Annotated in this window: 47 protein-coding genes, 4 tRNA genes and 4 pseudogenes (2 of these 55 cut by a window edge); 42 read left to right on the plus strand and 13 right to left on the minus strand. The window is 35.4% G+C overall.

Features of this window, described 5'->3' with window-relative positions:
* From thrS to V4P54_RS02130, 3 genes are all read right to left on the minus strand, one after another.
* Positions 1–1,349, minus strand: the 5' portion of a protein-coding gene (gene thrS / locus V4P54_RS02120) for a threonine--tRNA ligase (RefSeq protein ID WP_455477500.1). The gene continues 628 nt to the left of window position 1, outside the view; the window shows 1,349 of its 1,977 coding nt (coding positions 1–1,349); the start codon lies at positions 1,347–1,349; the stop codon falls past the left edge of the window.
* A gap of 120 nt (positions 1,350–1,469) precedes the next feature.
* Positions 1,470–1,823 (minus strand): membrane protein insertion efficiency factor YidD, encoded by a 354-nt coding sequence (gene yidD / locus V4P54_RS02125; RefSeq protein ID WP_455477501.1) that lies wholly within the window; start codon positions 1,821–1,823, stop codon positions 1,470–1,472.
* Entirely contained in the window at positions 1,824–2,252 is a 429-nt protein-coding gene (locus V4P54_RS02130) for an iron-sulfur cluster assembly scaffold protein (protein ID WP_455477502.1), read from the minus strand.
* Positions 2,253–2,377: 125 nt separating this feature from the next.
* Between V4P54_RS02130 and folE the strand changes: the two genes are divergently transcribed.
* The 6 genes from folE (at position 2,378) to V4P54_RS02160 (ending at position 5,712) form a co-directional block, all read left to right on the plus strand.
* Positions 2,378–2,995 carry a GTP cyclohydrolase I FolE gene (gene folE / locus V4P54_RS02135; RefSeq protein WP_455477503.1) on the plus strand — a complete coding sequence of 206 codons (618 nt, stop codon included), beginning with the start codon at positions 2,378–2,380 and terminating at the stop codon, positions 2,993–2,995.
* Between the two features lie 137 nt (positions 2,996–3,132).
* Positions 3,133–3,217: transfer RNA gene (locus V4P54_RS02140), tRNA-Leu, on the plus strand.
* On the plus strand, positions 3,188–3,388 hold the full coding sequence (locus V4P54_RS02145; RefSeq protein ID WP_455477504.1) for a hypothetical protein: 201 nt from the start codon (positions 3,188–3,190) through the stop codon (positions 3,386–3,388). The genes V4P54_RS02140 and V4P54_RS02145 overlap by 30 nt, the downstream gene beginning before the upstream one ends.
* 43 nt (positions 3,389–3,431) lie before the next feature.
* On the plus strand, positions 3,432–4,616 hold the full coding sequence (locus tag V4P54_RS02150; protein ID WP_455477505.1) for an alpha/beta hydrolase: 1,185 nt from the start codon (positions 3,432–3,434) through the stop codon (positions 4,614–4,616).
* A 126-nt stretch (positions 4,617–4,742) separates the two neighbouring features.
* Complete coding sequence (locus V4P54_RS02155) at positions 4,743–5,234, plus strand: hypothetical protein (RefSeq protein ID WP_455477506.1); 492 nt, start codon at positions 4,743–4,745, stop codon at positions 5,232–5,234.
* A gap of 112 nt (positions 5,235–5,346) precedes the next feature.
* Positions 5,347–5,712, plus strand: a complete 366-nt coding sequence (locus V4P54_RS02160; RefSeq protein ID WP_455477507.1) for a response regulator — start codon at positions 5,347–5,349, stop codon at positions 5,710–5,712.
* 135 nt (positions 5,713–5,847) lie between these two features.
* Here V4P54_RS02160 and rpsI read toward each other — a convergent pair whose 3' ends face one another.
* Together rpsI and rplM are read right to left on the minus strand one after the other, a co-directional pair.
* Positions 5,848–6,333 carry a 30S ribosomal protein S9 gene (gene rpsI / locus V4P54_RS02165; RefSeq protein ID WP_455477508.1) on the minus strand — a complete coding sequence of 162 codons (486 nt, stop codon included), beginning with the start codon at positions 6,331–6,333 and terminating at the stop codon, positions 5,848–5,850.
* Positions 6,334–6,335: 2 nt separating this feature from the next.
* Positions 6,336–6,800, minus strand: a complete 465-nt coding sequence (rplM, locus tag V4P54_RS02170) for a 50S ribosomal protein L13 (RefSeq protein ID WP_455477509.1) — start codon at positions 6,798–6,800, stop codon at positions 6,336–6,338.
* A gap of 276 nt (positions 6,801–7,076) precedes the next feature.
* Between rplM and recJ the strand changes: the two genes are divergently transcribed.
* A complete protein-coding gene (gene recJ, locus V4P54_RS02175) occupies positions 7,077–8,861 on the plus strand; it encodes a single-stranded-DNA-specific exonuclease RecJ (protein ID WP_455477662.1) in 1,785 nt (594 codons plus the stop codon).
* 17 nt (positions 8,862–8,878) lie between these two features.
* On the opposite strand, the gene parE is transcribed toward recJ, so the two are convergent.
* From parE to V4P54_RS02195, 4 genes and pseudogenes are all read right to left on the minus strand, one after another.
* Positions 8,879–10,927 (minus strand): DNA topoisomerase IV subunit B, encoded by a 2,049-nt coding sequence (gene parE / locus V4P54_RS02180; protein ID WP_455477510.1) that lies wholly within the window; start codon positions 10,925–10,927, stop codon positions 8,879–8,881.
* Positions 10,928–11,011: 84 nt separating this feature from the next.
* Positions 11,012–11,749, minus strand: coding sequence for a lipoyl(octanoyl) transferase LipB (gene lipB / locus V4P54_RS02185; RefSeq protein WP_455477511.1), 738 nt, complete (start codon positions 11,747–11,749; stop codon positions 11,012–11,014).
* A 124-nt stretch (positions 11,750–11,873) separates the two neighbouring features.
* Positions 11,874–12,438, minus strand: a pseudogene (locus V4P54_RS02190) (LemA family protein).
* Between the two features lie 732 nt (positions 12,439–13,170).
* On the minus strand, positions 13,171–13,770 hold the full coding sequence (locus tag V4P54_RS02195) for a nitroreductase family protein (protein WP_455477512.1): 600 nt from the start codon (positions 13,768–13,770) through the stop codon (positions 13,171–13,173).
* A gap of 1,431 nt (positions 13,771–15,201) precedes the next feature.
* Here V4P54_RS02195 and V4P54_RS02200 point away from each other — a divergent pair.
* From V4P54_RS02200 to V4P54_RS02240, 9 genes and pseudogenes are all read left to right on the plus strand, one after another.
* Positions 15,202–16,395, plus strand: a complete 1,194-nt coding sequence (locus V4P54_RS02200) for a multidrug effflux MFS transporter (protein WP_455477513.1) — start codon at positions 15,202–15,204, stop codon at positions 16,393–16,395.
* 14 nt (positions 16,396–16,409) lie between these two features.
* Positions 16,410–16,688 carry a hypothetical protein gene (locus V4P54_RS02205; RefSeq protein ID WP_455477514.1) on the plus strand — a complete coding sequence of 93 codons (279 nt, stop codon included), beginning with the start codon at positions 16,410–16,412 and terminating at the stop codon, positions 16,686–16,688.
* A gap of 178 nt (positions 16,689–16,866) precedes the next feature.
* On the plus strand, positions 16,867–17,373 hold the full coding sequence (locus tag V4P54_RS02210; protein WP_455477515.1) for a hypothetical protein: 507 nt from the start codon (positions 16,867–16,869) through the stop codon (positions 17,371–17,373).
* Between the two features lie 478 nt (positions 17,374–17,851).
* A complete protein-coding gene (locus V4P54_RS02215; RefSeq protein WP_455477516.1) occupies positions 17,852–18,091 on the plus strand; it encodes a hypothetical protein in 240 nt (79 codons plus the stop codon).
* Positions 18,088–20,261: pseudogene (locus tag V4P54_RS02220) on the plus strand (isocitrate/isopropylmalate family dehydrogenase). The gene V4P54_RS02215 and the pseudogene V4P54_RS02220 overlap by 4 nt, the downstream one beginning before the upstream one ends.
* The gene (locus V4P54_RS02225) at positions 20,258–20,395 is read left to right on the plus strand and encodes a hypothetical protein (protein WP_455477517.1); all 138 of its coding nucleotides are present in this window, start codon (positions 20,258–20,260) and stop codon (positions 20,393–20,395) included. Before V4P54_RS02220 ends, V4P54_RS02225 begins: the two are co-directional and overlap by 4 nt.
* A gap of 266 nt (positions 20,396–20,661) precedes the next feature.
* On the plus strand, positions 20,662–20,931 hold the full coding sequence (locus tag V4P54_RS02230; RefSeq protein ID WP_455477518.1) for a hypothetical protein: 270 nt from the start codon (positions 20,662–20,664) through the stop codon (positions 20,929–20,931).
* Positions 20,932–21,084: 153 nt separating this feature from the next.
* Positions 21,085–21,760 (plus strand): annotated as a pseudogene (locus tag V4P54_RS02235) (DNA adenine methylase).
* Positions 21,761–21,857: 97 nt separating this feature from the next.
* Positions 21,858–22,346 (plus strand): annotated as a pseudogene (locus tag V4P54_RS02240) (DUF721 domain-containing protein); the annotation flags it as partial.
* Between the two features lie 155 nt (positions 22,347–22,501).
* On the opposite strand, the gene V4P54_RS02245 reads toward V4P54_RS02240, so the two are convergent.
* Both V4P54_RS02245 and V4P54_RS02250 read right to left on the minus strand, forming a co-directional pair.
* Positions 22,502–22,591, minus strand: a tRNA-Ser gene (locus V4P54_RS02245).
* 152 nt (positions 22,592–22,743) lie between these two features.
* A tRNA-Val gene (locus V4P54_RS02250) sits at positions 22,744–22,819 on the minus strand.
* Positions 22,820–23,045: 226 nt separating this feature from the next.
* On the opposite strand from V4P54_RS02250, the gene V4P54_RS02255 reads away from it, so the two are divergent.
* The 23 genes from V4P54_RS02255 to V4P54_RS02365 all read left to right on the plus strand — a co-directional run bounded on the left by V4P54_RS02255 (position 23,046) and on the right by V4P54_RS02365 (position 49,035).
* A tRNA-Asp gene (locus V4P54_RS02255) sits at positions 23,046–23,122 on the plus strand.
* Positions 23,123–23,385: 263 nt separating this feature from the next.
* Entirely contained in the window at positions 23,386–23,751 is a 366-nt protein-coding gene (locus tag V4P54_RS02260; RefSeq protein WP_455477519.1) for an NADH-quinone oxidoreductase subunit A, read from the plus strand.
* On the plus strand, positions 23,742–24,323 hold the full coding sequence (locus tag V4P54_RS02265; protein WP_455477520.1) for a NuoB/complex I 20 kDa subunit family protein: 582 nt from the start codon (positions 23,742–23,744) through the stop codon (positions 24,321–24,323). Before V4P54_RS02260 ends, V4P54_RS02265 begins: the two co-directional genes overlap by 10 nt.
* A 12-nt stretch (positions 24,324–24,335) precedes the next feature.
* Positions 24,336–24,944, plus strand: a complete 609-nt coding sequence (locus tag V4P54_RS02270) for an NADH-quinone oxidoreductase subunit C (protein ID WP_455477521.1) — start codon at positions 24,336–24,338, stop codon at positions 24,942–24,944.
* Positions 24,945–25,042: 98 nt separating this feature from the next.
* Positions 25,043–26,233, plus strand: a complete 1,191-nt coding sequence (locus V4P54_RS02275; protein ID WP_455477522.1) for an NADH-quinone oxidoreductase subunit D — start codon at positions 25,043–25,045, stop codon at positions 26,231–26,233.
* On the plus strand, positions 26,233–26,892 hold the full coding sequence (gene nuoE, locus V4P54_RS02280; RefSeq protein WP_455477523.1) for an NADH-quinone oxidoreductase subunit NuoE: 660 nt from the start codon (positions 26,233–26,235) through the stop codon (positions 26,890–26,892). The genes V4P54_RS02275 and nuoE overlap by 1 nt, the downstream gene beginning before the upstream one ends.
* Positions 26,893–27,042: 150 nt before the next feature.
* The gene (nuoF, locus tag V4P54_RS02285) at positions 27,043–28,350 is read left to right on the plus strand and encodes an NADH-quinone oxidoreductase subunit NuoF (protein WP_455477524.1); all 1,308 of its coding nucleotides are present in this window, start codon (positions 27,043–27,045) and stop codon (positions 28,348–28,350) included.
* A gap of 60 nt (positions 28,351–28,410) precedes the next feature.
* The gene (gene nuoG, locus V4P54_RS02290; RefSeq protein WP_455477663.1) at positions 28,411–30,483 is read left to right on the plus strand and encodes an NADH-quinone oxidoreductase subunit NuoG; all 2,073 of its coding nucleotides are present in this window, start codon (positions 28,411–28,413) and stop codon (positions 30,481–30,483) included.
* A 16-nt stretch (positions 30,484–30,499) separates the two neighbouring features.
* Positions 30,500–31,546, plus strand: coding sequence for an NADH-quinone oxidoreductase subunit NuoH (gene nuoH / locus V4P54_RS02295; RefSeq protein WP_455477525.1), 1,047 nt, complete (start codon positions 30,500–30,502; stop codon positions 31,544–31,546).
* A 15-nt stretch (positions 31,547–31,561) separates the two neighbouring features.
* Positions 31,562–32,053, plus strand: coding sequence for an NADH-quinone oxidoreductase subunit NuoI (nuoI, locus tag V4P54_RS02300; protein ID WP_455477526.1), 492 nt, complete (start codon positions 31,562–31,564; stop codon positions 32,051–32,053).
* Between the two features lie 72 nt (positions 32,054–32,125).
* Positions 32,126–32,746: an NADH-quinone oxidoreductase subunit J gene (locus V4P54_RS02305; protein ID WP_455477527.1), complete on the plus strand. Its 621-nt coding sequence runs from the start codon at positions 32,126–32,128 to the stop codon at positions 32,744–32,746.
* A 12-nt stretch (positions 32,747–32,758) separates the two neighbouring features.
* Positions 32,759–33,067, plus strand: a complete 309-nt coding sequence (gene nuoK, locus V4P54_RS02310) for an NADH-quinone oxidoreductase subunit NuoK (protein ID WP_455477528.1) — start codon at positions 32,759–32,761, stop codon at positions 33,065–33,067.
* A 6-nt stretch (positions 33,068–33,073) separates the two neighbouring features.
* Positions 33,074–35,038, plus strand: coding sequence for an NADH-quinone oxidoreductase subunit L (gene nuoL, locus V4P54_RS02315; RefSeq protein ID WP_455477664.1), 1,965 nt, complete (start codon positions 33,074–33,076; stop codon positions 35,036–35,038).
* On the plus strand, positions 35,038–36,507 hold the full coding sequence (locus V4P54_RS02320) for an NADH-quinone oxidoreductase subunit M (protein WP_455477529.1): 1,470 nt from the start codon (positions 35,038–35,040) through the stop codon (positions 36,505–36,507). Before nuoL ends, V4P54_RS02320 begins: the two co-directional genes overlap by 1 nt.
* A 17-nt stretch (positions 36,508–36,524) precedes the next feature.
* The gene (gene nuoN, locus V4P54_RS02325; protein WP_455477530.1) at positions 36,525–37,979 is read left to right on the plus strand and encodes an NADH-quinone oxidoreductase subunit NuoN; all 1,455 of its coding nucleotides are present in this window, start codon (positions 36,525–36,527) and stop codon (positions 37,977–37,979) included.
* The gene (locus tag V4P54_RS02330) at positions 37,979–38,767 is read left to right on the plus strand and encodes a biotin--[acetyl-CoA-carboxylase] ligase (protein WP_455477531.1); all 789 of its coding nucleotides are present in this window, start codon (positions 37,979–37,981) and stop codon (positions 38,765–38,767) included. Before nuoN ends, V4P54_RS02330 begins: the two co-directional genes overlap by 1 nt.
* A gap of 72 nt (positions 38,768–38,839) precedes the next feature.
* A complete protein-coding gene (locus V4P54_RS02335; RefSeq protein ID WP_455477532.1) occupies positions 38,840–40,516 on the plus strand; it encodes a ribonuclease J in 1,677 nt (558 codons plus the stop codon).
* A 223-nt stretch (positions 40,517–40,739) separates the two neighbouring features.
* Positions 40,740–42,065, plus strand: coding sequence for a proline--tRNA ligase (gene proS / locus V4P54_RS02340; RefSeq protein ID WP_455477533.1), 1,326 nt, complete (start codon positions 40,740–40,742; stop codon positions 42,063–42,065).
* Positions 42,066–42,076: 11 nt separating this feature from the next.
* The gene (locus V4P54_RS02345; RefSeq protein ID WP_455477534.1) at positions 42,077–43,345 is read left to right on the plus strand and encodes a lipoprotein-releasing ABC transporter permease subunit; all 1,269 of its coding nucleotides are present in this window, start codon (positions 42,077–42,079) and stop codon (positions 43,343–43,345) included.
* The gene (locus tag V4P54_RS02350) at positions 43,345–44,025 is read left to right on the plus strand and encodes an ABC transporter ATP-binding protein (RefSeq protein WP_455477535.1); all 681 of its coding nucleotides are present in this window, start codon (positions 43,345–43,347) and stop codon (positions 44,023–44,025) included. Before V4P54_RS02345 ends, V4P54_RS02350 begins: the two co-directional genes overlap by 1 nt.
* Positions 44,026–44,101: 76 nt before the next feature.
* The gene (locus V4P54_RS02355; RefSeq protein WP_455477536.1) at positions 44,102–44,392 is read left to right on the plus strand and encodes an FAD assembly factor SdhE; all 291 of its coding nucleotides are present in this window, start codon (positions 44,102–44,104) and stop codon (positions 44,390–44,392) included.
* Between the two features lie 5 nt (positions 44,393–44,397).
* The gene (mfd, locus tag V4P54_RS02360) at positions 44,398–47,898 is read left to right on the plus strand and encodes a transcription-repair coupling factor (RefSeq protein ID WP_455477537.1); all 3,501 of its coding nucleotides are present in this window, start codon (positions 44,398–44,400) and stop codon (positions 47,896–47,898) included.
* Between the two features lie 525 nt (positions 47,899–48,423).
* Positions 48,424–49,035: an invasion associated locus B family protein gene (locus V4P54_RS02365; protein ID WP_455477665.1), complete on the plus strand. Its 612-nt coding sequence runs from the start codon at positions 48,424–48,426 to the stop codon at positions 49,033–49,035.
* Positions 49,036–49,128: 93 nt separating this feature from the next.
* Here the strand turns inward: V4P54_RS02365 and V4P54_RS02370 are convergent, their stop codons facing one another.
* A complete protein-coding gene (locus V4P54_RS02370) occupies positions 49,129–51,726 on the minus strand; it encodes an Rne/Rng family ribonuclease (RefSeq protein WP_455477538.1) in 2,598 nt (865 codons plus the stop codon).
* Between the two features lie 681 nt (positions 51,727–52,407).
* On the opposite strand from V4P54_RS02370, the gene V4P54_RS02375 reads away from it, so the two are divergent.
* The 3 genes from V4P54_RS02375 (at position 52,408) to prfB (ending at position 57,418) form a co-directional block, all read left to right on the plus strand.
* Positions 52,408–53,583 (plus strand): N-acetylmuramoyl-L-alanine amidase family protein, encoded by a 1,176-nt coding sequence (locus V4P54_RS02375; RefSeq protein WP_455477539.1) that lies wholly within the window; start codon positions 52,408–52,410, stop codon positions 53,581–53,583.
* 142 nt (positions 53,584–53,725) lie between these two features.
* Positions 53,726–56,191, plus strand: coding sequence for a penicillin-binding protein 1A (locus tag V4P54_RS02380; RefSeq protein ID WP_455477666.1), 2,466 nt, complete (start codon positions 53,726–53,728; stop codon positions 56,189–56,191).
* A 98-nt stretch (positions 56,192–56,289) separates the two neighbouring features.
* Positions 56,290–57,418, plus strand: a protein-coding gene (gene prfB / locus V4P54_RS02385; RefSeq protein WP_455477540.1) for a peptide chain release factor 2 whose coding sequence is annotated in 2 segments (ribosomal slippage) — positions 56,290–56,358 and positions 56,360–57,418 — 1,128 coding nt in all. Because the reading frame shifts where the segments join, the coding sequence is not laid out codon by codon here.
* A gap of 117 nt (positions 57,419–57,535) precedes the next feature.
* On the opposite strand, the gene V4P54_RS02390 is transcribed toward prfB, so the two are convergent.
* Positions 57,536–57,671 carry the final stretch of a peroxiredoxin gene (locus V4P54_RS02390; RefSeq protein WP_455477667.1) on the minus strand. 344 nt of this gene lie beyond the right edge of the window, so 136 of the gene's 480 nt are visible here — the last part of the coding sequence; its start codon lies off the right edge, out of view; its stop codon occupies positions 57,536–57,538.

A 57,671-nucleotide genomic window follows, 5' to 3' on the forward strand; every position in this document is an offset into this window, starting at 1 on the left:
ATGATATTTTCAACGTGATCCCATAATGCATCTGAACCAACACGTTTTTCTGGTCGTGTTGAGAGTTTTAGACTGATTTCTTTAAAACCAAAATCAGCATAAGTTGATAAAATGAGATCATTAATGCTAAGGCATTCATCGGCTAATTGTTCATCAGTACAAAAAATATGTGCGTCATCTTGTGTAAAACTGCGAACGCGCATCAGTCCATGTAAAGAACCTGATGGTTCATAACGATGAACAAGACCAAATTCAGCGAGTCTTATAGGCAAATCACGGTAAGACTTTAAGCCGTGTTTAAAAATCTGTACATGACCTGGACAATTCATTGGCTTAAGAGCATAAATACATTCATCATCCCAATTGTCAGTTGCAGGAATTGTTTTGAACATATTTTCTTTATACCATCCCCAATGCCCAGATGTTTCCCAAAGCGATTTATCGAGGACTTGTGGCGCATTGACTTCAGCATATTGGTGATCATCAAGGCGCCGGCGCATGTAGCTAATCAAATTCTGGAACATTTTCCAGCCCTTTGAGTGCCAAAAAATCATTCCTGGACTTTCTTCTTGAAAATGGAATAGGTCCATCTCACGACCTAAACGTCGATGATCGCGCTTTTCAGCTTCTTTTAGCATATGCAGATAAGATTTTAAATCATTTTCATTTGCAAATGCCGTACCGTAAATTCTCGTTAACATGGGTTTATTAGCGTCGCCACGCCAATATGCCCCTGCAACTTTCATTAATTTAAATGCATTTCCAATTTGTCCGGTAGACTGCATATGTGGACCACGGCAAAGATCAAACCAGTCTCCTTGATAATAAACCTTCACATTTTGATCATCTGAGATGGAGTCAATAAGCTCAACTTTATAAGGCTCTCTATTTTCAGAAAAAATCTTTTTAGCTTTTTCACGAGACCAAATTTCTTTTCTAAAAGGTTTATTGCGTTGAATAATCTCATGCATTTTTTTTTCAATGATAGTAAGATCATTTAATGTAAAAGGTTGTTTACATGCAAAATCATAATAAAAACCATTTTCGATAACTGGGCCGATTGTAATTTGCGTTTCAGGAAAAAGCTCTTTCACAGCTTCAGCTAAAACATGCGCACAATCATGACGTATCAATTTAAGGGCACGTGGGTCATCGCGGGTAATGATTTCAATTTGACCAGATTTTTCCAGTGGGTCTAAAAGATCCCGAGTAACGTCATTAAAATTATAGGCTACTGCTTTTTTTGCAAGCGATTTAGAAATAGACTCTGCCAATTCTAGACCAGTTATTTTGGCAGGGTAATTACGTTGTGAACCATCTGGAAACGAAAGAGAAATAGAAAAAGACACAGAAAACTCCTTTAATCCAATTCCGCTAACGATTGCGGATGGCTCCATGAAATTGAAGCGATAATCAGTTAAGAACAACTGAGATAATTTTCTATCAATAGACATAAAAAAAGAAAAGAGCTATTTGTTGTGTTTCGCAGAAATTTTCCAGTAGCGCCAAGGTTTATAAAAACAGTAAAAATCTTCAAGAGAGGTTGGAACTGGATCGAAGCCACTAGTTCCAAATGGGCCACAACGTATGATACGAAAGAACCCCATCCAAGCGCCAGCCCACAATCCATGGCGTGCGATTGCTTCATAAGCATACTCTGAACAAGTTGGTGCATGGCGACATTGATTTCCTATCAAATTGGAAAGTGTTATTTGATAGAAACGTATCAATAAAAGACCAAGCAACCTTCCAGGTGTTTTTTGCCAAATACCCGTGTAATTTCGTGTATATCTTTTTTTTTGTTTAGAGTGTAATTTAGGCATTTATTTTTCTTCAATTTGTTTAATACAATCCATAACGGCATCAAAAATGAGCATTGTTGATGTGTGGCGAATCTTATGTTTTTTAATTGGCTGCAAGCAAGCAAATGCCTCAAAAGGAAAAGAGGGGGGAGGGCCATTTTCTGTTAGCATACGATAAATAATTTCATGTAATCCTTTAATACTTTGTGTTGTTTTACCTATGATATGGCACGCCAGAAGCGAAGCTGAAGCTTGTCCTAGTACACATGCGCGCACTTCATGAGCAAAATCTGTAACAACACAATTTTCTATTTTCAAATCTACAGTAATCGTTGATCCACAAAGACGTGCGTATTTTTTTGATGTTGCATCTGGATTGTCAAGGCGACCAATTCTACTTATACGCGCAGCATATTTAAGTATTTTATCGTTATAGACACTATCAAGCATGAGGCATTTCCTGAAATTGTGAGATCCGTGATCATTTAAGCTTTTAATTCAATTATAGAGAGATTATACAAAATAAGATGGATATGTAGCAAATGCTTTATACGTAGTAGATTTGGAGTTTTTTAATGTGTGATACTGCTAAAGGAGTTACTTTAGAGCCATTTTCGACTGAAGAGAAACGTCCTAGTTTTGAGGAAGTGAAATCGGCGGTTCGTGCGTTGCTATTATGGATAGGAGAAGATCCAAATCGAGAAGGTCTCTTAGATACTCCGGAACGTGTAGTTAAAGCATATCAAGAGCTTTTTACTGGTTATAATCAATCAGTTGAAGATATTTTGGAAACGGTTTTTGAAGAAGTTTCAGGATATAATGAATCAGTGATAGTGAAGGATATCCCGTTTTATTCACATTGTGAACATCATATGATTCCAATTGTTGGTAAGGTTCATATTGCTTATATTCCTGAAACAAAGATTATTGGTCTTTCAAAAATTGCACGTATCGTGGATGTTTTTTCCCGTCGTTTGCAAACGCAAGAAGCTATGACAGCTCAAATAGCTGATGCCCTAAATATAAATCTAAAACCTCGCGGTGTTGCAGTATTGATTGAGGCAGAGCACATGTGTATGGTCATGCGAGGAATAAAAAAGCAAGGAACTGCAACAATTACGACAAATTTTCATGGTTATTACAAGCTAGATCAAGTTGCTCAGGCTAACTTCATGACGATGGTTTGCCGATAAATGGTAAGGTTTGTGCTTGGACAACTTGCATAAAGCTTTAATAAGTTTGAAAATAATTCACTAGAAAGTAAAAATGAGCTTGTGCCTTACCGTGTGATTTGTTAAAGCCAAAACCATTACGTTTTGCTTCGCTATGTGCGGTCGTGGCGGAAGTGGTAGACGCGCAGCGTTGAGGTCGCTGTGGGGTAGCCCGTGGAAGTTCGAGTCTTCTCGACCGCACCATTTGCATCCTTCATAATTTTTGGGTGGGGTGCTGATCAAGAAGAAATTATGTGTGCATTGTATGATGGTGTGCAACGTGCATGGTGGCGGGATCTTTCTTCTCATAATAGTTTGTTAGTGCGTTTCTGTAAAGTGTTTAGATCCTTAGAAATTTTGCCTTTGTGCTTATAAATTTGGAAGCCAACTGTATTTTCATGAAATTAGGTATTTTACTATGAGAAGTACGATCTTTTTAAGATATTTTATGCTCTTTGTTTGCATTTTTTTATTAACTGCATGCAGCAAATCACGTGCTGTGCTGTGGCATGGAATTCACGCAACGCCATCTATGATTGCAGTGCAAAGAGAAGTTGAAGGAACACCGATTCCTCCAAAAGCTATCGTCCCAGTTTATGTAGCAACAAGTCGTATGATGCAAAATAATTATTCTCAGCCTTATGGGGCAGAGCGATCAAATAAGGTAAATTATAATCGTGTCGATATAGGAATCCCACAAAACCATGTGAATGGTTGTATTGAAACAAATGCGTATAAACCAAATTACGAAAAGCATTTTGCAGCGGTAGCACTGAGAAAATATGATAGCAAGGAAGAGTTTAAGCAAAAATTAAATGCTGCTTTAGCGGAAAAGAAGAACGGAAGGAAAGAAATTTTTCTTTTTATACATGGTTATAATAACAATTTTGCAGATGGTGTATTTCGTGCAGCTCAATTCACCCATGATTACTCCCTGAATGTTGTTACTGTGCACTATTCGTGGCCTTCTGCTGGATCAGTACCGCTTTATATTTATGATCGTGATAGTGCTAATTTTGCACGCGATGGGCTTATAGAACTTTTAACAGTTATTAGTGAAACTGATGCTGATCAAATTTCAGTTATTGCCCATTCTATGGGCAACTTTGTAATAATGGAAGCATTTAGGACTTTAGCATTACAAGGCAAATATAGGCCAATTCTTCGGATTACAAGTTTTTTAATGGCAGCACCGGACATCGATCTTGATGTATTTGAGCGTCAACTTAATGATATTAAACAATTACCTCGTCCCACAGCTATTTTAGTATCGCGTGCAGATAAAGCTCTTGCTGTTTCTGGGCGCCTTACAGGGGGACATCCTCGTGTGGGAGATGGTTCAGACATAAAAATACTGCGTAAAAATGGAATAGCTGTTCTTGACTTTTCTCATGTTGACGGTGGAGCACATAGCGTGTTCGCATCTTCACCAACATTGATGGCTCTCTCTCGGGAAGGATCTTTGGCTTCAACTATTATGGAAGGAACAGAATTATCACCTAGTCAGGCAATTCTTGCTGATAGCAGTAGTGTATTAGAAAAAACAACACGACTTATTCTTTATGCACCAGTACATCTTTTATCTCCATTATCTTGGCGTTAAATATGAAAAAAGGCCGTTTGCTAAACAAAAAATGACATTTTTTAGCATTTTCTTTAGAATAGTCTTATAACATTAGGGCGAATAGTGGGATGAATGTAAAAAAAACAACCATTAGGTAAGTTTGCAATGGTTACAAAAAAGCGTTATGACCACACAACTGCGTTAATAGATTGTTTATCTTATTCTGCGGTTAAACTGCTAGATATTCATGATATTCTTTCTAGGGCAAAAAAAGACAATGTTGGTGAAAAAGAGGACTTGCTGCACCAAATTGACTCTATAAAAAAACATTTGTACGAAATAAGTCATGCACTTATTTTAGAGTATCGTAAACGTCAAGAAGATGAGCGCTTTTTAAAGCAAATTTTGGCTTCTATTTCAGATCATCTTTTTTCTCTTAATAATGGTTTTAAAGAAACAAGTCGCTTATTTTTTCAAGAAATCAGAGTTATTCAATCTCAAATGCAGTGTTTTTATGAAAACAACGAGAAGCAATGTTTATTGAGTGATCAAGAGTTTTCTTATTCTTCAAAAATTAATGAAACTATTGAGTGGTTACAAAAAGCTCGAGAAAGGCTTATTGTTGAAAGTCCACATCTCTTTGAAAAAGAGTGGTAAAATCGGAAACAAAAGACCTTTAAATTTGGAAGGTCTGCATTTTATTCTGATTAAGAGATAATGTACTTAAATTTATACATGTTTCTTATTTAAGAATAATGGAGTCAAATTAATGTCAAAAAAAGTCATGATCGTAGAAGATAATGAGCTTAACATGAAGTTGTTTCGTGATCTTATAAAAGTGAGTGGTTATGAAACTATAGAAACACGAAACGGTTTGATTGCACTGGATTTGGCTCGTTCATCAATGCCTTCACTTATTCTTATGGATATCCAATTGCCTGAAGTATCTGGAATAGATGTTATTAAAAAGTTAAAAAATGATGAAGAATTAAAATCTATTCCTATAGTTGCTGTTACAGCTTTTGCAATGAAGGGTGATGAAGAACGAATTCGCGCAAGTGGGTGTGAAGAATATATGTCGAAGCCCATTTCTGTCCCTCATTTTATCACAACAGTGAAGCGTTTTTTGGACTAATTTTGTAAAAAATTTTTACAAAATAACAATAAGAAATATAGAAAAAACGATTTTTGTGAAACAACTAAAGATGTACACGCAAAAAATAAAAGCTCTGCTTTTAACAGAGCTTTATACATTTGTATGAAAATAAAATTAACGTTTTGAGAATTGAAAAGAACGACGTGCTTTTGCTTTACCATATTTTTTGCGTTCAACGACACGACTATCACGCGTTAGAAAGCCACCTTTTTTTAAAATTGTGCGAAGCGCAGGCTCATAATGAGTTAAAGCCTTTGAAATTCCATGTCGTACTGCACCAGCCTGCCCAGAAAGACCACCTCCTGCAACTGTTGCAACAATATCAAACTGAGTATCTCTGTTAGTTGCAACAATCGGTTGACGAAGAATCATTCTAAGAACAGGACGGGCAAAATACTTATCAAATTCTTTATCATTGACAGTAATTTTTCCAGAGCCTGGCTTAATCCATACCCGTGCAACAGCATCTTTACGTTTTCCTGTTGCATAGGCACGTCCTTGTGAATCAAGTTTTTGCATCCGAACAGAAGCAACACTTTCATCAGATTTTATAATATTTGACATTGTAGCAAGCTCAGAAAGAGAATTAATTTCAGCCATAATCAAGCAATCCTTCTATTTTTTCTGTTGAGAGCACCAACGTCAAGAGCTTCTGGTTGCTGCGCTGAATGTGGATGTTGGTTACCAGCATAGACACGCAGATTCTTTAATTGCTGTCGTCCAAGTGGTCCGCGAGGAATCATACGTTCCACAGCTTTTTCTACGATACGCTCAGGGAAACGACCTTCAAGGATCTGACGAGCCGTACGTTCTTTGATTCCGCCAATATAGCCAGTGTGCCAATAATATTTTTTATCTGTGCACTTCTTTCCAGTGAGAGCTATTTTATCCGCATTGATCACAATGACATTATCACCATCATCAACGTGTGGGGTAAACGTAGCTTTATGTTTACCCCGTAAGCGATTAGCAACAAATGCAGCGAGACGACCCAAAACAAGATTCTCTGCATCAATAACAACCCATTTTTTCACCACTTCTGTTGGCTTTTGTGAAAAAGTTGCCATAATATTACCCTTTGTTAAAATCATTTAAATAAGATGATCTACGTTATTTGAAAAACGCCATCACAGCGGAATACCCGACGCTTACTACACTCTCTGATATAGTGTCTTTTAATGATCGTCAAGAGAAATAAAAAACTTATAAAACAGTATATTATAATAAAGGTATTATAATACCTTATTTATTTTAAAGATTTATTCATACTCTGAACCATAATTGATGTCTCATCTTCAATGCTTGATTGTATTTTATTTATTTACATTGTAAAATAAATAATGATGCAGCAATTCCGCTATTTTCTTAATGTTAAATCTTCTGCTTGTGGTTATGCTTGGCTAGATGCTCTTGGTATTCAAGGAATAAGCAATGCTTGTGCGATTTCTCAAAAATTTGGTTTACCCGATCAATTAGCTCGTGTTCTTTCAGCAAGAGATGTTGATGAATCAGACGCTATTGCTTTTATTAACCCAACTTTACAGACTTTAATGCCTGATCCAAAAAGCTTTGTTGATATGCAATGTGCAGCAGAACGAATAGTTAAAGCCATTATGAATCAAGAAAATATTGCTGTTTTTGGCGATTATGACGTTGATGGTGCTTGTTCATCAGCACTCATAGTACGGTTTTTTCGTTATTTTGGCATGAATGTAAAAATTTATATTCCTGATCGCATTGTCGAAGGATATGGTCCAAATGAACAAGCAATGAGAACGTTGGTACAGGGTGGTGCTAACCTAGTTATTACTGTTGATTGTGGTGCGAACAGTCCTGACGCAATTAAGGCTGCAAGGCTTGCAGGTGCTGATGTTGTGATTTTAGACCATCATCAGATGACAGAAGTTCATCAAGAAGCTGTTGCTCTTGTCAATCCAAATCGTCCTGATGATTTTTCTGGGCAGGGACATTTATGTGCTTCCGGTGTTGTATTTGTTGCGTTAGCGTGGGTTAATCACCTGTTGCGTAAAAGAAATTACAAAGGGAAGATTCCTGATCTTTTAAGTATGCTTGATCTTGTTGCATTGGCAACTTTATGTGATTTGGTTCCATTAAAAGGCGTTAATCGTGCTTTTGTATCTAAGGGGATTCAAGTTGCTCGCTCTATGTATAATCCTGGTATGGCAGCTTTAATAAAGGTTTCACGCATAAGTGAGCCGCTTAATAGTTTTCATTTGGGATTTTTGTTAGGACCTAGAATTAATGCCGGAGGACGTATCGGAGATCAGACTTTAGGAGCACATTTACTCAGTTGTGATGACAATGATGAGGCTGGTAGAATAGCAGAGAAGTTGAACCAGCTTAATGGAGAGCGACAAGAAATTGAGGGATTTCAATTAACCCAAGCAGAATCCTATATTGATTCTCTTTACAAAGATACAGAAATACCATCATCGCTTGTTGTTGCGCATCAAGAATGGCATCCAGGAATTGTTGGCCTTCTTGCATCACGCTTAAAAGAGCGCTTTTTCTGTCCTGTTTTTACAATTGCTTTAAAACCTGATGGTAGTGGTATAGGATCGGGGCGTTCAATTAGTGGAATTGATTTAGGATCTATTGTTCATGAAGCAGTTGCATTGAATTTGCTAGAAAAAGGCGGAGGACATAGCATGGCAGCTGGAATCACGATCCAATCAACAAAAGTTGAAATTTTTCGAGAATGGCTAGAAAAAAAAGTTTCTTTAACTGTTTCACAGCTGCGAATTGAGAGATCTCTCAGCATAGATGGTTGTCTTTCTGCTTCTGGAGCTAATAAAGATCTTTTTGATATGATTGAAAAAGCAGGTCCATTTGGTTCAGGGAATGCAGCACCTGTTTTTGTTTTTCCTTCTCATCGATTAGCTAATTTATGTGAAGTAGGGAAGGGGCATCTACGTTTTGTTATTTCTAATTTTGAAGGTAAAAAATTACAAGGAATAGCTTTTCGTTCAGTTGGGACACCGCTTGGTTATTTCCTTTCTGAAAATATAGGACAAATGATCCACTTTGCTGGTCATCTCAGTTTAAATTATTGGAATGGCACAATTAATCCACAGCTACGGGTTATAGACGCAGCGACAGTAGTTTGAAAATATATTTTCAAAAATTAGATGTCTAGATTGGAAGCGAAAGTGGAATTTTCTTGTATGAACCGAAATCGTGCTTCTGGCTTGGTTCCCATTAGATTTTCTACCGTATTTTTAGTTTCTTGTATTTGAGATTCATCAATAGAAATGCGTAAAAGAGTTCGTTTTTGGGGATGCATAGTTGTTTCTTTCAGTTGTTCAGCGCGCATTTCACCAAGGCCTTTGAAACGCCCAATTTCAATTTTACTTTTTCCAGTGAATTCATTTTTTAGTAATTCATCTTTATGAGCATCATCGCGCGCATAGGCAACTTTTCCTCCTTGTGATATTCTGTAAAGAGGAGGCACAGCAAGATATAAATGTCCTTGATGGATAAGATCAGGCATCTCTTGAAAGAAAAAGGTAATTAAGAGTGAAGCGATATGGGCACCATCGACATCTGCGTCTGTCATAATGATAATACGTTCGTATCTGAGATCTTCTTTACGATATTTGGAACGTGTTCCACAACCGAGTGCAAGTACGATGTCGCTGATTGTTTGGCTGGAACTCATTTTTTCACGAGCGGCACTGGCTACATTTAAAATTTTTCCACGAAGAGGCAAAATTGCTTGGTTTGCTCTATTGCGCGCTTGTTTAGCAGAACCACCAGCTGAATCTCCTTCTACAATGAACAATTCTGCGCCTGTTGCAGAATTTTGACTGCAATCTGCTAATTTTCCAGGTAGACGTAATTTACGCACAGCGGTTTTGCGATTTATTTCTCTATCTTGTCGTCTCTTAACTCGTTCTTCAGCTCGCTCAACAACCCAATCAAGAAGTTTTGTTGCTTCATGTGGAGAATTTACCAGCCAATGATCAAAAGGATCACGTATCGCATTTTCAACAATACGTTGAGCTTCGATTGTCGCTAATCGATCTTTTGTTTGCCCAACAAATTCAGGTTCTCTAATGAAAATCGAAAGAACAGCAACCGTTGAAATCATAATATCATCAGACGTAATGATGGCAGCGCGCTTATTTCCTATCAATTCAGCATAGGATTTTAATCCGCGTAAAAGAGCCTGTCGAAGTCCTATTTCATGTGTTCCACCTTCTCCAGTGGGAATAGTGTTACAGTAAGAATGTACGCAAGAATCACCACCATGCCAAGCTATGGCCCATTCAACTGAACCATGGCCATTTTGTTGTTTTGTTTTTCCAGAAAAAATTTCTGACGTTACTCTATACTCATTTTTCAGCGATGCTAATAGATAATCTTTAAGCCCATTTGGGAAGTGAAAAATAGCTTTTTCTGGAATATTTTTTTTGCTTTCGAGTATAACTGTATCGCAGCTCCAACGAATTTTTACTCCACCAAAAAGATAAGCTTTTGAACACGCCATATTATAAATTTTTTCTGGATCAAAAGCAGCTTTTTCTCCAAAAATTTTACTATCAGGATGAAAACAGACTCGTGTCCCACGACGATTATAAACGTCTCCAAGATTTTCTAATCCAGATTGAGGAACACCACGCGAAAAACGCTGTCGATACAGTTTGCGTTCTCGTGCTACTTCAACTTCCATGTAGTCAGAAAGAGCATTTACAACAGAAATTCCAACTCCATGCAATCCACCAGCAGTTTGATAAGCTTTTCCATCAAATTTTCCACCTGAATGAAGCTGTGTCATAATTACTTCAAGAGTAGATTTATCAGGCATTTGTGGATGATTTTCAACAGGAATACCACGTCCATTATCTGTGACTGTTAAATAACCATTTTTATCTAACGATACATCGATTAAATCTGCATGACCTGCAACAGCCTCATCCATTGCATTATCAAGAATCTCAGCAAATAAATGGTGGAGAGCTTTGGTATCCGTGCCTCCTATATACATTCCAGGGCGCAACCGAACGGGTTCTAGTCCTTCAAGAACACGAATAGAAAAAGCATTATAGCTATCTTTTTGTGTATTTTCATTAGAAATTATCGTCTTTGGTAAAATTGAATCTTTTAATTTTTTTTCTACCCGAGACTGAGTATTATTCAAAATACTAAAAAGATCTTTTTTATCATTGCTCATAGTGCCTAACTATTTACCTAATTTAGAATAAATTTTCACGTTAAAAAACTTTATGCTTATTTTTTATTTTAAAAATTAATGAACTTATGGGGCATCAATTGTTTGTCCAAAAATTTTCTCAAATTCCTGTCTTAGAACAATATCAATATCATGCATCGTTGCGATAGTGCCTAAATTAAAAAGACTGGTTATACCGTAATTCGTTATTCCGCAAGGAACAATTCCTGAGTAGTGTTCTAAATTAGGATCAACATTAATAGAAATTCCATGAAAGCTGACCCATTTACGTACACGAATGCCAATAGCTGCAATTTTATCTTCATGAGGAAGAGTATTTTGCGTTGATGGATAATCGCGTCGTTTAATCCAAACACCGACTCTATCTTCACGACGCTCACCTTTGATATTAAATTTTGCAAGTGTTCGTATTATCCATTCTTCCAGAGCACCAATAAAGGCACGGATATCTTGTTTCCTACGCTTAAGATCTAGCATAATGTAGGCGACACGCTGTCCAGGTCCATGATATGTAAATTCTCCACCACGACTAGCTTCATAAACAGGAAACAAATTAGGTTCCAAAAGATCTTTTTTGTTTGCACTTGTGCCGGCTGTGTAAAGGGGAGGATGTTCAAGAAGCCAAATTTGTTCATGTGCAGTTTTTGCTAAAATATTTTCTACACGCTCTTGCATACAACGTAAAGCCTCAAGATATTCAACCAAGCTGTCACTTATTTTCCACTCAACAGGCAAATTGTCGCAAATTGTTTTGAAATTATGCGATAGATAACCACGATCAATATGTTTTAATTCAGTTGTCATAGACGGTGTTTAAGTATTTTGTTATTAATATGTTCATCCACATTCTAACTAAAAAAACAATTGCAAAGCAAGACATGAAACTATTTACTGAAATCAAGTAATTAAGCAACAAACAAATTTTACCTTAATAAAATTTACTGTGTTTCAAAACATTAGAATCAATCGTAAAAATTTGTATGGGTTTGGCATCATAAAACCATGATTTTGCCTAAATCATTGTTGGTATTGTTTTTAGTGCAGTATTAGTGCAGTATTATGTATATGCACTGCTCCTATATAGTCACGTCGAACAACAGAAATACTGTTTTCAGTTCCCTCTAATTGTGATTGAAGAGAGAGAAAATTTTGATTTGCTTTTAGGTTAGGATTATTTTCGACAATAGCCATAAGACACGAGAGTGTGCTCAATAAATTTGCTTAATTACTTAATTATTGAGATATTGCTGCATTATTTATTGGTTACTCAACATATCAATATTAACATTTACTTGTGTACCTTTTGCATGCGCTTTAATTACAGCAGTAAAAACAGTTTATTAGTGAGATGCATAGGATTTTACAGATTCTACCAAATTAAAAATAAGGTCTGCACAGCACTGATATTGATTTAGAACCTCACTCCATGTTGCGTGTGCTTTTTTTCATTCGTTAGTATTGCATTAAATTCACAAACCGATTATTGATGGCATCAAGGATGCTAAGAAAATAGTTAAAAATTATTTTAGTATTCTTATTGTAGAAAAAGTAGGCACAATTAAGACAGTTAATACCTTTGAAATACGGATATCTCCAAAGTTATTCTATCCCACTATATAGGATATCCTTTTTATCTAAAAAGCATCTTAAATTTTGTTAGAATCCATTTATGAAGTAATCCATGTCTAGATGGATTTAGTATGTATAGTAACCTTATTATTTGATAAGTGCTAATTTTGATCGATGTTAATTATGAAGACATTACTATAAATCTAAGATTACATTTATGTAGAACTGGTGCTCTTTTTATTACGACAGTATGTTTGTCCGAAAGTGTATTAGTGTAGTGCTGGGCAAGGTTTTAATTCTTCTCTACGCTGTAATTGAAGATATTATGAATTAGACGTAATTCCGTATACAATATCACCGTAAATAATTTCTTTGTTCCGTTTTTTTAATAGTTTTTTAGCAAATTTATAAAGATTGTCTAAAAAATATTGATTCGTTCTCAGTGAGATTTTGTTTAAGTATACTTATCACTCTTCGCTAGATATAATCTAAAGAAATTTTCGAAGTCTTATCAAGGTGATTTGTATACGGAAACGATGTTTTTGGGGGTTGATAATTTGTAGAGACACGGTCTACAGTCGCCAGTAGCAAGAATCTTATCGATTGCTAAGAACGGGTGATATTTTTTGTGAGTTAATCAAGTTTTGTTTAAAAAATTATCCAAATACCTTAAAGCGCACATTATCATCTATAAAGGTTTTTTCAGGGAAAGGCTGTTCATTAGAGCCGAACGGCATTTGTGCACGTAGTTTCCAGTTGGCAGGGATACTCCATGCACTAGCAACATCAGCATCAATCAGTGGGTTATAATGCTGTAGATTGGCACCAATATCAATATTAGCTAATGCTGTCCAAACTGCAAATTGTGCCATGCCACTTGATTGTTCTGACCAAATGGGAAAATTTTCTGCATAGAGAGCAAACTGATCTTGCAGCTTTTTAATCACATCTTGATCTTCGTAAAACAAGATCGTACCAGCACCAGCAGCAAATCTGTTGATCTTGGTTTCACTTTGTGAAAAAGACTCAATTGGAACAATCTTGCGCAAGGCATTTTTGGTCATATTCCAGAGTTTATCGCTTTCTTCTCCAAATAAAATTACAACACGAGAGCTTTGAGAATTAAAGGATGATGGTGTGTAGCGAATAGCTTCTTTGATCAAAAACTCGATTTCAGATTTATTGATTGATAATTTTTTTCCTAAAATGTATTGTGTGCGGCGTTTTTTAATGTTTTCGATCAGTATATTGCTCATATTTTTTGTCTCCACCATGTAATTTTACAAGATAGGTATATGGCAAGAAGTAAATATTTTCATAAAAAAGTATGTTTAAGTTTAAAATATACACTAATAAATTTTTTATTTCATTGTGAAGAGTTTTAAATTGTAAGTGCAACTAATTTTTCCAGCGTTATTGGAAATAAAAAATGCAGCAAAAATCCATTAAGGAAGCCTTGTTTACACAAGTTTTCTTTAATTGTACAAAATCACGAAATGCTAGAATACGGAAGGTAAAACAAAGGCGATAGTTATTATGATTATAACTATCTTTGATGTAATGTATATAGCATCTAGTATTTCTATACTAAACATTTTTTTCTTTTTATATATTTTTTCATTTATTTTTTCTCTATTATTAAAAGGATTTTATTGTGCGGTGTAACGCATAATTGCCTAATTTAGATTTAGAAATAAAAAAAATGCAATATTGGAATTTTTTGTTGATATTATTTGAATTTAAAAATTCATAGCAGATGAAGTGCTTTTGATAATTTTGTTTGCGTATAATAACTTTTCTAAAATTCAGTATTGTAAACCTCAATGTTTGTAGTTTGACGGTATGTTTTTCATTAAGTGAGAAGAAGTAAAACGTGTGATCCAGTTTATTTTTTAAGAACGGGATGCAAAAAACCATTCTTTTACCACTTTTGTTAGTAAACCATATCAGCGAATCATGGTTAATTTAATATGCAAAATGCAGGAGTCGATTTTGATCATCCGAGATTGACGCTTAAAGATAAGCTTGCGTGCTGTTGTCTTTACCACATAAAACGTAAAAGCACTAAATTCATTGCACCGTATCTGAACAAGTAGCCGGAAATTTATCTGTATCATCTCCATTTAGCAATATAGATAAACATTGCCGTGATGCTCATTTTAGTGCTTTGTTTAATTTAGAACATAATATGCACACATTGGCCAGTATCCAGTATTATGGTATTTTTTGTATTGATTTATATCATACCATTTCAAATGATTAATATAACATTATAACTACGATAGGTATTTGTATAAACAATGTTATTTTGTTTAGCATGCTTTTTGCATGATAAACACTGAAATGGCTGTTTGAATATTGGCAATTCGAATACTTCTTACTATGATTTTACCTTAGATAAGTTTAGTTATCTAGGGCAGCTTTTTCATATTTGTTTTGTATATCGAAGTATTTAATATTTTTGTTAAATTAAAATATCAAATTTTTAAATATATACTTAAATAGTTTTGGTAATTTTAAAGATTAATACAATTTTTTAAGAAACAGTTTATATTTTAATAACATGATGATTTAAGGTAATTTATTGTTATATATATTTTGTATACAAATATAAAATATAATTGTAATTATATTTTAAAATAATGAATTATATAATTTTATATGATATATTTAAGTGTGTATTTTCTATGTATTATAAACCTACATTATTATTTATTGTACTTATCGTCTGTTTATCAGTAGGAGGTTTGATTTCCACTGATATCTTCTTGCCAGCACTTGGAGATATGCGCCAATACTACCAAGTAACTGAATCTCAAATTCAAAATGCAGTGGCAATTTTTTTACTCGCATTAGCTGTTGGACAACTTATTTATGGACCACTCAGTGATAATTTTGGACGTAAAAAAACACTTCTGTTTGGTTTATTTTTATGGCTATTTAGCACATTGGGTATAATTTACACAATCAATATTCAAGCCTTTTTAGTACTACGCTTTTTACAAGGTCTTGGAGCTTGCTCAGGTATTGTTTTAAGTCGTGCCATTATTAACGACTTGATGGATAAAGCCGCAGCAGGAAAACTTTATTTAGTTATTTTTCCTTTTGTCGGAACATCACCAGCACTTGCACCATTAATTGGGGGATTCTTATTACAAATTTTTAATTGGCAAGCAATTTTTATCTTTCTAAGCTTCTTTATAGTTTTGTCCATTTTTCTTTGTTATTTTGTATTAGAAGAGACTCTTTCTCATACAAAACGTCAATCTTTTACTCCTATAGGAATTATTCAAAACAGTTTAGAAGTTCTTAAAAATAAGCAGTTTATCTTTTATGCACTGATACCATGTTTTGCATATGCCTCCTATTTTGCTTATATCGTAGAATCGCCTTTTTTTCTCACAGCTTTGGGTCTATCAACTGTATATATTGGTTATAGCTACATTGGTATTTCTTTAACCTATGTTTTAGGTAATTTGATAGCGCGAAGATTTTTGAAGAGAGAGCCTATGGAATGTGTTATCCGACGTGGATATATTGTTTTTGTCATAGGGGGAATATTATTTGCTCTACAAATGTATATAAGTCCATGGCCACTTGTAACGAGTTTAATAGCCATTTCTATTCTTACTTTCGGCAATGGTTTTTTGTTGCCATTAGGAACAGCATTGGCTATTTCATCACATCCACAAGCTACTGGAGCAGCGTCTGGAATTATGGGAACTTTGCAATTAGGGAGCGCTGCATTTAGTGCAGCGGTTATCGGAAAAATATCTGAACATAATCCTTTGGGTGTTGCTATTTTATTAGCTATGTTCTGTATATTAGGTTTTATAATTTATATTAGGAAAGCAAATTATTTTATGATTTTAAAAAACTAAGCTAAACAACTGAATTGGGGGAGATATGTTACGCTTATGTCACTTTGTGTGATGGTAACTATAAGAATCAAATTTCTTTTTCACTAGACTATATCATTGAGATCGTTGAGCATGTTGAAAATTTGAGAGCAGCTCGGGTTGAATATATTGAGATTGGTTGTCAAAAAGGCTCGTTTAAACCTATGGATAATATAGATCAAACAGGTTTGTGTTTTGATGATTATACTCAGTTATTACGCAATGCTGTTCATGACGCTAAGCTTGTTGTTATTGTGCGCATCCGCATAATATAAATCAATCAGATATTCGTAAGCTAAAAGCTTGTGGAATTACACTTTTACGATTATGTTTAAACAAAAATGACATTAATTTTACATTTGAATTGTGCCGCTATGCTAGTTTTTTTTAGGGTTGTCCGTTAGTATAAATATCACAAGAATAAGCCAAGTAGATGTAGATTATTCACATAGTATGGCAATAGAGGCAGTTAATTGTGGAGCTAATATTTTTTATTTGGCTGATTCTAATGGAAGTCTTTTACCTGATACTATAAGGAAATTAGTACAAAAAATAAAAAGTATTACGCCTTTAGAGGTTGGTTTTCATGTACACGATGATTTAGGTATGGCTATGGCAAATAGCATAGCGGCTGTAGAAGCAGGCGCAAATTTTATCGATAGTTCATTAATGGGAATGGGAAAAGGTACAGGAAATCTTACTTTAGAGTTATGGTTAGCACTTTTAAATTTTCATAAAAAGAAAACGCATTATGATATAGGTAAAGTTTTGCAACAGGCAGAAAATCTGAAAAGTCACTCCTTTTTTTCACCTATATATCGCAGTTTTGTTAATTTTCTTTTAGCTTTAAATAATTTAAGCGTTGAATATCAAGCTTTGCTAGAGACTAAAACATCTTTAGGTATAGGAGAAAGGCTGGCTACTATCAGGACTGTAAAACAAACGACTCATGGAATTTAAACGATATGAATTTACATACTGTTATTCTTGCACCCGTAATGACAATATGGGATAAAGGAGTTTTTTTGTTATCCGCTTAAAAATTTGTTTTAAAAAAAGGCTTCCGGGTTACTCTATTAGACACATTATCTCTTTTTTTGGATGCTTTTCTGCATCAGAAGTCATCCCTTTAATTACAAAAAAACTCAAAAGCCACTTTCAGGAATCTTTGTTGCTTGTAGGATTTGTTATGGCTGGGACATTAGAACAAATGTTAGTAGCGCAACTTTCTAATGTACAAGCTACGCTTGCTATAAGTGCGCTAGGTTATCCGGATTTCTTTTACAACAACGGTTTGGACATCTTCTTGCTTTATTGAAAAATGGTGATTTATCAAGAGCTTTAGAAGTATTAGATATTTTTGTGCAACCTGTTGGAGTAATTAAAAAAGAATTTTACTGGAAATTCTTGATGACCAAAAAACATAGCGATTGAACGTATGCAAAGAGGCTTTAAATTATTTTTAGATATGGATGTGAGAAACGAGATTGTTAAATATGATGGAAAATTTTTAGCTTTAGTAGGCGAAAAATCGCAACTCGCAACTATAGACAATAAAACTCAAAGCCATCGCATAAACCATGAATACAAAATTATTTCTAATGCTGGTATGTGCCCATTGAATGATAATTTTTTTGTGATTTATGAAATTGTTAATGAATGGATTAATAGATTATGAAAAAGAAAATTCTTGTATTACCTGGTGATGGGGTAGGTTCTTAGGTTTGTGATGCTGCATTAATGATCTTAGAGCAATTACAGTTACCTATCGAACTAGTTTATGGAGATATTGGTTGGGAATGTTGGAAACAGGAAGGAGATCCCGTTCCTCAAGCAACTTGGAAAAAGATCGCTGAAAGTGACGCTGTTTTGCTTGGAGCTGTTACCAGTAAAGGGAAAGAAGCAGCTTTAAAAGAGCTTGCACCGCATTTAAAAGCACAAAAGTTTTCTTATGTTTCTCATGTTATTCAGCTTCGCCAAAAATTAGATTTATTTGCAAATGTACGACCTGTAAAATATATCATCGGTTCAAGAAAGCCATTTAATTTTTGTGTTATTAGAGAAAATACGGAAGGTTTATACACAGGATTAGATTTTCGTGGTGTATCTCCTGAAGTAGAGGTATGGTTAAAACATCATAATTTAGAAAAATATGGTTATGATGAGGCGGTATGGACGGTTCGTTTACAGACGCGTTTTGGTTTAGAACGGTTATTTGAATATTCTTTTTCTTATGCACGAAAACATAATTTAAAGCGGGTTACTTTTGCAGATAAGTCAAATGTTATGCGAGAAAGTAGTCAATTTGCTCAAGAAATTTTTGAACGTGTAGCGCAAAATTATCCAGAAATTGAAGCGGATATTCATAATGTTGATGCGGTTGCTTTATGGATTGTAACCAAGCCAGAATATTTTGGTGTGATTGTTGCTGAAAATATGTTTTGTGATATTCTCTCTGATTTTGCTGCCGGTGTAATGGGCGGATTAGGACTTGCACCCATTGTAAATGTAGGAAATCAGATTGCTTATTTTGAACCTGTGCATGGAAGTGCACCGCGCATTGCTGGACAGAATAAAGCAAATCCTTCTGCTATGCTTTATACTACTGCTTTACTTTTAGATCATTTAGGTTTTAAGGATGCGGCACAACAATTGTCTCATAGTGTTGATCAAGTTATTCGTGCGAGGAAAACTGTTACCTATGATTTAGGAGGTCTAGCCTCTACACATCAAATGGCACAAGCCGTTCTCAATTTTCTTGTGAATCCTGTCACTGTTTGTCGTGCCGCGATAATTACTGTTGGTGATGAACTCCTTTCCGGTCAATATTTGAATACGAATTTGCAAGATTTGATTCAAAGCTTAGAAAAGAGAAATATCCAAGTAACACGTCATTTTGTTTTTGCTGATCAATTACAGTAAATTAATGAAACAATAATTTCTTGTCTTGGGCAAGAAGATCTTATTATTATAAGTGGAGGATTAGGACCGACATCTGACGATAAAATACACGATGCTATCTCCAAAGCCATGCAAAAGAATTTAGTTCATAACGAAGCCGTTTAGCAAACGATAAAAAACCAACTATAACAATTATTTATACTACAAGATAATAGTAATAAACGTCAAGCTTTATTTCCTGAAACAGCAAAAGTTCTTGATAATGCTATAGGTACGGCTCCAGGTTTTTATCTCTCTTATAGTGAGAGTTCCATTGTTGCTTTGCCTGGTCCTCCTACGCAAGCTCTTTCACTTTTAGAAATTTATTTAGAACATAGTGGGAAGAAATATTGTTCTGTATTTCGCGCCCAATATGCATGGACGTTGATTGGAATTGATGAAAGCAAAATTGCGCATTGGGTTGATTGTCATCTCGAAAATGAACCATTTGAACGGCATTTTTTATGGAGAATCCCTTATGTTCTTGTACAGCTCGTTGGTCAGTCATCGACACCTTTAGCGCAGCATATAATTGAACAATTTGAAACTCAATTTGATCAATATTTGGTTGGTAAAGGGGTTACTACAGCTCGTGAACAATTAGCAATGTATGCAGGCGTTCATTGGTTTACAAATGATCCACTACTTTTAAAATATTTTTCAACTAATAGAAAAAAATACAAAAAATCTTTTACAGCTTGCGGTCGAAATTGATTTATCTCCTTCTTTGGAAACATTAAAAAAAAAGGAGAATATTGGACATGCTACTATGACTATACGCATGAAAGATTATGGTGATGATCATATTGTCTTTCCTTATACGAGGCCACTTTTAGATATAATTTGACAAGAATATGCAGCTTGGTTGATATCTAAAAAGATATTTGCAAATGGAGAAAAGCAAATGATATTTGGTGAAAGTATAGAGACATTTAAAAGGCGATTGCTAGCATTAGATACAGCAGCCATTTTTGATGCTCTAGATAGTTTATATTTGCAAGTAGCTTTATCTAATATTAAACCACAAATAATATCGGAATAGTTTGATCTGTATTTACGGTACAATATGAGAATTTTATTCTAGAAAATCAAACATTTTTGAATGCTGGTAATTATATCGGTGATGTGCCTTCAGGATTTGTCGCAGTGATTGATAATAATGGCAGAAAAGATTGTATCAGTTGAGAAAACACCTTGCCTCAGAAGGCCATACAGCAAAAAATTGTAGGAATTGTTATTCATGGTTCTGCATGAGATATTGCTGAAATTAGGACTCTGAATTATCCTCTTTTTACAACAAATATTTATATGGTTTTTGGTAAAAACCATGTGCGCATAGAAGTTGTGCAAGTGCCTTTAATGATTGAGGGAATAAAAATTATTCCTGGAGATTGGGTTTTTGCTGATGATAACGGTGTATTAATTCTTTTTAGCGCAAAGTTATCTGAAATTATTCAGCTTACTGAAAATGTTGATAAAACAGAAGCACGTATTTTAGCTGCACTAAAGGATGGAGAACGGCTTGAAAATATTCGAATTCAAGAAGGTTGTGCAGTTCTCTGGAAAGAAAAATTATGAGTGAGTGTTTTACATAGTTTTGGCGTAAGCGATTAAAATTTATAGATATTCATTATCATGCACGTCCAGATTTATTTGATAGAACATATTCTGCTTCTTATCACTCAAAGCAATGAGAAGGCGACTATTATGGATGAAAGAAGTTAAGAAAGTATGGACACAATTTATTCTGAAACATTAAAATCTGTTGCTTCTGTCACACCAGCAGCTGCTTATATTGGTGACAAAAGAAGGTTAGCCAAAACCCTTAATCATTGAAAAGATTCCGCCCTTTATAGATTTGTTAAAGTTCTGGATTAGCAGCCGTGAGGAGTTTCAACGTTTCTCACGATAAAAGCCAAAAGGATTTAACCGATTTGGAACATGCTGTTCGGTTTTTATATTTACAACGGTTGAGTTTTAGCGGCAAGGTGGTCAAGCGCACGTTTTGCGTTGAAACGAGCCGTGGTGCACGATTTAATCCTTTTAAAGTCGAAGCGTTATTAGAGCTTATTTACTGCCGCTTGGTAGGGGGTGCGATTGAAAATACAGATTGGTCAGACTTTATGCTGTGCTATGATAAATCAAATGTTTTGTTTTACCTTGATCCGCTTTATTGGGGTGTTGAGGATTACTATGGAAAGGATTTGTTTAAGCAGGAAGATTATAAGGCGATGTCCACGATTTTTGCGCAATTAAAAGGCAAGTTTCTGCTTTCTTTAAATGACGCGCCAGAGATTTGAAAAACCTTTAGCTAATTCCATATAAAAGAGGTCACCACATTTTATTACGTGTTGCAGTTCAAATAATGCTATTGCCAAAACTGATCATCACAAATTGTGATTTTTAACAGAAAAAAAGACTCTTTGATGGGTTTTGAAAGGTCTTTGAAAAAAATCAATTAGTATAAAGTTGAAAGAAAAGCATTAATCGAGAAAATAGTAGAAATGGCACAACACTTTCAAAAGCATCATTTTCATTCTCTTTTTGAAATTGCATCTAAAATGCTTGATCCAGTTTTATGTAAGCGCACAGGGATCAATGTAGCTCTGGAGCATTGGTTACAGATTGTGGGATCCGATATTGGTGAGCACACAATGCCATTAAAAATTATTTAGAAGCATCGAGTTGATGTTGGTGATCCTTTTCAACCAGCAACACTTGTTGTGGCTTGTGAAGGATTTACTGCATTGAAATTACTTCATGAAAAAGATGAATTTCTTCATAAGATTAATGGCTTTTTTGGATGCATAGCTATCGATTGTATAAAAATAGAACAAAGACCTATATCTTTTCCTGATTATTTACCAACAACCCCAGTGCCAACTGAAGAGGATAAACAATGTGTAAAAAAGATTCTTGAGGGGATTACAAATAGAAAACTGTACCAATCATTTTATGAATTTGGTTGTGCTATTTTTGCAGAAAAAAATAATACCGAAATATCAACCTGCTTAAAGCAACAACTTCAAGATGACGAGATGACAAGTTACATCTGTAAAAAATGAATTGGTGCAAAACGATGTGGCAAGCTACAACCTAAAAAAAAATATATATTGAATCAATAAATTATATGAATATAAAAATTTAGTGGCGGAGGGGGTGGGATTCGAACCCACGGTACAGTCTCCTGAACGCCGGTTTTCAAGACCGGTGCCTTAAACCGCTCGGCCACCCCTCCAAAATTAAATATATTCTTCTACAACGTTTCTGTAAAAGATCAATTATTTGAACAGTACCTATCGTATCACTCTAATAACACCATTTATACCACACTAGACCACATGTCCACCCAAACCAAGCGAAGTTAACAGACTAACATGAAAAAATAAATGGTGGGCGATGAGAGACTCGAACTCCCGACATCCTCGGTGTAAACGAGGCGCTCTACCAGCTGAGCTAATCGCCCGACATAAAATGCACGTTTGAACGCGCCATGTTTAGAAAATTTTTTTTTTTTACGCAAGAAGAAAGATATCCTTTATCGATATTTTTAATAATAAAGTTTATTTTTTGTTGTTTATTTTGATTTTTTTTATAAAAATGCATAAGTTTGCTTGACAGAAATGAATGAACCTCTTACACGACCGCTTATGCTAATTGCGAATTGGTTCGGATTAGGTCGAGAGAGATGCGCGGGTGTAGCTCAGTTGGTTAGAGTGCTGGCCTGTCACGCCGGAGGTCGCGGGTTCGAGCCCCGTCACTCGCGCCATTTTGATTTTTTTCCTAATGTGATGTATGGTTATGATGTTAGCTTTTTTAGGTTAAATTTCCTGTTTTCATATGATTTCTATGAATGGGGGCTTGCGTCTTTTTTTTCTCTGCTGTACCTATCCAATAAAAATACCACATGGCATGCCCTTTAAGCTGTACAGGTGAAATTTAAGAAGAAGCTATCCTATATTTGTTTATTAAGTCTGGACAATATTGGGTGGTTGGGTTAATTCAAACACCATATTGAAGCGGAAGAGGATCATGACTCATTTGTTAAGCTCTTATTTGCCGATATTAATTTTTATGATTATTTCAGCTGTTATTGCTGGAGTTTTATTGATTGTGCCTTACGTTGTAGCTTATCGTTCTCCCGATCCTGAAAAATTATCAGCCTATGAATGTGGATTTAACTCTTTTGATGATGCTCGTATGAAGTTTGATGTTCGGTTTTATCTGGTTTCTATTTTATTTATTATTTTTGATCTTGAGGTCGCTTTTCTTTTCCCTTGGGCAGTTTCATTTAACGCGATTGGTACATTTGGGTTTTGGTCTATGTTTGTATTTTTAGCATTTTTGACGGTTGGGTTTATATACGAGTGGAAGAAGGGAGCACTCGAATGGGATTAATTTTTGGTAACACAACGATTGTTTCTTCGAAACCGAAAGGGATTATTGATCCCAATACAGGTAAGTTAATAGGTTCTGATGATGATTTTTTTCGTGATGTTAACGCTGAATTATCAGACAAGGGATTTTTGGTCACGTCGGCTAATGCTTTAATTACTTGGGCACGTACAGGTTCTTTAATGTGGATGAGTTTTGGTTTGGCTTGCTGCGCTGTCGAAATGATACAGTGCTCAATGCCTCATTATGATAATGAACGTTTCGGGTATGCGCCACGTGCTTCACCTCGTCAATCGGATGTGATGGTTGTGGCGGGTACTTTAACAAATAAGATGGCACCTGCTTTGAGGAAGGTTTATGACCAGATGCCTGAGCCACGTTACGTAATTTCCATGGGGTCATGTGCAAATGGTGGTGGGTACTATCACTATTCTTATTCAGTGGTTCGTGGATGTGATCGCATCGTTCCTGTAGACATTTATGTCCCAGGATGTCCTCCATCAGCAGAGGCATTGTTGTATGGCATATTACTGCTGCAAAAAAAGATACGTCGTACTGGGTCTTTAGAGCGGTAAAAGGTTTTTGTAATGAGTGAATTGTTAATCGAACTTGCTGCTTATTTGAAAAATAAATTAGGAAATAAGATTGAAGAGACAGTTCTTGCATTTGGCGAATTGACTGTTGTTTCGCGTCTTGATGCAATTACAGATGTTTTAATGTTTGTTCGTGATGATTCTCGTTGTCAATTTATTGCCATTACGGATATTAGTGGTGTTGATTACCCGTCTCGCGATAAGCGTTTTGACGTTTCTTATCAGTTACTATCTCCTCGCTATAATTTACGGTTACGTATTAAAATTCATACTGATGAGCACACTCCTGTTTCATCTGCATGCTCAATCTATCCTGGAGCAGAGTGGTACGAGCGTGAGGCTTACGATATGTATGGAATCTTATTTTCAGGTCATCCAGATTTAAGACGTATTTTAACCGATTATGGATTTGAAGGATATCCTTTGCGGAAAGATTTTCCTGTAACGGGGTTTGTTGAATGTCGTTATGATAATGAAGTGAAAAGGGTGGTTTATGAGCCTGTTGTTTTACGACAGGAGATGCGTGATTTTGATTTTCTTTCTCCTTGGGAAGGGGGTAAATGTGTTCTTCCATGCGATGAGAAAGCAAGTGATGAAAAATGACGCTACATCTGATAAAATGTGGTGTTAAGGTTTATTTTTTGATGTAATCGATTTTATAGTGAAATTTATTTTAATTTTAGTAAAGCAAGGGCTTGGCTGTGGCTGAAGTTAATGTTCGAAATTTTAATATCAATTTTGGTCCGCAACATCCTGCAGCGCATGGAGTTTTGCGCATGGTCTTGGAATTGGATGGCGAGGTTGTTGAGCGTGTAGATCCGCACATAGGGTTGTTGCATCGTGGCACTGAAAAGTTGATGGAAACGAAAACTTACCTTCAAGCAGGACCTTATCTTGATCGTTTGGATTATGTTGCTCCGATGAATCAAGAGCATGCTTTTGTGCTTGCTATTGAAAAATTATTAGGTGTTGATGTTCCTAAGCGAGGGCAGTTGATACGCGTCTTATTTTCTGAAATTGGGCGTATTCTTAATCATTTGCTTAACGTGACGACACAAGCAATGGATGTTGGCGCTTTAACACCTCCGCTTTGGGGATTCGAGCAACGCGAAAAATTAATGATTTTTTATGAGCGTGCATGTGGTGCTCGTCTTCACGCGAATTATTTTCGTCCAGGTGGTGTTCATCAAGATTTACCTGAATCTTTAATTGAAGATATTGGTAATTTTATTGATCCGTTTCTTATTGCTCTTAGCAATCTCGATGCTCTTGTAACGCCAAATCGTATTTTTAAACAACGTAATGTTGATATTGGCGTGATAGGTATTGATGAAGCTTGGGCGCGTGGCTTTTCTGGTGTAATGATTCGTGGAGCCGGTGTGCCTTGGGATTTGCGCAAAAGTCAACCTTACGAGTGTTACAATGAAATGGAGTTTGATATTCCTATTGGGAAGAACAGTGACTGCTATGATCGTTACCTCATTCGCATGGAAGAAATGCGTCAATCCACAAGAATTATGCGTCAATGTGTAGATCGTTTGCTCAGTACCGAAAGAAATGAGCCGGTTTCGTGTTTAGATTGCAAAATTGTTCCGCCAAAGCGAAGTGAAATGAAGAGTTCAATGGAAGCGCTTATTCATCATTTTAAGCTGTATACAGAGGGATTTCATACTCCTCCTGGCGAAGTTTATGTTGCTGTAGAGGCTCCCAAGGGTGAGTTTGGTGTGTATCTTATTTCAGATGGAACAAATAAGCCTTACCGTGTAAAATTACGTGCTCCTGGGTTTGCCCATCTTCAAGCAATGGATTTTTTGACTCGAGGTCACATGTTGGCGGATGCTACAGCTATTTTAGGTTCGATAGATATTGTTTTTGGGGAGATTGATCGCTAATGTCCGTACGTCGTCTTGCAGAAGATATTTATCAGCCTACGGAATTTTCCTTTACGAAAGAGAATCAGGTGTGGGCACAGCGTACTATAAAAAAATATCCTGCAGGTCGTGAGCAGTCGGCCGTAATTCCGTTGTTAATGCGTGCTCAAGAACAAAACGGTTGGGTAACGCGTGCTGCAATTGAACACATAGCTCATCTTCTTTCTATGGCTTATATACGAGTTTTGGAGATTGCGACCTTTTATACTCAATTTCAGCTCAGGCCGGTTGGAACGAGAGCGCATATTCAGGTTTGTGGTACAACTCCTTGTATGTTACGAGGATCAGATGAACTGATTAAGGTTTGTAAGAAAAAAATCCATCACGATCCTTTTATTACTAATAAGGATGGAACATTGTCATGGGAAGAGGTGGAGTGTCTTGGTGCTTGTGTGAATGCTCCGATGGTTATGATTTTTAAAGATACTTATGAAGATCTTACAGCGGAGCGTCTTGAGGAAATTATTGATGCATTTGAATCTGGAAGAGGTGCTGAGATAATGGTTGGTTCACAAAATGGGCGTAAATCATCAGAGCCAGTTAGTGGTTTGACTTCTTTGCTTGATGATGATGGAACGAAGAAAAAAATCCTCAAATATTCAAAAAAGAGCAGTGAGTAATAAAAAATGGGGGCTTAGAAATATTTTTCTTGAAGCAGCGCCTGTTATTTTGTTTGTCATAATAATTTAAAATAGAAGTATAGGAAATATTTAAGAATTGCGTTTGAGGAAATGCTAAAATGCTACGGGCAAGAAAAAAAGGGGTGGAGTATGCTGACTGATAAGGATCGCATTTTCACCAATATTTATGGTTTAAAGGATAAATCGTTAAAAGCTGCAATGTTGCGTGGACATTGGGATGGCACCAAGGAAATCATCGAAAAAGGAAGTGATTGGATTATTAATGAAGTAAAGGCATCAGGTTTGCGTGGTCGTGGTGGAGCAGGTTTTCCAACCGGAATGAAGTGGTCGTTTATGCCAAAACAAAGTGATGGTCGTCCTCATTATTTGGTTGTGAATGCAGATGAATCAGAGCCAGGAACGTGTAAAGATCGTGATATTTTACGAAATGATCCCCATACTTTGCTTGAAGGATGTGTTATTGCCACTTTTGCTATGAAGGCAAATGTTGCGTTTATTTATATTCGTGGTGAATACATCCGTGAACGTGAAGCGCTTCAAGCAGCTGTTGATGAATGTTACGATGCGGGTTTGCTTGGCAAGAAAACAAAATATGGGCATGCTTGTGATGTTATTATTCATCATGGTGCTGGTGCTTATATTTGTGGTGAAGAGACAGCTCTTCTTGAAAGTCTTGAAGGAAAAAAAGGACAGCCTCGGCTTAAACCTCCATTCCCCGCAAATATGGGAATTTATGGTTGTCCAACAACAGTAAATAATGTGGAATCTATTGCTGTTGTTCCAACGATTTTACGCCGAGGAGCTTCTTGGTTTTCATCAATTGGACGCCCAAATAACGTTGGAACAAAATTATTTATGGTTTCCGGACATGTTAATACACCATGTACATTTGAAGAAGCTTTGGGAGTTTCTTTTTGTGAATTAATTGAAAAGCATGCTGGAGGTATTCGTGGCGGTTGGAATAATCTTTTAGGCGTTATTCCAGGAGGAGCTTCTTGCCCTGTTGTTCGTGCTGAAGATATGGTTAATGCGATTATGGATTTTGATGGAATGCGGGATGTGGGATCTTCTTTTGGTACAGGAGGGATGATTGTTATGGATAAATCAACGGATATAATCAAAGCAATTTGGCGAATAGCAGCTTTTTTTAAACATGAAAGTTGTGGTCAGTGTACGCCGTGCCGTGAAGGTACTGGTTGGATGATGCGTATTTTAGGACGTATGGTTGAAGGAAGAGCGCAAAAACGTGAAATTGATCTTTTGTTAGATATTTCTAAACAGGTTGAGGGGCATACTATTTGTGCGCTTGGTGATGCTGCAGCTTGGCCTATACAAGGATTGATACGTAATTTTCGTTCGGAAATTGAGAAAAGAATTGACGATTACACACGAAATGCAGTTCAAAGTAGAAATATTATTTTAGAGACAGCATATTAGAAGTTTTCTACAAAAACAATAAAGAAAATTTGGTTAAGTTATCCGCAGGCTGGATGAATGATGATAAATATCAAGGTTGATGGTAAAGAAATAGAGGTTCCTGATTATTACACGTTGCTTCAGGCAGCTGAGGCTGCTGGAGCAGAAATACCACGTTTTTGTTTTCACGAAACTTTATCAATTGCTGGAAATTGTCGTATGTGTTTGGTTGAGATTAAAGGTGGTCCTCCGAAACCTCAAGCTTCTTGTGCTATGGGAGTTCGCGATTTACGATTGGGTCCTAACGGTGAAGTTCCAGAAATTTTTACCAACACTGCAATGGTCAAAAAAGCGCGTGAAGGTGTTATGGAATTTCTTCTCATTAATCATCCTTTGGATTGCCCTGTGTGTGACCAAGGGGGAGAATGCGATCTTCAAGATCAAGCAATGCTTTATGGACGTGACTGTTCTCGTTACTTGGAAGATAAACGTGCTGTGGAAGATAAATACATTGGACCACTTGTAAAAACTGTTATGACAAGATGTATTCACTGTACACGTTGCATTCGTTTTACGACTGAAGTAGCTGGTGTTTCTGATCTTGGTTTAATAGGTCGCGGTGAAGATGCTGAAATTACGACGTATCTTGAAAAAGCTATGACATCTGAATTGCAGGGGAATGTCATTGATCTTTGTCCCGTTGGGGCGTTAACTTCAAGGCCGTACGCATTTCATGCACGTCCGTGGGAATTAGTGAAAACAGAGTCAATTGATGTAATGGATGCAATCGGTAGTGCTATCCGGATTGACACTCGTGGACGTGAAGTTATGCGGATTATGCCGCGAACAAATGAAGACATAAACGAAGAATGGATTTCTGATAAGGCGCGTTTTATTTGGGATGGGTTGCGTACGCAACGTCTTGATAAGCCATATATTCGCAAAAATGGAAAACTTCAACCAGCAAGTTGGACAGAAGCCTTTGAAGAAATTAAAACTGTTATTTTAAAGACTTTGCCAGAAAAAATAGGAGCAATTGCAGGAGATCTTTCATCCATTGAAGAAATGTATGCGCTTAAAAAATTACTGATTTCATTAGGATCAAATTTTTTTGATTGTCGTCAAAGAGGAATAGCTTTATCTCCTGAATTAGGGCGTTCGAGTTATATTTTTAATCCAACAATTGCAGGAATTGAAAAGGCTGATTCATTACTTATTGTCGGATCTAATCCTCGTTATGAAGCTTCTGTTTTAAATGCACGTATTTTAAAGCGTCAACGAATGGGACAATTTCCAATCGCATTAATTGGGGAAAAAGTCGATTTACGTTATCCTTATTCTCATCTCGGGACTGGTACTGATGCGCTAAGTGCTCTTTTTCGTGGTGAAGATAAATTTTTGAATGTATTAAAAAAATCTAAAAGACCACTTATTCTTGTGGGGGAAGGCGCTATTTCAGGAAAAGAAGGTTTGTCCGTTTTGAGAAATCTCGCAAAATTGTCTGATGATGTTGGAGCTCTTAGTGAAGAGTGGAATGGTTTTGGTATTCTGCATAGTGCGGCATCAGTTGTTGGGGGGTTGGATATCGCTTTTACTTCTAAGATTGGTGCTGCAAATATTATTAAAAATTGTGATGTTTTGTTTTTACTTGGTGCTGATGAAGTAGAATTAACTAATAAAAATGCTTTTATAATTTATATTGGAAGTCATGGTGATTGCGGTGCTCATGCTGCTAGTGTTATTTTACCAGCATCAGCTTATACTGAAAAATCTGGTCTTTATGTAAATACAGAAGGGCGTGTCCAAATGACAAACAGGGCAGGATTTGCTCCAGGTGAAGCAAAGGAAGATTGGGCGATTTTACGCGCCTTATCCAATATTTTAGAACGAAAGCTTCCCTTTGATTCTCTTTCTCAATTAAGACGTAATTTATTTAATGATTATCCTCATCTTTGTGCTATTGATGATATAGCACCTTCTAATGGCTTGAGTGATCTTAAAGCGCTTGGGTCGCAGGTGGTTGCTTTGGAAACACAAGCATTTTCTTCTGTGATTAAAGACTTTTATTTGACAAATCCTATAGCACGTGCTTCTGCAGTTATGGCTCAGTGTTCATCTCTTGCAAATAGCCGTTCCACGCAAACTGTAAAGTAGAGAAAAAGGAATAATTATGTATGATTTTTTTATGACATGGTTATTACCATTACTCATCATAGTTGGAAAAACGCTTCTCCTTTTGGTTATTCTTCTAATATTAGTTGCTTACCTTCTTTATGCAGATAGAAAAATTTGGGCAGCCGTGCAGTTACGCCGTGGTCCAAATGTAGTAGGACCATGGGGGTTATTGCAATCTTTTGCAGATTTAATTAAATTTGCTTTTAAGGAGCCTATTATTCCTTCTGGTGCCAATAAGGGCGTTTTTCTTTTGGCTCCTTTTGTTTCTGCTACGCTCGCATTATCAACTTGGGCAGTTATCCCCGTTAATGAGGGTTGGGCTGTTGCAAATATTAATGTTGGTTTACTTTATATTTTGGCAATTTCTTCTCTCGAGGTTTATGGTGTCATAATGGGAGGGTGGGCATCAAATTCAAAATATCCCTTCTTAGGAGCCCTTCGTTCAGCTGCGCAGATGGTTTCTTATGAAGTTTCAATAGGGTTTGTCCTCGTAACTGTAATTTTAGTAAGTGGCTCATTGGATCTTACAGAAATTGTTCATAAACAAAATAACGGGATTGGTATAGCTTTGGGAATTCCTTTTAGTAGTTTTTTTGATTGGAATTGGCTAATTTTATTTCCAATGTTTATTATATTTTTTATTTCTGCGCTTGCAGAAACAAATCGTCCTCCTTTTGATTTAGTTGAAGCTGAGTCTGAGCTTGTTGCTGGTCATATGGTTGAGTATTCTTCAACTCCTTATATGCTTTTTTTTCTTGGTGAATATGTTGCTATCGTTTTAATGTGTGCGTTAACAACAATTCTCTTTTTGGGGGGGTGGTTGCCTCCGTTAGATGTTTGGTGGCTTAATTGGATACCCGGTGTAGTTTGGTTTATTTTGAAAGTTTGTTTTGTATTTTTTTGGTTTGCTATGGTTAAAGCATTTGTTCCACGGTATCGCTATGATCAGCTAATGCGGCTTGGCTGGAAGGTCTTTCTTCCTATTTCATTGGCAATGGTTATCATGACCGCTTCTTTTTTAAAGTTTGCGGGTTTCGCTTAAGAGGAGATTTTTATCGTGTCAGGTCTTGTTCAGGCTGCAAAATCACTCCTTTTGTTGGAATTTGTGAGTGCTTTTTTCTTAGCAATGCGTCAGTTTTTTTCACCAAAACCAACAATTAATTATCCTTATGAAAAAGGTTTTGTTTCTCAACGTTTTCGTGGTGAACATGCCTTGCGCCGCTATCCAAATGGTGAAGAAAGGTGTATTGCATGTAAATTGTGTGAAGCAATTTGTCCAGCTCAAGCTATTACAATTGAAGCTGAGCCACGGCGCAATGACGGTACTCGTAGAACTGTTCGGTATGACATTGATATGGTTAAGTGTATTTATTGTGGTTTTTGTCAAGAGGCCTGTCCTGTTGAAGCTATCGTAGAGGGGCCAAATTTTGAATTTGCGACAGAAACACGTGAAGAGCTTTATTATGATAAAGAAAAGCTTTTAATGAATGGAGATCGTTGGGAGCGAGAAATTGCTCGAAATATATTTATGGATGCGCCTTATCGTTAAGTGTATAGTTAGATGAGTGGTCGAATAATCTTTACCGATAAATTGTTGTTTTGTTAATTTAAGGAGAAGTCCGTGCTAACAGATTTAGCAGCAGTGTTTTTTTATTTATTTTCATTCATTATGCTTGTTAGTGCGTTTATTGTTGTTGCTGCACGGAATCCGGTGCATTCAGTTTTATTTTTAATATTGGCATTTTTTAATGCTGCTGCTTTGTTTTTGCTTGCTGGAGCAGAATTTTTAGGGCTTATTTTACTTGTAGTATATGTCGGTGCCGTAGCAGTTTTATTTTTATTTGTTGTTATGATGCTTGATGTTGATTTTGTTGAATTGAAAAGTGGAGCGCTACGGTATGTTCCAATTGGTTCTGCAGTTGGTTTTGTCATTGCTGTTGAGCTTATTATTGTTTTTTTGAGTAACTACTTTTATCCTTCTTTAAAAATGAACGTTACGCAACCAATGCCAGATTTATTACAGCGAACAAACACACAGGCACTTGGGGATGTTCTGTATACGGATTATATTTTTTATTTTCATGTTGTTGGAATTATTTTACTGGTTGCAATGATTGGTGCTATTGTTTTAACACTTCGTCATAAATTAGGTGTTAAACGACAGTCTATTGCAGTGCAAGTTTCTAGAACAATAGAAAATTCTATTGAAATCAAAAAAGTTGAATCAGGAAAAGGTATTTAAAAGGGAAGCGCTATGCATATAGGTATTGCTCATTATCTAACTGTTTCTGCCGCGATATTTACAATAGGTATTTTTGGCATTTTTCTTAATAAAAAGAATGTGATTACTATTTTTATGTCAATAGAGCTTATATTGCTCTCAGTTAATCTTAATTTTATTGCATTTTCAACACTTCTTCATGATCTCATTGGCCAGATATTTGCTTTGTTTATTCTAACTGTAGCTGCTGCTGAGGCTGCAATTGGTCTAGCAATTCTTGTTGTTTTTTTCCGTAATCGTGGTTCTATTGCGATTGAAGATGTCAATATGATGAAGGGCTGATGGATGATGTATTATGCAATCGTCGTTCTTCCACTTTTGGGTTTTTTAATCGTTTCTATCTGTGGAAAAACTATAGGGGCTCGCTCTAGTGAATTAATTACGTGTAGCTTTATGGTTGTTACAGCTGCATTGTCTTGGGTTGCTTTTTTAAATATTGCTATTGGTCATAATCAAGTGGTTGATACGTCGATATTACACTGGGTTACTATTGGCGATTTGCGCTTTGACTGGGCATTTCGTATTGATACACTAACAGCTATTATGCTTGTTGTAGTAAATAATGTTTCAGCATTAGTTCATATTTACTCAGTTGGTTATATGCATCATGATTCTTCTCGTCCTCGATTTTTTTCCTATCTTTCTTTGTTTACATTTATGATGCTGATGTTGGTTACAGCCAATAATTTAATTCAGATGTTTTTTGGATGGGAAGGTGTTGGTCTTGCTTCTTATCTGTTAATTGGTTTTTGGTTTCAAAAAAACTCTGCTAATAAAGCGGCAATGAAGGCTTTTGTGGTTAATCGTGTTGGAGATTTTGGTTTTCTTTTAGGAATTTTTTCCCTTTTCATCTTATTTCAATCTGTCAATTTTTCTTCTATTTTTGAAAAAGCTAAAAATGGTGATTTTGTAGAGAATATAACATTTTTAGGCTGTCACCTTAGTCAACAAATGGCAGTTACTATTACATGTCTTTTATTATTTATTGGCGCTATGGGCAAATCAGCGCAATTTTTTTTGCACACATGGCTTCCAGATGCAATGGAAGGGCCAACACCTGTGTCAGCACTCATTCATGCAGCGACTATGGTAACAGCTGGTGTTTTTATGGTTGCTCGGATGTCTCCAATTTTTGAACTTTCTTCAACTGCTTTAACAGTAATTATTGCTATTGGAGCAACAACAGCATTTTTTGCTGCAACTGTAGGATTAGTACAAAATGATATTAAACGTGTTATTGCCTATTCTACTTGCTCACAGCTTGGTTATATGTTTGTTGCACTTGGTGTTGGAGCTTATGGAGCGGCTATTTTCCATCTTTTTACTCATGCTTTTTTTAAAGCCTTGTTATTTCTTGGTGCGGGTTCTGTAATTCATGCTGTATCAGAAGAACAGGATATGCGAAAAATGGGAGGATTACGCAAGCATATAAAAATAACTTATTGGATGATGATAGTTGGAACTATTGCGTTAACAGGGGTTGGGATTCCAGGAACTCTTTTGGGCACATCTGGTTTTTTTTCTAAAGATGCTATCATAGAAACTACTTTTGCATCGCATAATATTGCTTCAGGATATGCATTTTGGCTTCTTGTTGTTTCTGCTTTATTAACGAGTTTTTATTCATGGCGTCTTGTGTTTATGACATTTCACGGCAAATCACGTGCAACCGTTGATGTTATGCATCATGTTCATGAATCAGGCCCAATTATGCTGATTCCATTGTTTGTTTTGTCCATAGGAGCGTTATTTGCTGGTGTGATTTTTCAACCCTATTTTTTTGGTGATTTATATGATGTATTTTGGAAAGATGCTCTATTTACAGGAAGCAATAACCATATTCTTCATGAAGCGCACAAGGTTCCTAATTGGGTTAAATGGTCACCGTTTATTGTGATGGTTTTGGGATTTATATTAGCACATTTATTTTATGTTTCTGTTCCTTCAATTCCAAAAAAAATGGCTAAATTGATGCCTTCGATATATCGTTTTCTTTGTCATAAATGGTATTTTGATGAGTTATATAATGTTCTGTTTGTTCGTTCATCTCTTAAAATTGGCTGTTTTTTTTGGAAAGTAGGTGATTGTAAGATTATCGATGGTTTTGGACCTAATGGTATCGCCGCTCGGGTCATTGATATTACAAACAGAGTTATCCGAATGCAGACAGGCTATCTTTATCACTATGCATTCGCGATGCTTATAGGTGTTGCCGCATTAATCACATGGATGATGATTGGAGGTTTACACTAATGACCGATTGGCCCATTCTTTCTACAGTTACATTTTTGCCACTTGTTGGTGTAGTCTTGCTATTGTTAATCAAAGACGACGGCAAAGAAGCAAGGCGCAATATACGTAATGTAGCGTTTTTTACGAGCGTATTTGTTTTTATTATCTCTTTAGTAATTTGGGTAGGATTTGATAATACAGATCCTAATTTTCAAATGGTAGAGAAATTTAGTTGGCTAGGCAGTGGTGTTTGTTACCATATGGGTGTTGATGGGATTTCTATTCTTTTTGTAGTTCTTTCAGCTTTTCTTTTACCTTTCTGTATTTTAGCAAGCTGGAAAATCATTCAAGACAGATTAAAAGCTTATATGATTGCTTTTTTACTTCTTGAAATTGCAATTATTGGGGTTTTTTGTTCTCTTGATGCGGTTTTATTTTATGTCTTTTTTGAAGGAAGTCTCATTCCTATGTTTATTATCATTGGTGTTTGGGGTGGGGCACGTCGTGTTTATGCAAGCATGAAGTTTTTTTTATACACTTTACTTGGTTCAGTTCTTATGCTTGTTGCTATTATGGTTATGTATTGGGAAACTGGAACACTTGATATTCCTACGTTGCTTACGTACCAGTTTCCAACTCATATGCAAACATGGTTATGGTTTGCTTTTTTTGCCTCTTTTGCTGTAAAAATGCCGATGTGGCCAGTTCATACATGGTTGCCTGACGCTCATGTAGAAGCTCCAACAGCTGGTTCTGTTATTTTAGCTGGCGTATTGCTGAAATTAGGCGGTTATGGTTTCCTTCGTTTTTCTTTACCAATGTTTCCTATTGCTTCGGCTGATTTTGCCCCTCTTGTTTTTGCATTATCACTTATTGCTATCATTTACACATCGTTAGTTGCTCTTGTTCAAAGTGATATAAAAAAACTCATTGCTTATTCATCAATAGCACATATGGGGTATGTGACTATGGGAGTTTTTACTGCGAATGAACAGGGGATTCAGGGTGCAATTTATCAAATGCTATCGCATGGAATTGTTTCAGCAGCTTTATTCCTTTGTGTTGGTATTATTTATGATCGTTTACATACACGTGAAATTTCAGATTTTGGTGGTTTAGTGAATAATATGCCCAAATATGCTGTTGTTTTCTTGATTTTTACTATGGCAAATATTGGTTTACCTGGTAGTTCAGGCTTTTTGGGAGAGTTTTTAACTTTAATAGGTGTTTTTCAAATTAATAAATTGGTTGCAGCTTTTGCTACTTCTGGTGTTATTTTATCAGCTGCCTACGCACTCTATCTTTACCGTCGTGTAATGTTTGGATCTTTAGATAAAGAAAGTTTAAAGGTACTTGTGGATCTTTCTTTAAGAGAGAAATTTCTTCTTTATCCAATGGTTATTCTTACAATATTTTTTGGCGTCTATCCGACTCCTATTCTTAAAACGACGACATTGTCCGTAAAAACCCTTATCAATAAATTACACTAGATAAGAGAAGAATGTTTATGCAAACAGAAATAGTATCTCAATTAGTACTAATTTTTCCAGAAATTTTAATAGCACTTGGAGCAATAACATTACTTTTAATAGGTGTTTATTCTGATTCCAGTTCATATTTAACTGTAACTGGTTTATCAATTGCTCTCCTTGTTGCAACGATTGTTATTATTATTGTTTTTCCCAATGTTGGTTTATTTCAAACAAACGCTCTTATCATTGATTCCTTTAGTCGATATATGAAAATTTTGACTCTTATTGGTGCGCTTTTTTCTCTTATTATGTCTGTTGGTTTTACCTGTTCTCAAAAATTTGACATATTTGAATTTCCAGTGTTGGTCCTTTTGGCAACTCTTGGCATGATGTTTATGATTTCAGCTGGAAATATGCTGTCACTTTATTTAGGATTGGAGTTGCAGTCTCTAGCTTTATATGTTTTAGCTGCAATTAATCGTAATAACGTAAAATCTTCTGAAGCAGGGATAAAATATTTTGTCTTAGGAGCATTATCTTCAGGATTATTGCTTTATGGAATTTCTTTGCTTTACGGTTTTACTGGCCAAATTGGTTTTCGTGAAATTGCTCTTTCTTTAAAAGGTGAAAATTTACAATTAGGTGTTGTTTTCGGAATTGTCTTTGTTTTGGCTGGCTTAGCTTTCAAAATTTCTGCAGTTCCATTTCACATGTGGACACCTGATGTTTATGAAGGAGCACCAACACCAATTACGGCGTTTTTTGCTGGTGCTCCTAAAATTGCTGCAATGGCATTAATTATTCGTATTGTTATTTATGCATTCATTCCACTAGATAGTTCTGATGGCCCCATGCCTGCATGGCAACAAATTTTAGTATTTATGGCGATTGCATCCATGGTACTTGGAGCATTTGCTGCAATTGGGCAAAGTAATATTAAACGTTTAATGGCTTATTCGTCAATTGGTCACGTGGGATATGCCCTTGTTGGTTTAGCGGCTGGAGATGTCCTTGGAATAAAGGGGGTTATTCTTTACATGACTATTTATCTTGCTATGACACTTGGTTCATTTGCTTTTATTCTTGGAATGCGATCTAGTAATGAAAATGTTGAAAATATATACGATCTTTCAGGATTAGCAAAAACTAATCCGTTTATGGCTGTTTTGATGACAATACAGCTTTTTTCTTTAGCAAGTATTCCACCTATGGCTGGTTTTTTTGGTAAATGGTATACATTTTCTGCAGCTGTTCATGCTGGTCTTACTCCTCTCGCTGTTATTGGTATGGTGGCATCTGTTGTTGGAGCTTTTTATTATTTGAGAATTGTTAAAATAATGTGGTTTGACGATACAAAGGTTTGTCTTGTCAGTTTATCAAGTGAGCTTCAGTTTTGTCTTAGCTTTTCTGTCTTGTTTATTTTATTTTATACATTTTTTGGAATTTGGTTTGCTGAGTTAGCAGAAAAAGCGGCTACAGTATTATTTTAATGAATATGGCTTATATTTTATCAAATTTTGCACAAAAACAAGGATACAACGTTGAATTTTATGAAAATGTTGATTCAACAAATCTTGTTGCTCAGAGAAGAGCATTTGCTGGTCGTCTTGGTTATCTTTGGATTGTTGCACAAAAGCAATTTCACGGAATAGCAAGAAGAGGACGAATGTGGCATAGTCCGAAAGGAAATCTTTATTCCAGTCTTTTATTAATAGATGATATTATCCATCAAACTTCTTTTCAGCTCGGATTTGTTTCTGGAGTAAGTGTTGTAGAAACAATAAGAAAATTTATTAAAGATGAAGAAAAAATAGACAATATTGTTAAGTTAAAATGGCCAAATGATATTCTTTTGAGTGGAGCAAAAAGTGCCGGGATTTTACTTGAAAGTTTTAAGTTAACACCACAACAAAACGCATTGATCATTGGCATTGGTATAAATGTAAAACATCACTATGAAGAAGCTCCATATCCAACTTCAAGTTTAAAAAACATTGGTTTGAATATTAATGCAGAACAGTTGTTTACAGTTTTAACTGAATGTTTTGCAAAAAATTATCTCCTTTGGAAACAACCGGGAGGTTGTGAAAAAGTTCGTAAAAAATGGCTTTTATATTCTGCTCATATCGGAAAAAATGTTAAAATAGTTAATGATAATAAAGTCATTGAAGGTATTTTTGATGGTCTTGATTACAATTTTAATTGCATTGTAAAACAAAAAAATGGTCAGCAAGAGTTCATAACTGCTGGAGACGCTTATTTTTCTACATCTGAATAGATATCATTATTAATTTTAAAATTTAATTTTATCATAAGATTATAGATTATCTTAGTGATTTGGGAGATACTTATGGTTGCAGCCAACGAGAATGAATTTGTTTTTTTACCTTTAGGAGGTGTAGGGGAAATAGGGATGAATCTGGCTGCTTATGGATTTGGTCACAAAGGTCTTTATGAATGGTTGCTTGTTGATATGGGTGTCAGTTTTTCTGGATCTGAATTACCAGGAACAGATCTTATTTTGCCAGATATTCGTTTTTTGGAAGGTGAAAAACATAATATCAGAGGTCTTGTTTTAACACATGCTCACGAAGATCATTATGGTGCTGTTCTTGATTTATGGCCAAAGATTAAAATTCCAATTTACTGCACCCCTTTTACAGCAGGGCTGTTAGAAAGTAAAAGACAATCATATTTTAGATATCATAAAATTCCACTAAATATTTTTCAATCTGGAAATAATTTTCAAATTGGTTGCTTTGGTATTGAGGCCATTGCTGTAAATCACTCTATTCCAGAAGCCGTATCTTTGGCAATTACAACATCTTTAGGAACCGTAATTCACACTGGTGACTGGAAAATCGATCATACACCTTCACTTGGAACTATAACGGACGAAAAAAGATTTCGCGCTTTAGGGAAGAAGGGTATTTTAGCACTGCTTTGTGATTCTACCAATGCATGTAGGGACAATATATCACCATCAGAACAAAAAATTCAGGAAAGTTTTGTTAAAATTTTTTCAAAAGCTGAAGGAAGGGTTGCAATTGCAACTTTTGCATCCAATGTGGGTAGAATACGCTCAATCGCTCTAGCAGCTGAATCTGTTGAACGCAAAGTTCTTATCGTTGGCCGTTCTCTCAAGAGAAGCTTTATTATTGCACAAGAACTTGGTTATATGGATGGTTTAGCACCATTTATTACAGAAGATGATTACGCTTATATTCCAAGAAAAAATATTGTTTTAATCGTGACAGGTAGTCAAGGTGAACCATCTGCTGCTTTAGCTAAATTATCACAAAATAAAATGAAAAATATTTCACTTTCTTCTGGTGATATAATTATTTATTCTTCGCGAAATATTCCAGGAAATGAGAAAGCTATTATCAATATACAAAATAATTTTGTAGATTTGGGAATTAAGACGATTATGAACGAAGATGCTCTTGTTCATGTTTCAGGACATCCTTACCGTTCAGAACTTTTACAGATGTATGATTGGGTAAAACCAAAAATACTCGTTCCTGTACATGGTGAAGCAATTCATTTGTCTGCTCAAGCAGAGCTAGCACGTCAGGCTGGTATTCAAATTGTTTCTGAAATTAGAAATGGCAATATATTGCGTCTAGCACCAGAGCCAGTAAAAATTATTGATCAAGTTCCTGTTGGACGTATTTACAAAGATGGTTTTCTCATCGGCAATGAAGATGAATTAGGGATTCGTGAACGTCGTAAATTAAGTTATGCTGGTCATATTGTTATTTCTATTCATATGAACACGAAACACGATCTTTTAGGTAATATTTGTTTGTCTACACTTGGTTTGCCCAAAAAAGACGAAAACGGAGAAAATTTTAAAAATATTCTTTTAAATATTATAGAAGATACTATTAATAATATTCCACGTTCTAAAAGGAAAAATGACGAAATTATTCAGAAAGCAATTCATCGCGCAGTGAGAGCATCTGTTAATGAAATTTGGCGAAAAAAGCCTATCTGTACAGTTTTTTTGCATCGATCAAAATAAAATAATTTTGATATTGTTTCATTTCTTCTTAATTAAAAAAAATGGTTAAAGAATTGTTGTATAATTTTCACCACATAAACTGAATGAAGTAAAAAATATAGCATATAATTTTAAAAACAATATGATCCTTGTGTTTGCAAATACTCAAAATGCAGCTATAGATTAATGTGTCGCATATTTAATTTTTTATTTTAGTCAGTTTGCTTAGGAGTTAATAATTTCAATGCGTCTTTCTCGATATTTCCTTCCTATTTTAAAAGAAAACCCTAAAGAAGCAGAAATTATTTCTCATCGTCTTATGTTACGAGCAAGTATGATCCGTCAGCAAACATCGGGAATTTATTCTTGGCTTCCGTTAGGTAAAAAAGTACTTGATAAAATTTGTAAAATTATTCGTGAAGAGCAAGAACGAGCTGGTGCAATAGAAATATTAATGCCAACAATTCAATCTGCCGATCTTTGGCGTGAAAGTGGTCGTTACGATGATTATGGCCTAGAAATGTTACGAGTTAAAGATCGTCAAGAACGTGATTTGCTTTATGGTCCAACCAACGAAGAGGTAATAACAGACATTTTCCGCTCATATATCCGTTCATACAAAGATCTTCCACTCAATCTGTACCAAATTCAATGGAAATTTCGTGATGAAATTCGTCCACGTTTTGGTGTGATGCGTTCACGAGAATTTTTAATGAAAGATGCTTATTCTTTTGATTTTGATTACGAAAGCGCAAAGATGTCTTATAACCGCATGTTTATTGCCTATTTACGCACTTTTTTTCGTATTGGATTAAAAGCAATTCCTATGCGTGCTGATACAGGTCCCATAGGTGGTGATCTCAGTCACGAATTTATTATTTTGGCTGAAACGGGTGAAAGTGCCATATTCTGTGATAAAAAATTTCTTGAATTACCTATTCCATCTGATTCTGTTGATTTTACTGATAAGATTTTTTTGGAAAATATTATAAAAGAGTGGACATCTCTTTATGCTGCAACGGAGGAAATGCATAATGAAGAAGAATGGATTAAGATTTCTGATACTGATCGCCTTTCGGCTCGCGGTATTGAAGTAGGACATATTTTTAATTTTGGCACAAAATATTCTGCTCCAATGGGAGCAAAAATTATGGGACAAGATGGAAAAGAGCATCTTGTTTCCATGGGGTCTTATGGTATTGGTCCTTCACGTCTTGTTGCAGCAGTAATTGAATCTTCTCATGATGAAAATGGGATTATTTGGCCAAAATCAATAGCACCATTTGACCTTGGCATTATTAATATGAAACCAGATGATGAAAAATGTACTCATATATGTGAATTTTTATATCAAGGATTAATACGTGCTGGTTTTGATCCACTGTTAGATGATAAAGATGAACGTCCTGGATCAAAATTTGCAACAATGGATTTGATTGGCTTGCCAACACAAATAATTGTTGGTCCTAAAAATGCAACACAAAATGAGGTAGAAATTAAAGATCGAAAGACAGGAATTAAAAAATATTTAACAGTTGAGGCTGCGTTAAATCAATTTTCTGCAATGTAGTAGGCAATGTAATGAGCAAGTTAAAAGGTAAATTGTTATCATCGTATGAATGGATGATTGCTATTCGTTATATGATTCCTAATAAAAAACATGCAATTACATCTGTTATTTCAATAATTTCTTTAATTGGAATTATGTTAGGAGTCTTTGCTCTTGTTGTTGTTATGGCAGTGATGAATGGATTTCGTACAGAGCTTCTTAACAGAATTCTTGGAATGAATGGACATCTTATTGTTCAAACAATTAATTCTGGTTTTTCTGATTATAACGGATTTTCTTCTTCTTTGGAGTCTATGGATGGTGTTAAATTTGCTCTACCTGTTGTTGAAGGTCAAGTACTTGTTCAAGGTGCATTTGAAGGAGGATCTGGAGCTTTAGTTCGTGGTATGCGTGAACAAGATTTGATGAAGATAAAAACAGTATCTGAAAACATTAAATTTGGTACACTCACTCAATTTGATCAGGGAGAAGGTGTTGCGATTGGAAGCGGTTTAGCAGAAAAATTAGGTCTTACAGTTGGGCAGTATCTTCGCATTACTACTCCTGATGGTGATATGACACCTTTTGGAATTACTCCGCGCGTTAAATCGTATAAGGTAACTGCAATTTTTGAAGTTGGCATGTCTGAGTACGATTCAATATTTATTTTTATGCCTCTTCATGAAGCACAGATATTTTTTAATTTTGGAGATAAGATACAATCTTTAGAGTTATTTTTGCATAATCCTGATGCTGTCGATCAGATAAAGTCAATGATAATGAAGACTTTTGATCAGCAAATTTATTTAATTGATTGGCGTACACGCAATCAGGCTTTTTTTTCAGCTCTAGAAATTGAACGAAACGTTATGTTTTTTATTCTTTCTCTTATAATTCTTGTTGCATCCTTAAATATTATTTCAGGATTAATTATGCTTGTAAAAGACAAAAGCTATGATATTGCAATTTTACGCACAATGGGTGCACAAAAAAGAGAAATCATGCATATATTTATTATGACTGGCATGGTTATTGGATCTGTTGGAACAATATTAGGCTTAATTTTAGCTATGATAACCATTGTTAACATCAATCAGATTCAAAATTTTATATCTTGGTTGTTTAATGTTGATGTTTTTAATCCCCAGCTTTATTTTTTAACAAAACTTCCTGCAAAAATTGAGTGGGGACAGACAGCTATAGTTGCTATTATGTCATTATTTTTATCATTTCTTGCTGCACTTATCCCAGCATGGAAAGCTGCCAAATTAGATCCTATACAAGCTTTAAGGTATGAATAATGACAGCTATTTTAGAGCTTGTTGAAATTGAGAAACATTTTTTTGACAGTTATAAACGATTGGTTATTTTAGATAAAGCCAATCTTGTTCTCAATCGCGGAGAACTTGTTGCACTTATTGCACCATCTGGCGCCGGAAAATCAACACTTCTTCATATCGCTGGGCTATTGGAGAAACCAACATCTGGTGATGTAGTATTACGGGGAGTTTCTTGCGCAAAACGCTCCGACAATGAACGAACAGCTATCAGACGAAATGATATTGGTTTTGTTTATCAATTTCATCATTTACTTCCAGAATTTACAGCTTTAGAAAATGTTATGATACCACAAATGATAGCAGGACTTAAAAGGTCCATTGCGGAGAATCGTGCACTTAAATTGTTAACATATTTGCGCATTTCGCATCGTGCAAAACACCGTCCATCAGAATTATCTGGTGGCGAACAACAACGCGTTGCAATTGCGCGTGCAGTAGCAAATAATCCTTCAGTTCTTTTTGCAGATGAACCAACTGGAAACCTTGATCCTGTAACTTCAGCTTATGTATTTCAAGCTTTATCTGTTCTTGTTCGTCAGTTTGGTCTTTCTGCTCTTATTGCAACGCATAATTATGGTTTAGCTAAAAAAATGCATCGTCGAATTACATTAAAAGAAAAAAAGATTATTGAACTTCCTTAGTAATAAAATACGAAATTTATTTTCAAAATTGGATGCTATAATTTATATTGCTTTTTAGCTATTCAAGGAGGCATTTATGATAAATTCAATTGCTAACGAAAATCAATTAGATGTTCATCGCCGAAGATTAATTTTTCGTGCATGGCATCGAGGGATTCGTGAAATGGATTTAATTTTAGGGCATTATGTGAATGCTCATATTGTAAAAATGAGTGATAAAACAGTTTTCGAACTAGAATATATTATGTCTTTTGATGATCAAGATTTACTGACATGGGTTACGGGAAAAGTCCCACTACCACCTGAAATTGATAGTCCACTTTTTCATGACATTATAAATTATCATACTTGTCCGAATTTAAATTAATTTCAATGTCTATATTCAAAAAAAATTCCATTCCTAAAAAACTTCCTGTTCATGCAATTTTTGATGGGATTAGTGATGGGTTTGAGGCTTTTGCACTTGTAAAATTAAGTTCAGAAATTGCTCAAAATAGACCGCTTGTCTATGTTGTTCGTGATGGAATAAAAATTTCTTATTTACGACAAGTTTTAAATTTTATCGAACCAGATTTACCTGTTATTCAATTCCCCGCGTGGGATTGTTTACCATATGATCGCGTATCACCTGGAATTGCTGTTATGGCACGCAGACTTTCAGCTTTAGCGCATATATCAAATTTACGTGCAACTCCACGTGCTGCAATTATATTAACAACAGCAAACGCAATTATACAAAAATTGCCTCCTCGCGAAATAATTGAATCCCAGATTATTCATTTACGTGTTGGTGAGCGTACTAACATGAAAAACCTTATTCAATCTTTAGAATTTAATGGTTTTGAGCGCGTTTCTATTGTGCGTGATATTGGTGAATTTGCTGTAAGAGGAGGTATTATTGATATTTTTTCTCCTATGGATGAAGAACCAGTTCGTCTTGATTTTTTTGGAAATACTTTGGAAACTATTCGTGTATTTGATTCAGAAACACAGAGAACAATAGGTAAAAAGACTGATTTTTTTTTACAATCAATGAGTGAAATTGTTTTTACACCCGAATTGATTGGCAAATTTAAAAGCAATTACATTCGTACGTTTGGTGCATTACAACAAAATAACATGCTTTATGAAGCAATTTCTCAAGGACGTCGTTTTCCTGGTATGGAACATTGGCTACCGTTTTTTTATGAAAATCTTGATACTTTTTTTGATCATTGTGGAAATTCACTCATCGTTTTTGAGCATCTTATAGAAGAGGTACTTACTGAACGCTATCGTCTTATTGAAGATTATTACGATTCTCGTAAAGAGAACGAAAAAGATGAGAAAAACTCTATTCCATACCATCCGATAAAACCAAATTTACTTTATCTAACACCAGAATATGTTTTTGAATATGCTCAACAATTTGGACAACGTATTGATTTTACGCCTTTTAATGTTCCACAAACTTTTGAAAAATATGTTATTCACGCAAATATTTTGCCAGGATACGATTTTATAAAAGAGCGTAGTGCACAAGAAAAAAATGTTTTTTCAAGTGTAGTTGATCATATTTCATCATTGCGTTCCGCTGGTAAAAAAATACTCTTGGCTTGTTGGAGTGAGGGCTCCCTCACTCGTTTAGTACAAGTTCTTGATGAACATGGATTAAAAAAAATAAATATTATAAAATCGTTGCAAACTTTTAAAACAATGCCACATGATCATGTATCAGCAGCTGTTATAATGATAGAGCATGGGTTTGATTCTGAAGATTTTACCATTATAGCAGAACAAGATATTCTTGGTGACAGACTAATAAGATCGCCAAAGCGGCGTAAAAATAGTAAAAATTTTATTTCTGAAATTTCTTCTTTAAATTCTGGTGATATCGTTGTTCATATTGATCATGGTATTGGAAAGTTTGTTGGTCTAAAAACAATCACAACGACCGGAGTTTTACGAGATTGTCTAGAAATTAATTATGCTGGAGGTGATCGGCTCTTTTTACCTGTTGAAAATATTGATCTTCTCTCACGTTATGGATCAGAGGAAACAGATGTAACGTTAGATAAGCTGGGGGGTGTTGCCTGGCAAGCACGTAAAACACGGTTAAAAAAACACTTATTAGAAATGGCTGGTCAATTGATCCGTATAGCTGCAGAACGCACTACACGCTCTGCACCTGTTTTGATCCCGTTAGTCGGATTATTTGATGAGTTTATTGCATGTTTTCCTTATGAAGAGACAGAAGATCAAATAGATGCAATTGATGCTGTTTTAGATGATCTAGCATCAGGAAAGCCTATGGATCGATTAATTTGTGGAGATGTTGGTTTTGGAAAAACAGAAGTCGCTATCCGTAGTGCTTTTGTTGCAGCACTAAACGGCTATCAAGTTGCTGTTGTCGTTCCAACGACACTACTTTCACGGCAGCATTATAAGACTTTTACCTCACGTTTTCAAGGATTACCCGTTAAAATTGGTCACGCTTCAAGACTTGTGAAAGTTAAAGAACTTGCACAAGTTAAAAAGGGCATCGCAGATGGAACCATTGATATTGTTATTGGAACTCATGCATTATTAACTGGTGCTGTTAATTTTGCACGATTAGGACTTCTTATCGTTGATGAAGAACAACATTTTGGTGTTAAGCATAAAGAGCGTTTAAAAGAGCTTAAAAGTGATATTCATGTTCTTACACTTTCAGCAACACCTATACCACGAACTTTGGGATTAGCATTATCAGGGATACGAGAACTTTCACTGATAACGACGCCGCCCATTGATAGAATGGCTGTTCGTACTTTTATTTCACCTTTTGATGAACTCGTTATCCGTGAGACTCTGCTTCGAGAGTATTATCGTGGTGGCCAAAGTTTTTATGTGTGCCCTCGTATTTCTGATCTTTCTTTCGTAGAAGAATACTTAAAAATGTACGTTCCTGAACTCAAATTTGTTATAGCTCATGGGCAAATGCCAGCTGGGCAGCTTGATGATATCATGAATGCATTTTATGATGGGAAATATGATGTCCTACTGTCAACAACAATTATTGAATCTGGTCTTGATATTCCAACAGCTAATACATTAATCGTACATCGTTCTGAAATGTTTGGGCTTTCTGCTCTTTATCAATTACGTGGTAGAGTGGGTCGCTCAAAGCAGCGTGCTTATGCACTTTTTACATTTCCTGCTGGTAAAATTTTAACAACTTCTGCTGAGCGTCGTCTTAAAATCTTGCAATCACTTGATACATTGGGAGCTGGTTTTCAATTAGCAAGCCATGATATGGATATTCGTGGATCAGGTAATTTTTTAGGTGAAGAGCAATCAGGACATATCAAAGAAGTTGGATTTGAATTATATCAAAAGATGCTTGAAGAGGCTGTTTCTGAATTTAAAAATGGTGAAAAAAATGACGATCAACAGTGGTCTCCTCAAATTTTACTTGGCACACCAGCAATGATACCAGAAAATTTCGTGCCTGACTTATCACTGCGTATGGGACTTTATCGTCGTTTATCAGAGCTTAATGATTTGGAAGAAATTAATGAATTTGAAGCAGAATTAATTGATCGTTTTGGTTCTTTGCCATTGGAAGTAAAATATTTGCTTAAAGTTTTTTATATTAAAATTTTATGTCGAAAAGCGCATGTAGAAAAATTGGATGCTGGTCCAAAAGGTATGGTCATACAATTTCGTAATAATTATTTTGAGAATAGTATTGCTCTTATTCAATGGATAAAAAAACAAGGTTCGATGGCAAAAATTCGATCAGATCAGAGTATTGTTCTTGTTCGTAATTGGAGCACAGTAAATGAAAGAATTGTCGGAGCCACGACTATTATGATGCAGCTTGTAAAAATAGCAGAACAAAATTTTGTTTAAAATAATTTTTTACTAATTCAAGATTATCATCTATATAAATAAAATATATTATTTTTTAATACCTTAAATGTATATATTTATAAATTTATTTAATAATATTATATATTAAAAATAATATACAAAAATTATTTTAGTTTTACTATTTTAATATTATTTGAGTAATTATATTAAATAAATTTATTAATATTAATATTATAAGCGATATGGAATATTATATTGTAATTATGATATGATAATTATATTTTATGCGTTTTTACTTTATAAAGTATTTTAGAAAATAATTTTGTAAAAACCAATATAACAAATTAAACAATTTTATGTATTAAGTGTAAATGTTATATGCAAATGTATGGTAATTTGACTTATTTTTTATGATCTTTAAGAAAGTTTAATCTTTTATTTAGGTAAAAAGTACACAAAAGGATATCATTTAATTGACTCAACTTAGCACATTTGTTTTAAATCACGTTCAATGTCCTTAATCTGGAATTATCATAAAAGCGCGTTGAAAGGATTAGCGTCATGATGTCGTATAAAAATATCTGTTCTGCTGTTTCAGTATTGGCTGGAACTTTTGTTTTATTTCTTACAGCCTACACTTCTGCAGATGCTCAGACTTTATCTCAAGGTTGGTATAAAGTTTGCAGTAAGCAACATGATGTTGATATTTGTAATACAATGAACTCTGTTGTATCAAATACTGGACAACCTTTAACGGCTTTTAATTTGGTCGAGATAAAGGGAAAACAAAATGAAAAACGTATAGGTATTCAAGTTCCTACAGGTCGTTTTTTACCAGAAGGTGTTCATATTCAAATTGGAAATGATTTTTCCAAAAAAGTTCCTTATATTATTTGCAATGGATCAAGTTGTATTGCAAATGACGCTTTAGATGAAAAACTCATTACTGCAATGAAAAATAATTCAAAAATGGTTGTAACTACTGTTAATTTTAGAGGCTCGGCAAATCCAATTGAATTTTCTCTTAGTGGTTTTACAGCTGCATACACAGGCCCTGGCATGGAAGAAAAAGATTTTCAACAAGAGCAAATAAAATTGCAACAAGTTATTCAATCAAAGCAAAAAGAAATCGAGGATCGTATGCGAGCTGAACAAGAAAAAGCAAAACAGAAATAAGGATATGATATAGAAAGATCTTTTAGGATATTTTCTGTATTTTTGTTGAAACCGTCACAAAATATTTCGTGGCGGTTTTTAATTTTTAAATGATTAATTTTTACTTCTAGAAAGAATTTTACGCTTCCACCAACCAACACGTTCAGTTTTTGGAGTATCATCAGGTATTGATGATGTAACTGTAATAACAGAGTCATTCAGTATTATGTCAAATTCGGCAGGATTTTGTTCCACATTTTTTTCTGTGACAAATTTTTTCTCAGATACTACAACCGATTTTTTTCGTGTTTTATGCGTTATTTTTTTTGTTCCAGATTTTTTTTCTTCTGTATCAGATATCAGATTATTTATTTCTTTTGTTTCAACTTTATTTACCAAATCAATTATGAAATTTTCTTCAGGAAATGTTGATGTTTCTGTATTTTGGTTATTATTAAAAATCCTTTTTCTTTGAACTGTTTTTGAAGAGCGTACCCTACGCTTTTTAGGTTTATCAACTGCGGAAACTTCTGCAATTTCAGTGTGTTGTACAACAAGATGTTTTGCATCATTTCCTATCTCCTCAATTTCAGCAGATTTAACAACTGAAACACGATTTCTTCGGTATATTGCTTTAATCTCTTCCAATGCCTGTTTAGCAAAATCTCCAACTGGTTCTGCATAAGGAATACGATAAGAATAAAAATTATTGTCCTGATTACGGCGACCACCACGACGTCCTCGACGACGTCCTCGACGAGGAGTACCTTCACTATTGAGAAGATCCTCTTTTTTATTAGTATCAGAGAAAAAATCATCATTAACCACTTCACCTTGACGTTTTTTTCGTTGCTCTCCTTGCTGAATATCAACAGGTGCTTTATCTTTGATGGATTCACTCTCTGTTAAAGATGGATTTTTTTCTGAAATTAACGGAAGATGGGTGACGATATCTGCCATTGTTCCTTTAGAAATAATAAGATGCTGTGTTCCAATACTATCATCTGCCTCAATACTAATATTGAGCTTAAAACGCGTTTCCAAATTAACAAGTATATTACGTTTATGATTTAATACATACAGCGCTGTCGCAGCAGGCGTGCGCACAATAATGTTATGTTGAGGATTATGCAGAAGATACTCTTCAATTGAACGCATAACATGTAAAGCGATTGATGATTCAGAGCGTACAATTCCTGTTCCAGCACAATGTGGACAGGGCTGCGTTGTACTTTCTAAAACCGATAAACGAATACGCTGACGACTCATTTCAAGAAGACCAAAATGTGAAATATGACCGACTTGAATGCGTGCACGGTCACTTTTCAAGCAATCTTTTAGCTTTTTTTCAACCATCTTAACATTGCGTTCTTCAAGCATATCAATGAAATCGATCACTATTAAACCTGCTAAATCACGCAAACGTAGTTGACGAGCTATTTCTTCTGCAGCTTCAAGATTTGTTTGTAATGCAGTTTTTTCAACAGAATGCTCTTTAGTGGAACGACCAGAATTTACATCAATGGCAACTAGCGCTTCTGTTTGATTAATAACAAGATAGCCGCCAGATCTTAAAGAAACCTGTGGATGTAACATTTTATCAAGCTGAGTTTCGATACTATTACGAGTGAAAATAGGTGTAGGATCACGATAAGGTTGAACAACTTTTGCATGACTTGGCATAAGCATGCGCATAAAGTCTTTTGCTTCACGATACCCTTGATCCCCAGAAACAAGAATTTCATTGATATTTTTACTATAAAGATCACGTATAGAACGCTTTATAAGATTGCTTTCTTCATGAACAAGAGTGGGAGCCGTTGATTTGAGTGTCAAAGTGCGAATAGTATCCCATAATCGCGTGAGATATTCATAATCACGCTTAATTTCAGCTTTTGTCCTATTCGCTCCTGCCGTTCGCAAAATTACTCCCATACCTTTTGGAACTGCTAATTCTTTTACAATTTCCTTAAGACGTTTACGATCTTGTATATTGGTTATTTTTCGTGAAATACCACCACCCCGCGCTGTATTAGGCATTAAAACAGAATAACGACCTGCTAGGGATAAATAAGTCGTAAGCGCTGCACCTTTATTGCCTCTCTCTTCTTTTATAACTTGCACTAACAAAATTTGGCGCCGCTTAATAACTTCTTGAATCTTATACTGGTGACGTCCCTGTTTACGCTGATAGGTAGGAAGTTCTTCACGTGCATCTTCAGCACCAACTAATTCAATATCATCATTAGAATCATTCAGATCAAACGCATCTTCTGTTTCTGTATCATGTACAGTTACTGATTCAGATATGACATTATTTTCAATGTTTGCAGCTATATTATTGTTTTTTTTATTTTTTCTTACTTTTTTAGATTTTTTTTTATTTGTTTCTTCAGTAAAATCATCTATATGACTTTCTCCAACAGCCGATTCTTCTTCTTCAAGAAGAGCAAGACGATCAGCGACAGGAATTTGATAATAATCAGGATGAATTTCTGAAAATGTCAAAAAACCATGTCTGTTCCCGCCATATTCTACAAAGGCCGCCTGAAGTGATGGCTCAACATGTGTAATACGCGCTAAATAAATATTTCCTTTAAGCTGTTTTTTATGTTCTGATTCAAAATCAAATTCTTCAATTTTATTGCCATGAATGACAACAACACGTGTTTCCTCCGGATGGGAGGCATCGATAAGCATTTTGTTTGACATAAGTTAAAATCCTGAAGGCGACATACACAACTTTACTTGAACGAACAACACAATTGCTCGCAAATCTAAAGAGTTGTCTGCCATAAAAGGGAAAAAGTAGCGTAACAGGTTGAATTATCACATGTAAATGCATTATTCCCTTCATTGCATTTGTAATCATTATCCTAACCTGTTCTGGATGACTCATGTTTTCGTAAGTCTCCGGCAAAACAATCTTGAAAGCAGTTCGGATATCCGAACCAGTGAATCTTAAATAACGCAATCCCGACTTTTGAGACATAAAGACTTTTATTTAAAAAGCCTAAATGCTTACAATGTGCGATAAACCTTCTAAAGACAACTAAATATGAACTACAGATAATTTAAGTTAATACTAGATGGCCACTATCGATTAGGAGGCGTAAACACTCTTTTATGTTGATATCACGTTTTTTGCAAGTAACAATATGATCACGTTTCACTATAAATACCCTGTAATTTCTAAATTTAGTTATTTTTTGATTTAATTTTTTTATTGTTTACTGCTGAAAATGCAGCATTCCCTAAAATAACATAGTTTAGATTCGACATATTATTTTCTGTACAATGAAGTTAATTATTGCTTTACATGTGGAGTGTTTCACTTAATAATAAAGGATATTTTCTGTCCAAAAGCCTAGAATAGCTGATTGGAATATTGTTTTGCGCTTCATATTTTATTTATTGTTTTTTTGGGCATTTCAAACACACGCTCAGGCTGCAGGTGTTTTGAGACTTATTGATTTACGAACTATTGGTGATAATGAGGTTACGCGTGTTCTTGCAATTTTTAATGCTAAGCCAAATGCCTGCTTACAAGTTTTAAATCAGCCTGCACGTTTGATTATTGATTTGCCAACATTCGATTTTTTAGAGCGAGATATATCTTCAAATAAACAGAATATGTTATCGAACATGCTCTCAAATATACATTATGGTTTTTCTGATGAGAGAACACCACGTATTGTCTTTACGAGCAAAACTGCTTTTTTCATTGAAAAAAGCACGACACAAAAATTAAATGATGGCTTATGGCAATTAGTGGTCGATATTGCTAAAAGTACACAAAAAAAGTTTAATGAGGCATTTAAAAATCGACAAGAAACTAATTTAGCTAAAAAAATAAAACTGAAATCAACGCGTAATTTTCGCGTTGTTCTTGATCCGGGCCATGGTGGAATCGACAGTGGTGCAAAGGGTGTTACGGGAATTTTAGAAAAAAATATAACGTTAGCCTTCGCACGTGCATTAAGAGATGAATTAAAGAAAGATTCCCATATCACTGTTGCTCTAACGCGTGATTCCAATATGTTTTTAAGATTGAATGAGAGAGTTAAAAAGGCTCAAAAATTCGGAGCGGATCTTTTTATATCGATTCACGCAGATAGCATTAACGTTCATTCTCTTCGTGGTGCTACAGTATATACCATATCGGATAAGGCATCCGATGCAATTGCAAAATCCTTAGCTGAAAGTGAAAATAAGGTCGATATGCTTGATGGGTTACCTGCAGAAGAATCTCTTGAAATCACAGACATTTTGATCGACCTTGTACAACGTGAGACACACACATTTTCAGTCAATTTCGCAAACCGTGTTATTTTTGATTTATCAAAGAGTAATATTAACTTAATAAACAATCCCCATCGATATGCTGATTTTCAAGTTTTAAGAGCCCCAGACATACCGTCTATCCTAATCGAGATAGGTTATTTATCCAATAAAAAAGATGAAAAATTGTTGAATAATCCCCAATGGAGACAAAAAATAGCTGCTTCTATCGCTCATTCTATTCGCAAGTTTGCCAAATATAAGCAAAAAATCATGCAATCTCTTTAAATTTATAAAAAAATAAGATATTAGTGCTAGACTATAATGTCAAATATCTTATTCATTTTAACTTAACGCCAATAAAATCCTGTACTTAATGAGATAAGGTTTTTCCTTTTGATCAATTTTGACGATAATAATAACTGTTTCAATGATGACTCTGAAGTATCTTTTTATTAATTTTATCGCTGTTATTGTGCTTTTGGGATCCATAATATGGGGAATAATAACAAATAGTCAAGCAGGTGGGCTTCCTGATTATGAAGTTCTTTCGCTATATGAGCCACCCGTGATGACTCGTGTTCATGCTTCTGATGGTAGTCTTATGGCAGAATTTGCTACAAAACATCGCCTTTATGTACCAATCCAATCAATACCCAAAATGCTCAAAGATGCTTTTATTTCAGCTGAAGATAAAAATTTTTATCATCATTTTGGTCTAGACCCTGAAGGACTCTCTAGAGCCTTAATTAATAATATTCGCAATATTGGTTCTGGTAAACGTCCAGAGGGTGCCTCAACTATCACGCAGCAGGTTGCTAAAAACTTCCTCTTAAATTCAGATGCAACGTTGGAACGTAAATTGAAGGAAGCGATATTAGCGATGCGTATCGAAAGAACTTACTCAAAAGATCATATTCTTGAGCTATATCTTAATGAAATTTATCTTGGTCGTGGCACCTATGGTATTGCAGCAGCTTCTTTAAACTATTTCAATAAGTCTATCAATGACCTTACTCTAGAGCAGTCCGCTTATTTGGCAGCTCTTCCAAAAGGGCCAGCAAATTATGATCCATTTAAAAATGAAAAACGCGCCATCAATCGTCGTAATTGGGTGATAGACAGAATGGTTGCAAATGGATATGCAACACCTGAACAAGGTAAAGAAGCTAAGGAAAAACCTTTGGGGGTAACAGGACGTGGAAACGACAGCTACGTCTTTGCTGCTGAGTACTTTACTGAAGAAGTACGTCGCCGTTTATTGCATCGTTATGGAGCCAAAATACTTTACGAAGGTGGATTGTCAATACGCACAACTCTTGATCCACATTTACAGCTTATTGCTCGGCGTGCTTTACAAAATGGATTAATTAAATTCGACCGTTTACAAGGATGGCGTGGACCTTATAATCGTATCAATAAAAAATCTGATTGGGGTTTAGAACTTGCAAATTTCTCTAAATTAAGAGACGTTCCTGAATGGAATTTAGCAGTTGTGCTTTCTACCAGCAACAATAAAATCAAGATTGGGTTACAACCACGATACGAAGATTCTGGTTTACCATCAAAAGAGCGAAAAATTGCCACGTTGTCTTCGGAAGATTCAAAATGGGCATTAAATATTATTGATGAAAACGGTTTTCAAAAAACTGTTCAGGATTTATCCCACGTCCTTCATGTTGGAGATGTTATTTTTGTAAAAAAAATACCAAATACCGATAATATTTATCGTTTACAGCAAATCCCAAAGGTTGAAGGTGCGATTGTAGCTATGGATCCTCGTACTGGACGTGTCCTCGCAATGATTGGAGGATTTTCTTTTGCTGCTTCCGAGTTTAATCGTGCAACACAAGCTTATCGTCAACCTGGCTCTGCTTTTAAACCTTTTGTATATGCAGCAGCACTTGATAATGGGTACACACCGTCATCAGTTATTTTGGATGGCCCTGTCGAAGTTCGTCAAACTAATGGTGAGGTTTGGCAACCTAAAAATTATGGTGGTACATTTGCTGGACCTTCAACATTACGTTTTGGAATCGAATATTCTCGTAATCTCATGACTGTGCGACTTGCCAATGATATGGGAATGCCGCTTGTTGCTGAATATGCGGAACGTTTTGGTATTGTAGATAAATTACAACCTTATCTTCCTATGGCTTTAGGAGCTGGAGAGACAACGGTTTTACGAATGGTTACGGCTTATTCGGTTATCGCCAACGGAGGGCGTTCCATTAAACCTTCTCTTATTGATCGGATTCAAGATCGTTATGGAAAAACTATTTATCGTCATGATAATCGTCTATGTAAAAACTGTAATGCTCAATCATGGGATAATCAAAATGAACCAATATTAGTTGATGAACGAGATCAAGTACTTGATCCCATGACTGCTTATCAAATTACATCGATGATGGAGGGAGTTGTTAAGCGCGGTACAGCTGCACGTTTGCAATATCTTAATCGACATATAGCTGCTAAAACGGGAACTACTAATGACTCTAAAGATGTTTGGTTTATGGGTTTTACTCCAGACCTTGTTGTTGGAATCTTTATTGGTTATGATCAACCAGCACCTTTAGGATCTCAAGGAACGGGGAGTTCATTGGCTGCTCCTGTTTTCGCTGAGTTTATGGAAGCTGCTTTAAAAGAAAAGCCAGATATACCATTTAAAATGCCAGATGGTATGGTTTTGATGCCGATTAATCGTAGAACAGGCATGCTTGCCGAAGTAGGGGATCCGAATGTTATTATTGAGGCATTTAAACCAGGAACTGGTCCTGCTGATATATATCAAGTAATTGGCGGTACCAGCTTTTTTCAAGAAGGTGTTCCCTTAATTACTACTTCTCCACAAGTTAATAAAGCCCTTGAAAGTGGTACTGGTGGACTATACTGATTGATAAATAATCTTTTTTGACATGATGGATGTATATAAACAAAAATTAGGCATCATGGCTAAGGCAAATATAAAAGATATGGTTAAGGTGTTATTCTATGCGGTCAGAAATAGAAACATTAGTCAATGAAATTCGGCAAGCAATAAAATTGCTAAGGGGGCATCTTTGACTGGGATAAATCAGTAAAACGTCTTGAGTATCTTAATCAAAGAGCAGAAGACCCAGCACTTTGGAGCCATACACAACAAGCACAAGATATGATGCGTGAGCGTCAGCATCTTGAAGATTTAATAAATTGTGTTCATTCATTTACGACAACATTGGAGGAGTGCGTTGCGTTAATCGAAATGGGTGAAGAAGAAAGTGACCTAGAAATCATCGCTGACGCTGAAAGAACTATACGCAAACTTAAAAATAATATTGATAAAAAGCAAATTAATATACTTCTCTCTGGAGAAGCTGATCCAAATGATACTTATTTAGAAGTTCATGCTGGTGCAGGTGGCACTGAAAGTCAAGATTGGGCTTCCATGCTTTTACGCATGTATACACGTTGGGCAGAACAGCATAAAATGAAAGTTGAAATGTTAGAAATTCATGATGGAGAAGAAGCAGGAATAAAATCAGCTACTATTTTAGTAAGAGGATATAATGCTTATGGTATGCTAAAAACAGAATCTGGAGTTCATCGTTTAGTACGTATTTCTCCATTTGATTCAAATGCAAAGCGCCACACTTCTTTCGCAAGTATTTGGGTTTATCCAGTAATTGATGATAATATTGATGTTGATGTATCAGAAGCAGATGTTCGTATTGATACATATCGCGCATCAGGAGCCGGGGGACAACATGTTAATACAACGGATTCAGCAGTTCGTATCACGCATATGAAAACAGGGATCGTTGTTCAGTGTCAAACAGAGCGTTCTCAACATAAAAACAGAGCAACAGCTTGGGCTATGTTGCGCGCACGACTTTATGAAGAAGAACTCAAAAAAAGGGAAGAAAAAACCGATGCCATTGAATCTTCTAAAACAGAAATAGGGTGGGGGCACCAAATAAGATCTTACGTCCTTCAACCTTATCAACTTGTTAAAGATCTACGTACGAATGTTGAAAATACTGATCCACAGTCTGTACTTAATGGGAATCTAGATACATTCATAGAAGCAGCACTTGCACGACGCGTTCATAAAAAGGATCAAAAAATAAGCAACATTGACTAACTTGCACAGTATTACTAAAATTTTGCAAGCTCATTGAATTTCTTGTTAATTTTTGTTTTTCATACTCAAAAAAAATAACAAAAAGCGAAGGTTGTATTTATAAATTAATCAAATTTATTAACTGCTATGATACAGCTCTGAAGCTGCAGATAAGACATTTTCTGCATGTCCAGATATGCTTATTTTACACCATTTCTCTACTATTTTTCCAGTTGAATCAATAAGAAATGTACTACGTTCAACTCCCATATAT

The sequence above is a fragment of the Bartonella sp. B41 genome (assembly GCF_053795765.1).

What these genes read in the sequence shown, in the direction of transcription:
- yidD (WP_455477501.1), bottom strand. Translation starts at nt 1,823, where the DNA reads ATGCCTAAATTACACTCTAAACAAAAAAAAAGATATACACGAAATTAC.
- V4P54_RS02130 (WP_455477502.1), bottom strand. Translation starts at nt 2,252, where the DNA reads ATGCTTGATAGTGTCTATAACGATAAAATACTTAAATATGCTGCGCGT.
- folE (WP_455477503.1), top strand. Translation starts at nt 2,378, where the DNA reads ATGTGTGATACTGCTAAAGGAGTTACTTTAGAGCCATTTTCGACTGAA.
- V4P54_RS02150 (WP_455477505.1), top strand. Translation starts at nt 3,432, where the DNA reads ATGAGAAGTACGATCTTTTTAAGATATTTTATGCTCTTTGTTTGCATT.
- V4P54_RS02155 (WP_455477506.1), top strand. Translation starts at nt 4,743, where the DNA reads ATGGTTACAAAAAAGCGTTATGACCACACAACTGCGTTAATAGATTGT.
- V4P54_RS02160 (WP_455477507.1), top strand. Translation starts at nt 5,347, where the DNA reads ATGTCAAAAAAAGTCATGATCGTAGAAGATAATGAGCTTAACATGAAG.
- rpsI (WP_455477508.1), bottom strand. Translation starts at nt 6,333, where the DNA reads ATGGCTGAAATTAATTCTCTTTCTGAGCTTGCTACAATGTCAAATATT.
- rplM (WP_455477509.1), bottom strand. Translation starts at nt 6,800, where the DNA reads ATGGCAACTTTTTCACAAAAGCCAACAGAAGTGGTGAAAAAATGGGTT.
- recJ (WP_455477662.1), top strand. Translation starts at nt 7,077, where the DNA reads ATGCAGCAATTCCGCTATTTTCTTAATGTTAAATCTTCTGCTTGTGGT.
- parE (WP_455477510.1), bottom strand. Translation starts at nt 10,927, where the DNA reads ATGAGCAATGATAAAAAAGATCTTTTTAGTATTTTGAATAATACTCAG.
- lipB (WP_455477511.1), bottom strand. Translation starts at nt 11,749, where the DNA reads ATGACAACTGAATTAAAACATATTGATCGTGGTTATCTATCGCATAAT.
- V4P54_RS02195 (WP_455477512.1), bottom strand. Translation starts at nt 13,770, where the DNA reads ATGAGCAATATACTGATCGAAAACATTAAAAAACGCCGCACACAATAC.
- V4P54_RS02200 (WP_455477513.1), top strand. Translation starts at nt 15,202, where the DNA reads ATGTATTATAAACCTACATTATTATTTATTGTACTTATCGTCTGTTTA.
- V4P54_RS02210 (WP_455477515.1), top strand. Translation starts at nt 16,867, where the DNA reads ATGGCAATAGAGGCAGTTAATTGTGGAGCTAATATTTTTTATTTGGCT.
- V4P54_RS02215 (WP_455477516.1), top strand. Translation starts at nt 17,852, where the DNA reads ATGCAAAGAGGCTTTAAATTATTTTTAGATATGGATGTGAGAAACGAG.
- V4P54_RS02225 (WP_455477517.1), top strand. Translation starts at nt 20,258, where the DNA reads ATGATATTTGGTGAAAGTATAGAGACATTTAAAAGGCGATTGCTAGCA.
- V4P54_RS02230 (WP_455477518.1), top strand. Translation starts at nt 20,662, where the DNA reads ATGGTTTTTGGTAAAAACCATGTGCGCATAGAAGTTGTGCAAGTGCCT.
- V4P54_RS02260 (WP_455477519.1), top strand. Translation starts at nt 23,386, where the DNA reads ATGACTCATTTGTTAAGCTCTTATTTGCCGATATTAATTTTTATGATT.
- V4P54_RS02265 (WP_455477520.1), top strand. Translation starts at nt 23,742, where the DNA reads ATGGGATTAATTTTTGGTAACACAACGATTGTTTCTTCGAAACCGAAA.
- V4P54_RS02270 (WP_455477521.1), top strand. Translation starts at nt 24,336, where the DNA reads ATGAGTGAATTGTTAATCGAACTTGCTGCTTATTTGAAAAATAAATTA.
- nuoE (WP_455477523.1), top strand. Translation starts at nt 26,233, where the DNA reads ATGTCCGTACGTCGTCTTGCAGAAGATATTTATCAGCCTACGGAATTT.
- nuoF (WP_455477524.1), top strand. Translation starts at nt 27,043, where the DNA reads ATGCTGACTGATAAGGATCGCATTTTCACCAATATTTATGGTTTAAAG.
- nuoG (WP_455477663.1), top strand. Translation starts at nt 28,411, where the DNA reads ATGATAAATATCAAGGTTGATGGTAAAGAAATAGAGGTTCCTGATTAT.
- nuoH (WP_455477525.1), top strand. Translation starts at nt 30,500, where the DNA reads ATGTATGATTTTTTTATGACATGGTTATTACCATTACTCATCATAGTT.
- nuoK (WP_455477528.1), top strand. Translation starts at nt 32,759, where the DNA reads ATGCATATAGGTATTGCTCATTATCTAACTGTTTCTGCCGCGATATTT.
- nuoL (WP_455477664.1), top strand. Translation starts at nt 33,074, where the DNA reads ATGTATTATGCAATCGTCGTTCTTCCACTTTTGGGTTTTTTAATCGTT.
- V4P54_RS02320 (WP_455477529.1), top strand. Translation starts at nt 35,038, where the DNA reads ATGACCGATTGGCCCATTCTTTCTACAGTTACATTTTTGCCACTTGTT.
- nuoN (WP_455477530.1), top strand. Translation starts at nt 36,525, where the DNA reads ATGCAAACAGAAATAGTATCTCAATTAGTACTAATTTTTCCAGAAATT.
- V4P54_RS02330 (WP_455477531.1), top strand. Translation starts at nt 37,979, where the DNA reads ATGAATATGGCTTATATTTTATCAAATTTTGCACAAAAACAAGGATAC.
- V4P54_RS02335 (WP_455477532.1), top strand. Translation starts at nt 38,840, where the DNA reads ATGGTTGCAGCCAACGAGAATGAATTTGTTTTTTTACCTTTAGGAGGT.
- proS (WP_455477533.1), top strand. Translation starts at nt 40,740, where the DNA reads ATGCGTCTTTCTCGATATTTCCTTCCTATTTTAAAAGAAAACCCTAAA.
- V4P54_RS02345 (WP_455477534.1), top strand. Translation starts at nt 42,077, where the DNA reads ATGAGCAAGTTAAAAGGTAAATTGTTATCATCGTATGAATGGATGATT.
- V4P54_RS02350 (WP_455477535.1), top strand. Translation starts at nt 43,345, where the DNA reads ATGACAGCTATTTTAGAGCTTGTTGAAATTGAGAAACATTTTTTTGAC.
- V4P54_RS02355 (WP_455477536.1), top strand. Translation starts at nt 44,102, where the DNA reads ATGATAAATTCAATTGCTAACGAAAATCAATTAGATGTTCATCGCCGA.
- mfd (WP_455477537.1), top strand. Translation starts at nt 44,398, where the DNA reads ATGTCTATATTCAAAAAAAATTCCATTCCTAAAAAACTTCCTGTTCAT.
- V4P54_RS02365 (WP_455477665.1), top strand. Translation starts at nt 48,424, where the DNA reads ATGTCGTATAAAAATATCTGTTCTGCTGTTTCAGTATTGGCTGGAACT.
- V4P54_RS02370 (WP_455477538.1), bottom strand. Translation starts at nt 51,726, where the DNA reads ATGTCAAACAAAATGCTTATCGATGCCTCCCATCCGGAGGAAACACGT.
- V4P54_RS02380 (WP_455477666.1), top strand. Translation starts at nt 53,726, where the DNA reads ATGATGACTCTGAAGTATCTTTTTATTAATTTTATCGCTGTTATTGTG.